This is a genomic window from Mesorhizobium sp. M1163 (assembly GCF_040318415.1).
In the GTDB taxonomy this organism is placed as follows: Bacteria; Pseudomonadota; Alphaproteobacteria; order Rhizobiales; family Rhizobiaceae; genus Mesorhizobium.
Genome location: NZ_JAMYMF010000011.1, coordinates 110,619 through 165,364, shown reverse-complemented (window position 1 = coordinate 165,364; position 54,746 = coordinate 110,619). Strand labels below are relative to the sequence as shown.

Annotated in this window: 57 protein-coding genes (2 of these 57 cut by a window edge); 46 read left to right on the top strand and 11 right to left on the bottom strand. The window is 61.6% G+C overall.

Annotated features, from left to right (window positions below; translation table 11 throughout):
• The 22 genes from rpsH to NKH43_RS13360 all read left to right on the top strand — a co-directional run.
• A protein-coding gene (rpsH, locus tag NKH43_RS13465; RefSeq protein WP_006205453.1) for a 30S ribosomal protein S8 crosses the window boundary here: on the top strand, positions 1 to 252 show its 3' portion. The gene continues 147 nt to the left of window position 1, outside the view; the window shows 252 of its 399 coding nt (coding positions 148-399); its start codon lies beyond the left edge, outside the window; the stop codon is at positions 250 to 252.
• Between the two features lie 88 nt (positions 253 to 340).
• Complete coding sequence (gene rplF / locus NKH43_RS13460) at positions 341 to 874, top strand: 50S ribosomal protein L6 (protein WP_023675133.1); 534 nt, start codon at positions 341 to 343, stop codon at positions 872 to 874.
• An 87-nt stretch (positions 875 to 961) separates the two neighbouring features.
• Positions 962 to 1,321 (top strand): 50S ribosomal protein L18, encoded by a 360-nt coding sequence (gene rplR / locus NKH43_RS13455; RefSeq protein ID WP_023675132.1) that lies wholly within the window; start codon positions 962 to 964, stop codon positions 1,319 to 1,321.
• Positions 1,322 to 1,476: 155 nt separating this feature from the next.
• The gene (gene rpsE, locus NKH43_RS13450; RefSeq protein ID WP_006333394.1) at positions 1,477 to 2,040 is read left to right on the top strand and encodes a 30S ribosomal protein S5; all 564 of its coding nucleotides are present in this window, start codon (positions 1,477 to 1,479) and stop codon (positions 2,038 to 2,040) included.
• Between the two features lie 24 nt (positions 2,041 to 2,064).
• Entirely contained in the window at positions 2,065 to 2,262 is a 198-nt protein-coding gene (gene rpmD, locus NKH43_RS13445) for a 50S ribosomal protein L30 (protein ID WP_006205449.1), read from the top strand.
• Between the two features lie 22 nt (positions 2,263 to 2,284).
• Entirely contained in the window at positions 2,285 to 2,758 is a 474-nt protein-coding gene (gene rplO / locus NKH43_RS13440) for a 50S ribosomal protein L15 (RefSeq protein ID WP_023717522.1), read from the top strand.
• A 191-nt stretch (positions 2,759 to 2,949) separates the two neighbouring features.
• Complete coding sequence (gene secY / locus NKH43_RS13435) at positions 2,950 to 4,290, top strand: preprotein translocase subunit SecY (RefSeq protein ID WP_023717523.1); 1,341 nt, start codon at positions 2,950 to 2,952, stop codon at positions 4,288 to 4,290.
• Complete coding sequence (locus tag NKH43_RS13430) at positions 4,287 to 4,898, top strand: adenylate kinase (RefSeq protein WP_023717524.1); 612 nt, start codon at positions 4,287 to 4,289, stop codon at positions 4,896 to 4,898. The genes secY and NKH43_RS13430 overlap by 4 nt, the downstream gene beginning before the upstream one ends.
• Before the next feature lie 198 nt (positions 4,899 to 5,096).
• Positions 5,097 to 5,465 (top strand): 30S ribosomal protein S13, encoded by a 369-nt coding sequence (gene rpsM / locus NKH43_RS13425; RefSeq protein ID WP_006205445.1) that lies wholly within the window; start codon positions 5,097 to 5,099, stop codon positions 5,463 to 5,465.
• A 139-nt stretch (positions 5,466 to 5,604) separates the two neighbouring features.
• Complete coding sequence (rpsK, locus tag NKH43_RS13420; RefSeq protein ID WP_006205444.1) at positions 5,605 to 5,994, top strand: 30S ribosomal protein S11; 390 nt, start codon at positions 5,605 to 5,607, stop codon at positions 5,992 to 5,994.
• 106 nt (positions 5,995 to 6,100) lie between these two features.
• The gene (locus tag NKH43_RS13415) at positions 6,101 to 7,111 is read left to right on the top strand and encodes a DNA-directed RNA polymerase subunit alpha (RefSeq protein ID WP_023675128.1); all 1,011 of its coding nucleotides are present in this window, start codon (positions 6,101 to 6,103) and stop codon (positions 7,109 to 7,111) included.
• 39 nt (positions 7,112 to 7,150) lie between these two features.
• Positions 7,151 to 7,582: a 50S ribosomal protein L17 gene (gene rplQ / locus NKH43_RS13410; RefSeq protein WP_023675127.1), complete on the top strand. Its 432-nt coding sequence runs from the start codon at positions 7,151 to 7,153 to the stop codon at positions 7,580 to 7,582.
• A 192-nt stretch (positions 7,583 to 7,774) separates the two neighbouring features.
• Positions 7,775 to 9,262: a DegQ family serine endoprotease gene (locus tag NKH43_RS13405; protein WP_023717525.1), complete on the top strand. Its 1,488-nt coding sequence runs from the start codon at positions 7,775 to 7,777 to the stop codon at positions 9,260 to 9,262.
• A 42-nt stretch (positions 9,263 to 9,304) separates the two neighbouring features.
• Positions 9,305 to 10,615 (top strand): replication-associated recombination protein A, encoded by a 1,311-nt coding sequence (locus NKH43_RS13400; protein ID WP_352858600.1) that lies wholly within the window; start codon positions 9,305 to 9,307, stop codon positions 10,613 to 10,615.
• A gap of 135 nt (positions 10,616 to 10,750) precedes the next feature.
• The gene (locus NKH43_RS13395) at positions 10,751 to 11,581 is read left to right on the top strand and encodes an aspartyl/asparaginyl beta-hydroxylase domain-containing protein (RefSeq protein WP_023717527.1); all 831 of its coding nucleotides are present in this window, start codon (positions 10,751 to 10,753) and stop codon (positions 11,579 to 11,581) included.
• Positions 11,582 to 11,612: 31 nt separating this feature from the next.
• Positions 11,613 to 11,999, top strand: coding sequence for a fluoride efflux transporter CrcB (gene crcB, locus NKH43_RS13390; protein WP_031193553.1), 387 nt, complete (start codon positions 11,613 to 11,615; stop codon positions 11,997 to 11,999).
• A complete protein-coding gene (crcB, locus tag NKH43_RS13385) occupies positions 11,996 to 12,484 on the top strand; it encodes a fluoride efflux transporter CrcB (protein ID WP_352858598.1) in 489 nt (162 codons plus the stop codon). The genes crcB (NKH43_RS13390) and crcB (NKH43_RS13385) overlap by 4 nt, the downstream gene beginning before the upstream one ends.
• Positions 12,481 to 12,819: a DUF190 domain-containing protein gene (locus NKH43_RS13380; RefSeq protein ID WP_023717530.1), complete on the top strand. Its 339-nt coding sequence runs from the start codon at positions 12,481 to 12,483 to the stop codon at positions 12,817 to 12,819. The genes crcB (NKH43_RS13385) and NKH43_RS13380 overlap by 4 nt, the downstream gene beginning before the upstream one ends.
• Before the next feature lie 62 nt (positions 12,820 to 12,881).
• Positions 12,882 to 13,862 carry an RluA family pseudouridine synthase gene (locus tag NKH43_RS13375; protein ID WP_352858596.1) on the top strand — a complete coding sequence of 327 codons (981 nt, stop codon included), beginning with the start codon at positions 12,882 to 12,884 and terminating at the stop codon, positions 13,860 to 13,862.
• A gap of 68 nt (positions 13,863 to 13,930) precedes the next feature.
• Complete coding sequence (locus NKH43_RS13370; RefSeq protein WP_084642491.1) at positions 13,931 to 14,788, top strand: DMT family transporter; 858 nt, start codon at positions 13,931 to 13,933, stop codon at positions 14,786 to 14,788.
• A 2-nt stretch (positions 14,789 to 14,790) separates the two neighbouring features.
• Positions 14,791 to 15,582, top strand: a complete 792-nt coding sequence (locus NKH43_RS13365; RefSeq protein ID WP_023717533.1) for an ATP12 family chaperone protein — start codon at positions 14,791 to 14,793, stop codon at positions 15,580 to 15,582.
• A gap of 185 nt (positions 15,583 to 15,767) precedes the next feature.
• On the top strand, positions 15,768 to 17,657 hold the full coding sequence (locus NKH43_RS13360) for an MFS transporter (protein ID WP_023717534.1): 1,890 nt from the start codon (positions 15,768 to 15,770) through the stop codon (positions 17,655 to 17,657).
• An 89-nt stretch (positions 17,658 to 17,746) separates the two neighbouring features.
• Here the strand turns inward: NKH43_RS13360 and NKH43_RS13355 are convergent, their stop codons facing one another.
• Positions 17,747 to 17,941 (bottom strand): DUF2735 domain-containing protein, encoded by a 195-nt coding sequence (locus NKH43_RS13355; RefSeq protein ID WP_352858595.1) that lies wholly within the window; start codon positions 17,939 to 17,941, stop codon positions 17,747 to 17,749.
• A gap of 317 nt (positions 17,942 to 18,258) precedes the next feature.
• On the opposite strand from NKH43_RS13355, the gene NKH43_RS13350 reads away from it, so the two are divergent.
• Complete coding sequence (locus tag NKH43_RS13350) at positions 18,259 to 19,299, top strand: glutamine synthetase beta-grasp domain-containing protein (RefSeq protein ID WP_023717535.1); 1,041 nt, start codon at positions 18,259 to 18,261, stop codon at positions 19,297 to 19,299.
• A gap of 117 nt (positions 19,300 to 19,416) precedes the next feature.
• On the opposite strand, the gene glnA is transcribed toward NKH43_RS13350, so the two are convergent.
• Complete coding sequence (gene glnA, locus NKH43_RS13345; protein WP_023717536.1) at positions 19,417 to 20,826, bottom strand: type I glutamate--ammonia ligase; 1,410 nt, start codon at positions 20,824 to 20,826, stop codon at positions 19,417 to 19,419.
• Positions 20,827 to 20,880: 54 nt separating this feature from the next.
• Entirely contained in the window at positions 20,881 to 21,219 is a 339-nt protein-coding gene (locus NKH43_RS13340) for a P-II family nitrogen regulator (protein ID WP_019857988.1), read from the bottom strand.
• A 364-nt stretch (positions 21,220 to 21,583) separates the two neighbouring features.
• On the opposite strand from NKH43_RS13340, the gene NKH43_RS13335 reads away from it, so the two are divergent.
• A complete protein-coding gene (locus NKH43_RS13335) occupies positions 21,584 to 23,134 on the top strand; it encodes an NAD(P)H-hydrate dehydratase (RefSeq protein ID WP_352858593.1) in 1,551 nt (516 codons plus the stop codon).
• Positions 23,131 to 25,137: a hypothetical protein gene (locus tag NKH43_RS13330; RefSeq protein ID WP_352858592.1), complete on the top strand. Its 2,007-nt coding sequence runs from the start codon at positions 23,131 to 23,133 to the stop codon at positions 25,135 to 25,137. The genes NKH43_RS13335 and NKH43_RS13330 overlap by 4 nt, the downstream gene beginning before the upstream one ends.
• A gap of 43 nt (positions 25,138 to 25,180) precedes the next feature.
• Here the strand turns inward: NKH43_RS13330 and NKH43_RS13325 are convergent, their stop codons facing one another.
• Positions 25,181 to 26,251: a M48 family metallopeptidase gene (locus tag NKH43_RS13325; RefSeq protein WP_352482518.1), complete on the bottom strand. Its 1,071-nt coding sequence runs from the start codon at positions 26,249 to 26,251 to the stop codon at positions 25,181 to 25,183.
• 7 nt (positions 26,252 to 26,258) lie between these two features.
• The gene (locus NKH43_RS13320) at positions 26,259 to 27,791 is read right to left on the bottom strand and encodes an acyl-CoA carboxylase subunit beta (protein ID WP_352858590.1); all 1,533 of its coding nucleotides are present in this window, start codon (positions 27,789 to 27,791) and stop codon (positions 26,259 to 26,261) included.
• A 387-nt stretch (positions 27,792 to 28,178) separates the two neighbouring features.
• On the opposite strand from NKH43_RS13320, the gene NKH43_RS13315 reads away from it, so the two are divergent.
• Complete coding sequence (locus NKH43_RS13315) at positions 28,179 to 29,597, top strand: DEAD/DEAH box helicase (RefSeq protein ID WP_023717542.1); 1,419 nt, start codon at positions 28,179 to 28,181, stop codon at positions 29,595 to 29,597.
• Positions 29,598 to 29,699: 102 nt separating this feature from the next.
• On the opposite strand, the gene NKH43_RS13310 is transcribed toward NKH43_RS13315, so the two are convergent.
• On the bottom strand, positions 29,700 to 30,674 hold the full coding sequence (locus NKH43_RS13310; protein ID WP_352858588.1) for an alpha/beta hydrolase: 975 nt from the start codon (positions 30,672 to 30,674) through the stop codon (positions 29,700 to 29,702).
• An 8-nt stretch (positions 30,675 to 30,682) separates the two neighbouring features.
• Positions 30,683 to 31,504, bottom strand: a complete 822-nt coding sequence (locus tag NKH43_RS13305) for an SDR family oxidoreductase (RefSeq protein WP_352858586.1) — start codon at positions 31,502 to 31,504, stop codon at positions 30,683 to 30,685.
• A gap of 215 nt (positions 31,505 to 31,719) precedes the next feature.
• On the opposite strand from NKH43_RS13305, the gene NKH43_RS13300 reads away from it, so the two are divergent.
• The 7 genes from NKH43_RS13300 to NKH43_RS13270 all read left to right on the top strand — a co-directional run bounded on the left by NKH43_RS13300 (position 31,720) and on the right by NKH43_RS13270 (position 37,064).
• Positions 31,720 to 32,754, top strand: a complete 1,035-nt coding sequence (locus NKH43_RS13300) for a cysteine synthase A (RefSeq protein WP_023717544.1) — start codon at positions 31,720 to 31,722, stop codon at positions 32,752 to 32,754.
• Complete coding sequence (locus NKH43_RS13295; RefSeq protein WP_023717545.1) at positions 32,754 to 33,497, top strand: alanyl-tRNA editing protein; 744 nt, start codon at positions 32,754 to 32,756, stop codon at positions 33,495 to 33,497. The genes NKH43_RS13300 and NKH43_RS13295 overlap by 1 nt, the downstream gene beginning before the upstream one ends.
• A 35-nt stretch (positions 33,498 to 33,532) precedes the next feature.
• A complete protein-coding gene (gene sseA / locus NKH43_RS13290; RefSeq protein WP_023717546.1) occupies positions 33,533 to 34,390 on the top strand; it encodes a 3-mercaptopyruvate sulfurtransferase in 858 nt (285 codons plus the stop codon).
• Positions 34,390 to 34,953 (top strand): GNAT family N-acetyltransferase, encoded by a 564-nt coding sequence (locus tag NKH43_RS13285; RefSeq protein ID WP_023717547.1) that lies wholly within the window; start codon positions 34,390 to 34,392, stop codon positions 34,951 to 34,953. The genes sseA and NKH43_RS13285 overlap by 1 nt, the downstream gene beginning before the upstream one ends.
• An 86-nt stretch (positions 34,954 to 35,039) precedes the next feature.
• Entirely contained in the window at positions 35,040 to 35,597 is a 558-nt protein-coding gene (locus NKH43_RS13280) for an OmpA family protein (protein ID WP_352789938.1), read from the top strand.
• 116 nt (positions 35,598 to 35,713) lie between these two features.
• Complete coding sequence (dapB, locus tag NKH43_RS13275; protein WP_023717549.1) at positions 35,714 to 36,520, top strand: 4-hydroxy-tetrahydrodipicolinate reductase; 807 nt, start codon at positions 35,714 to 35,716, stop codon at positions 36,518 to 36,520.
• A gap of 76 nt (positions 36,521 to 36,596) precedes the next feature.
• Entirely contained in the window at positions 36,597 to 37,064 is a 468-nt protein-coding gene (locus NKH43_RS13270) for a DUF1203 domain-containing protein (RefSeq protein ID WP_352858584.1), read from the top strand.
• A 218-nt stretch (positions 37,065 to 37,282) separates the two neighbouring features.
• Here NKH43_RS13270 and NKH43_RS13265 read toward each other — a convergent pair whose 3' ends face one another.
• A complete protein-coding gene (locus NKH43_RS13265) occupies positions 37,283 to 38,584 on the bottom strand; it encodes an outer membrane protein (RefSeq protein ID WP_352858581.1) in 1,302 nt (433 codons plus the stop codon).
• 198 nt (positions 38,585 to 38,782) lie between these two features.
• Positions 38,783 to 39,898: an alanine dehydrogenase gene (gene ald, locus NKH43_RS13260; protein WP_352858578.1), complete on the bottom strand. Its 1,116-nt coding sequence runs from the start codon at positions 39,896 to 39,898 to the stop codon at positions 38,783 to 38,785.
• Positions 39,899 to 40,056: 158 nt separating this feature from the next.
• Here ald and NKH43_RS13255 point away from each other — a divergent pair, with 158 nt between their 5' ends.
• Positions 40,057 to 40,530: an Lrp/AsnC family transcriptional regulator gene (locus tag NKH43_RS13255; protein ID WP_023675099.1), complete on the top strand. Its 474-nt coding sequence runs from the start codon at positions 40,057 to 40,059 to the stop codon at positions 40,528 to 40,530.
• Between the two features lie 30 nt (positions 40,531 to 40,560).
• On the opposite strand, the gene NKH43_RS13250 is transcribed toward NKH43_RS13255, so the two are convergent.
• Complete coding sequence (locus NKH43_RS13250; RefSeq protein WP_352858575.1) at positions 40,561 to 41,217, bottom strand: 5-formyltetrahydrofolate cyclo-ligase; 657 nt, start codon at positions 41,215 to 41,217, stop codon at positions 40,561 to 40,563.
• Between the two features lie 180 nt (positions 41,218 to 41,397).
• Here NKH43_RS13250 and NKH43_RS13245 point away from each other — a divergent pair, with 180 nt between their 5' ends.
• Complete coding sequence (locus NKH43_RS13245) at positions 41,398 to 42,663, top strand: NAD(P)/FAD-dependent oxidoreductase (protein ID WP_352858572.1); 1,266 nt, start codon at positions 41,398 to 41,400, stop codon at positions 42,661 to 42,663.
• Positions 42,664 to 42,793: 130 nt separating this feature from the next.
• The gene (locus tag NKH43_RS13240; RefSeq protein WP_352858570.1) at positions 42,794 to 44,773 is read left to right on the top strand and encodes a bifunctional 2',3'-cyclic-nucleotide 2'-phosphodiesterase/3'-nucleotidase; all 1,980 of its coding nucleotides are present in this window, start codon (positions 42,794 to 42,796) and stop codon (positions 44,771 to 44,773) included.
• An 87-nt stretch (positions 44,774 to 44,860) separates the two neighbouring features.
• On the opposite strand, the gene NKH43_RS13235 is transcribed toward NKH43_RS13240, so the two are convergent.
• Positions 44,861 to 45,838 carry a glycerophosphodiester phosphodiesterase family protein gene (locus tag NKH43_RS13235; RefSeq protein WP_352858567.1) on the bottom strand — a complete coding sequence of 326 codons (978 nt, stop codon included), beginning with the start codon at positions 45,836 to 45,838 and terminating at the stop codon, positions 44,861 to 44,863.
• Positions 45,839 to 45,935: 97 nt separating this feature from the next.
• Here NKH43_RS13235 and NKH43_RS13230 point away from each other — a divergent pair, with 97 nt between their 5' ends.
• From NKH43_RS13230 to NKH43_RS13185, 10 genes are all read left to right on the top strand, one after another.
• A complete protein-coding gene (locus NKH43_RS13230; RefSeq protein ID WP_023675095.1) occupies positions 45,936 to 46,070 on the top strand; it encodes a hypothetical protein in 135 nt (44 codons plus the stop codon).
• A 102-nt stretch (positions 46,071 to 46,172) separates the two neighbouring features.
• The gene (locus NKH43_RS13225) at positions 46,173 to 46,460 is read left to right on the top strand and encodes a Dabb family protein (RefSeq protein WP_023717556.1); all 288 of its coding nucleotides are present in this window, start codon (positions 46,173 to 46,175) and stop codon (positions 46,458 to 46,460) included.
• A 304-nt stretch (positions 46,461 to 46,764) separates the two neighbouring features.
• Positions 46,765 to 47,649: a VOC family protein gene (locus NKH43_RS13220; protein ID WP_352858564.1), complete on the top strand. Its 885-nt coding sequence runs from the start codon at positions 46,765 to 46,767 to the stop codon at positions 47,647 to 47,649.
• Complete coding sequence (gene kdsA / locus NKH43_RS13215; protein ID WP_352587543.1) at positions 47,646 to 48,497, top strand: 3-deoxy-8-phosphooctulonate synthase; 852 nt, start codon at positions 47,646 to 47,648, stop codon at positions 48,495 to 48,497. Before NKH43_RS13220 ends, kdsA begins: the two co-directional genes overlap by 4 nt.
• Positions 48,498 to 48,619: 122 nt before the next feature.
• Positions 48,620 to 48,985 carry a PRC-barrel domain-containing protein gene (locus NKH43_RS13210; RefSeq protein ID WP_023717559.1) on the top strand — a complete coding sequence of 122 codons (366 nt, stop codon included), beginning with the start codon at positions 48,620 to 48,622 and terminating at the stop codon, positions 48,983 to 48,985.
• 399 nt (positions 48,986 to 49,384) lie between these two features.
• Entirely contained in the window at positions 49,385 to 50,659 is a 1,275-nt protein-coding gene (gene eno, locus NKH43_RS13205) for a phosphopyruvate hydratase (protein WP_023717560.1), read from the top strand.
• A 134-nt stretch (positions 50,660 to 50,793) separates the two neighbouring features.
• Positions 50,794 to 51,114 carry an FtsB family cell division protein gene (locus NKH43_RS13200; protein ID WP_352482536.1) on the top strand — a complete coding sequence of 107 codons (321 nt, stop codon included), beginning with the start codon at positions 50,794 to 50,796 and terminating at the stop codon, positions 51,112 to 51,114.
• A 171-nt stretch (positions 51,115 to 51,285) separates the two neighbouring features.
• Positions 51,286 to 52,326, top strand: a complete 1,041-nt coding sequence (gene pdhA, locus NKH43_RS13195; protein WP_502906475.1) for a pyruvate dehydrogenase (acetyl-transferring) E1 component subunit alpha — start codon at positions 51,286 to 51,288, stop codon at positions 52,324 to 52,326.
• Between the two features lie 15 nt (positions 52,327 to 52,341).
• Positions 52,342 to 53,763 carry a pyruvate dehydrogenase complex E1 component subunit beta gene (locus NKH43_RS13190; protein WP_352858559.1) on the top strand — a complete coding sequence of 474 codons (1,422 nt, stop codon included), beginning with the start codon at positions 52,342 to 52,344 and terminating at the stop codon, positions 53,761 to 53,763.
• Between the two features lie 18 nt (positions 53,764 to 53,781).
• Positions 53,782 to 54,746, top strand: partial view of a pyruvate dehydrogenase complex dihydrolipoamide acetyltransferase gene (locus NKH43_RS13185; RefSeq protein ID WP_352858556.1) — the 5' portion only. Its footprint extends 451 nt past the window's final position; 965 of the gene's 1,416 nt are visible here — the first part of the coding sequence; it begins with the start codon at positions 53,782 to 53,784; its stop codon lies beyond the right edge, outside the window.

The window sequence follows — 54,746 nt, the reverse complement described above, 5'->3', positions numbered from 1 at the left end:
AGCCAGACCGACTTCGACAACGGCAAGTCCGAAATCGAGATCGAGCTGAAGTATTTCGACGGTGCGCCGGTGGTGCGCGAAATCGCCCGGGTCTCGAAGCCCGGCCGCCGCGTCTACGTTTCGGCCAAGTCGATACCGCATGTCGCCAACGGGCTCGGCATCGCCATCCTTTCGACGCCGAAGGGCGTGATGGCCGACCACGAAGCGCGCGAACAGAATGTCGGCGGGGAAATCCTCTGCCAGATCTTCTGATCTGGTACGTGACCCCAATTGGAAACCGGTTTCGGGATCAAATCCCGAAGCCGAGACCTGAAACAAGAGAAGTGACGAGGACAACAAAATGTCTCGTATTGGAAAGAAGCCCGTTTCGCTGCCGCAGGGCGTGACCGCGACCGTCAACGGCCAGACCGTGACGGCGAAGGGTCCGAAGGGCGAGCTGAAGTTCGTGGTGAACGACGAAGTGCTGGTCAAGATGGAAGGCAGCGAGATCGCTGTCCAGCCGCGCGACCAGACCAAGACCGCCCGCTCCAAATGGGGCATGTCGCGCACGCAGATCGTCAACATCCTGCAGGGCGTCAAGGACGGCTTCGAAAAGAAGCTCGAGATCACCGGCGTCGGCTATCGTGCCGCCATGCAGGGCAAGAACCTGCAGCTGGCGCTCGGCTTCAGCCATGACGTCGTCTACGAAACGCCGCAGGGCGTGACGATTTCGGTGCCGAAACCGACGGAAATCACCGTGACCGGCATCGACAAGCAGCAGGTCGGCCAGGTTGCCGCCGAGATCCGCGAGTATCGCAGCCCCGAGCCCTACAAGGGCAAGGGTGTCCGCTATGCTGGCGAGAAGATCGTCCGCAAGGAAGGCAAGAAGAAGTAATTTTAACGCCGCGGGGAGCGGTCGCGGGAGGCGCTTCGCCTACCGCATATGGTTGCCCCCGTTTTTTGAAGGCAAGGAACTGATATCATGGGCTCGAAAGAATCCACCCAACGCCGCGCTCAGCGCGTCCGCCGCCAGATCAAGAAAGTTGCCGGCGATCGTCCGCGCCTGTCGGTCCATCGCACGTCGAAGAACATCTACGTCCAGGTCATCGACGACGCCAAGGGCCACACCATCGCCGCTGCTTCGACGCTCGAGAAGGAGCTCAAGGGTTCGCTCAAGACCGGCGCCGACACCGCGGCCGCAGCTGCCATCGGCAAGCTGATCGCCGAGCGTGCCTCGAAGGCCGGCGTCAAGGAAGTCGTCTTCGACCGCGGTGCCTACATCTACCACGGCCGCGTCAAGGCGCTTGCCGAGGCTGCCCGTGAAGGTGGTCTGAGCTTCTAAAGCATGATCCCGAACCGGAGGTCAGCGCAGCAAAAAGTTGCAGACTTTTCGGATAGGATCATGCGAAGGAAAAAAGAGTTTTCGCCCCCGGCGACCCACAGAGGCGCCGGATATCATCATCAACCGTGCTTCCGGAAAAAAACAAGGAACAGGATATGGCACAGGAACGTAGGGATGGCGGCCGCGGCCGTGATCGCGAAGAGCGCGACGACGGCATGGTCGACAAGCTCGTCCACATCAACCGTGTCGCCAAGGTCGTCAAGGGCGGCCGGCGCTTCGGCTTTGCAGCGCTCGTCGTCGTCGGCGACCAGAAGGGCCGCGTCGGCTTCGGTCACGGCAAGGCGCGCGAAGTGCCGGAGGCGATCCGTAAGGCGACCGAATCGGCCAAGCGCGACATGATCTTCGTGCCGCTGCGCTCGGGCCGCACGCTGCACCATGACGTCGAGGGACGCTGGGGCGCGGGACGTGTGCTGCTGCGCGCTGCCAAGCAAGGTACCGGCATCATCGCCGGCGGCCCGATGCGCGCCGTCTTCGAGACGCTCGGCATGCATGACGTGGTCGCCAAGTCGATGGGTTCGTCGAACCCCTACAACATGGTTCGCGCCACTTTCGACGCGCTGAAGAGCCAGATGCATCCGAAGGATGTGGCTGCTGCGCGCGGCATCAAGTATTCGACCCTTCAGGCCCGCCGCGGCACCGCCGTTGCGGCTGAAGAATAGTCGAAGCTGACCAGGGATCTGACCATGGCCAAGAAAGCAACCAAGACCATCACCGTCGAGCAGATCGGCTCGCCGATCCGCCGGCCGAAGGAGCAGCGCGCAACGCTGGTCGGCCTCGGCCTCAACAAGATGCACAAGCAGCGCACGCTGGAGGATACGCCCTCGGTGCGCGGCATGATCGCTGCCGTCCAGCATCTCGTCCGCGTTGTGGACGAGGGCTGAGCCAGAGCGCAGGAGAACCCAGATGAAACTCAACGATCTGCGTGACAAGGACGGCGCGACGCATTCCAAGAAGCGTCTCGGCCGTGGCATCGGTTCCGGTTCGGGCAAGACCGCCGGTCGCGGCGTCAAGGGCCAGAAGGCGCGCTCCGGCGTCGCCGTCAACGGCTTCGAGGGTGGCCAGATGCCGCTCTACCGTCGTCTGCCGAAGCGCGGCTTCAACAATATCTTCGCCAAGAGCTTCACCGTTGTGTCGCTGGCCCGCATCCAGGCCGCGCTCGATGCCAAGAAGCTTGACGCTAAGACAGTTGTGACAGCCGAGGCGCTGGTTGCGGCCGGCGTCATCCGTCGCGTCAAGGACGGCGTGCGCATCCTTTCGGACGGCGACATCAAGGCCAAGCTTGCCTTCGACGTGGCCGGAGCCTCCAAGGCCGCGGTCGAGAAGATCGAAAAGGCCGGCGGTTCGGTGAAGTTGCCTGAGAAAGCAGCCGCCGAGTAACGGCAATTTGAAGCACGGTCGGCAAAGGTGGAATTCGGTTTTGCCTGCGGTCGTGCTTTGATCCGACAGATGTGGCGGCCGCATCAACGCGGCCGCTTGCATGTTTGCAGTCCGGAGCTTATCTCGTGAGCTTCGGTGACACGCGCCGCCTGAGCTGCGGGCATCGAGCGTGACCAAGCGGAGAATCAGGCATGGCTTCGGCTGCTGAACAACTAGCCTCGAATCTGAATTTTTCGGCCTTCGCCAAAGCCGAGGATCTGAAGAAGCGCATCTGGTTCACCATCGGCGCGCTGCTCGTCTACCGTCTTGGCACCTATATCCCGCTGCCCGGCATCAATCCCGACGCTTTCGCCCAGGCCTTCTCGTCGCAGAGCAAGGGCGTGCTCGGCATGTTCAACATGTTCGCCGGCGGCGCCGTGCAGCGCATGGCGATCTTTGCCCTTGGCATCATGCCCTATATCTCCGCTTCCATCATCATGCAGCTGATGACCTCGGTCATTCCGTCGCTGGAAGCGCTGAAGAAGGAAGGCGAGCAGGGCCGCAAGATCATCAACCAGTACACGCGCTACGGCACCGTGCTTCTCGCGTTGGTCCAGGCGTACGGCATTTCGGTTGGGCTTGAGGGCGGCAACGGCATCGTCAACGATCCCGGCATGTTCTTCCGCATCTCCACCGTCGTCACGCTGGTCGGCGGCACCATGTTCCTGATGTGGCTTGGCGAGCAGATCACCGCCCGCGGCATCGGCAACGGCATTTCGCTGATCATCTTCTCCGGCATTGTCGCCGGCCTGCCGCGCGCCATCTCCGGCACATTGGAGCTTGGCCGCACCGGCGCGCTGTCGACCGGCCTGATCCTGGCGATCATCGTGCTCGCCATCGTCGTCATCGCGCTGATCGTCTTCTTCGAGCGCGCCCAGCGCCGCCTGCTGATCCAGTATCCCAAGCGCCAGGTCGGCAATCGCATGTTCCAGGGCGATACCTCGCATCTGCCGCTGAAGCTCAACACCTCCGGCGTCATTCCGCCGATCTTCGCCTCGTCGCTGCTGCTGCTTCCGGCAACGGTTGCCGGCTTCTCGCAGACGACCAATATGCCTGCCTGGGCGAGCACCATCCTGGCGGCGCTCGGCCACGGCCAGCCGCTCTATATGGCCTTCTACGCGGCAATGATCGTGTTCTTCGCCTTCTTCTATACTGCGATCGTCTTCAATCCGAAGGACACCGCCGACCAGCTCAAGAAGCATTCGGGCTTCATCCCGGGCTATCGTCCGGGCGAGCGCACTGCGGACTATATCGACTATGTGCTCACCCGCATCACCGTCGTCGGCGCCATCTATCTGGTGCTGGTGTGTCTGCTGCCCGAGTTCCTGATTTCAGCGACTGGCGTACCGTTCTACCTTGGTGGCACTTCGCTCCTGATCGTGGTCAGTGTAACGCTCGATACGGTGGCGCAGATTCAGGGTCACCTGATCGCGCACCAGTATGAGGGCCTGATCAAGAAGTCGAAGCTGCGCGGGGGGAAGAAGGCCAGATGAGGTTGATATTGCTTGGACCGCCGGGGGCGGGCAAGGGGACACAAGCACTGAGACTGGTAGAAAGACACGGCATCCCACAGCTTTCCACGGGGGACATGCTGCGTGCTGCTGTTCAGGCCGGCACCGAAGTCGGCAGGCGAGCCAAGGCGGTGATGGATGCTGGTGAACTGGTGTCCGACGCTATCGTCAACGCCATCGTGGCCGAGCGCATCGATCAAGCCGATTGCGCAAACGGCTTCATCCTTGACGGATACCCGCGAACCCTGGTGCAAGCGGACGCCGTTGAGGAAATGCTTTCGGATCGCGGGCTGGAGCTAGACGCGGTCATCGAATTTGTCGTCGACGACAAGGCGCTGGTTGGCCGAATCGTCAAACGCGCCGAGGACGCCAAGGCCGCAGGCCTGCCGGTGCGCAAGGACGACAGCCCAGCGGTGTTCGAAGAACGCTTGAGGGAATATTACAAGAAAACCTCGCCGCTGATCGGCTACTACTACGCCAAGGGCAAGCTCAGGGGCGTCGATGGCATGGCCGACATCGATGCGGTGACGCAGCAGATCGAGGCGGTGCTCAGGGCGACGACCCGGCAGGTTGGCCAGGCGGCCGGCTAGAGAAACGAACGATTGCGCTTGACTGGAGCGGTCCGCTGGGGTATGGCGGCCCGTCTTCCTATCAGGCATGAGGCTTGCTTGTCCGCAAGGGCAAGGCAGGCCGCTTTGAACTGGAAACTCCCGCAAGGGCCGGCCTCCACCGGACGCGGGGCAACTTGAAGCGCCGGCTCGTCCGGCCTATATGGAGAAGAGAAGAACATGGCTCGTATAGCCGGCGTCAACATTCCTACCAACAAGCGCGTCGTCATTGCGCTTCAATACATTCACGGCATTGGCAAGAAGTTCGCCCAGGAGATCGTCGACAAGGTCGGCATCCCGGCCGAGCGCCGCGTCAACCAGCTGACCGACGCGGAAGTGCTGCAGATCCGGGAGACCATCGACCGCGACTACCAGGTCGAGGGCGACCTGCGCCGCGAAGTGTCGATGAACATCAAGCGGCTCATGGACCTCGGCTGCTACCGCGGCCTGCGTCACCGCCGCTCGCTGCCGGTTCGTGGCCAGCGCACGCACACCAATGCGCGCACCCGCAAAGGCCCAGCCAAGTCGATTGCCGGAAAGAAGAAGTAATTTAGGGCAGTAAGAGAGTAGGGCAGTAAGGCAATAGGAACGGCAGACATACTGCCCTACTGCCATATTCCCCTACTGCCTTCTCCCTGGTGGAGCCGCTGGCATTACGGCGGTGTAGAGATCAACTGAAAGGACTATCATGGCCAAGGAAGCCGCTCGTGTTCGCCGTCGCGAACGCAAGAACATCTCGTCGGGCGTTGCCCACGTCAATTCGACCTTCAACAACACGATGATCACCATCACCGACGCGCAGGGCAATTCCATTGCCTGGTCGTCGGCCGGAGCCCAGGGCTTCAAGGGATCGCGCAAGTCGACCCCTTTCGCTGCCCAGATGGCCGCCGAAGATGTTGCCAAGAAGGCTCAGGAACACGGCATGCGCATGCTCGAGGTCGAGGTCTGTGGACCCGGCTCCGGTCGTGAATCGGCGCTGCGGGCGCTGCAGGCAGCAGGCTTCACCATCACCTCGATCCGTGATGTGACGCCGATCCCGCACAATGGCTGCCGCCCGCGCAAGAAGCGCCGCGTCTAAAGAGAATTTACCGAACGCCGCGCGAGCGCCTCAAGGGCGCTCCTCCACGGCATTCCAGGTCGCCCGCCACGATTGGATGGTGGCGGGACAACGGAAGGAAAGCACTATGATCCAGAAAAATTGGCAGGAACTGATCAAGCCGAACAAGATAGAGTTCTCGTCGAAGAAGAAGACGCTGACCACGCTGGTCGCCGAGCCGCTCGAGCGCGGCTTCGGCCTCACCCTCGGCAACGCGCTGCGCCGCGTGCTTCTGTCTTCGCTGCGTGGCGCGGCTGTGACCGCCGTGCAGATCGACGGCGTTCTGCATGAATTCTCGTCCATCGCCGGCGTGCGCGAGGACGTGACCGACATCGTGTTGAACATCAAGGAAATCGCCATCCGCATGGAAGGCGATGGCCCCAAGCGCATGGTCGTGCGCAAGCAGGGACCGGGCGCGGTTCTCGCCGGCGACATCCAGACGGTCGGCGACGTCGAGATCCTCAATCCCGACCACGTCATCTGCACGCTGGACGAAGGCGCTGAGATCCGCATGGAATTCACCGTCGACACCGGCAAGGGCTATGTGCCGGCCGACCGCAACCGCGCCGAAGACGCGCCGATAGGGCTGATCCCGGTCGACAGCCTGTATTCGCCGGTCAAGAAGGTCTCCTACAAGGTCGAGAACACCCGTGAGGGGCAGGTTCTCGATTATGACAAGCTGACCATGACCATCGAGACCGATGGTTCGATCTCGGGCGAGGACGCGGTGGCCTTCGCCGCTCGCATCCTGCAGGACCAGCTCGGCCTGTTCGTCAATTTCGACGAGCCGCAGAAGGAAGTCGCTGCCGAACAGGTTACCGAGCTTGCCTTCAACCCGGCGCTGCTCAAGAAGGTCGACGAACTCGAGCTTTCGGTGCGTTCGGCCAACTGCCTGAAGAACGACAACATCGTCTATATCGGCGATCTGATCCAGAAGACCGAAGCCGAGATGCTGCGCACCCCGAACTTCGGCCGCAAGTCGCTGAACGAGATCAAGGAAGTCCTGGCGGCGATGGGCCTGCATCTCGGCATGGAAGTGCCGGACTGGCCGCCGGAAAACATCGAAGACCTCGCCAAGCGTTACGAAGATCAATACTGAGGCTCAGGCCTCTTGAACCCGCAATGAAGGAGAAGAGCCATGCGCCACGGATTTAAAGGCCGCCGGTTCGCCCGCAGCATAAGCCATCGCAAGTCGATGTTTGCCAACCTTGCCGTGTCGCTTATCGAGCACGAGCAGATCCTCACCACGCTGCCGAAGGCGAAAGATCTGCGTCCGATCGTCGAGAAGCTGGTGACGCTCGGCAAGCGCGGCGACCTGCACGCCCGCCGCCAAGTGATTGCCCAGATCGGCAATGAGGGCGTCGTCAAGCGTCTGTTCGACACAATCGCGCCACGTTACGCCACTCGCAATGGCGGCTATCTGCGCATCATGAAGGCCGGCTTCCGTCACGGTGACAATGCCGCAATGGCCGTCATCGAATTCGTCGACCGCGACACCTCGGCCAAAGGCGCCGGCGACCGCGCCCGCATCGAGGCCGAAGGCACCGAAGAGGAAGCCGCAGCCGCATAAGCTTCGGTTTTTCTGAGAAGTTCAAAGGGGCCTGCGGGCCCCTTTTTCTGTTTCCGAAGCTGCCGGGCAGGGCTTGCAGGGGTTTTGTCACCGGTTTTTGCGGCGACTATCCAAAATAATCGGATTTCAGCGGCTTAGCCTTTCATTTTGCACAATCGTCAGGACAATGGCGCCCGACTTGGAGGATTCGGAATGCGCGTTAAACGGCTGTCCCTTGTTCTGATCTGCGCCTTGATGGCGCTGGCCGTCGTGCCGGCGGCCAGGCACGCGCTGGCGGAGGAGACCAAGCCAGATCCCGGTCTGTCCGACGTGCTGACCGATCTGCTGCATGGCGTCGAAGGCGAAAACGCCACCTCCGGCCCCGACAAGCGCGTGCCGTTCGGCCGCGAGGAGGTGCAGCTGTCCTTCGCGCCGCTGGTCAAGCAGACGGCCCCGGCCGTGGTCAATGTCTACGCCTCGCAAACCGCCAAGGTGACGTCGCCCTTCGACGGCGATCCGTTCTTCGAGGAGTTCTTCGGCCGCTCGCAGCCGCGCGCGCAGTCTTCGCTCGGTTCGGGGGTGCTGGTCGATCCGACCGGCGTCGTGGTCACCAATTTCCACGTCGTCAAGGACGCCGACCAGGTCAAGGTCGCGACCGCCGACGGGCGCGAATTCGACAGCAAGGTGCTGCTCAAGGATGAGACGCTCGACCTCGCCGTGCTCAAGATTTCTTCCGACAAGCCGTTCCCGGTGATCGCCATTGGCGATTCCGACGCGCTCGAGGTCGGCGACCTGGTGCTGGCGATCGGCAATCCGTTCGGTGTCGGCCAGACCACCACCAGCGGCATCATTTCGGCTGTGGCGCGCAGCCATATCGGCGTCTCCGATTCCAGCTTCTTCATCCAGACCGACGCCGCCATCAACCCGGGCAATTCCGGTGGCGCGCTGGTCAACATGGGTGGTCAACTGATCGGCATCAACACTGCGATCTATAGCCGTAGCGGCGGCTCGATCGGTATCGGCTTTGCCATCCCTTCGAACATGGTTCGCGCCTTCGCCGATGCGGCCAAGGCCGGGCTCGACTTCTTCGAGCGGCCGTATGTCGGTGCCGAGTTCGAGGCGGTGACGCCGCAGATTGCCGAATCGCTCGGCATGGACAAACCGGCCGGCTCGCTGGTTTCTTCGGTCGAAGAGGCAGGACCCGCTGCCAAGGCAGGGCTCAAGCCTGGTGACGTGGTGCTGTCGCTCAACGGCAAGCCGGTCGAGAGCGTCGGGGCGCTGGACTACCGGATGGCGACGCTGTCGATCGGTACGAATGCCAGCTTCGGCGTTCTAAGCAAGGGTCAGCAGGCGACGATGGACATCGCGCTGGAACGGCCGCCTGAGGGCGCCAAAGCTGCGGAGCTCACATTGCGCGGCCGTAGCCCGTTTTCCGGTGCCAGGGTTGCCGAACTATCGCCACGGCTTGCCCAGCGGCTTGGTCTGCGCACCGATGTCAAAGGCGTCACCGTCGTCGATATCAACCGCGATTCGCCCGCTGCCGATTTTGGTTTCCAGCCGGGCGACATCGTGCGTGAGGTCAATGGCCTGACGATCGACAAGGCGGCGACCCTGGAACAGATAGCCCAGCAGGATACACGCTGGTGGCGCTTTACCGTCGAGCGCGGCGGGCAGATACTGCGCCAGGTGTTGCGTTACTAAGCCCGACGTCAGCATGGTCGGGCTCCAGGCAGAAGAAGTTGCATGGCCGATCTGTTCAGTGTCGATGAACCGGAAAAGACGCCGCCCGGCAGGCCGCTGGCCGACCGTCTGCGCCCGAAGAACCTCGGCGAGGTCGTCGGCCAGGAGCATCTGACCGGTCCCGACGGCGCGCTGACGCGGCTGATCGGCTCCGGCTCGCTCGGCTCGATGATCTTCTGGGGCCCGCCCGGCACCGGCAAGACCACGGTCGCACGGCTGCTTGCCGGCGAGACAAGCCTCGCTTTCGAACAGATCTCGGCCGTGTTTTCCGGCGTTGCCGACCTGAAGAAAGTGTTCGAGGCAGCGAAGCTGCGCCGCTCCAACGGCCGCCAGACACTGCTGTTCGTCGACGAGATCCATCGCTTCAACCGCGCCCAGCAGGACAGTTTTCTGCCCGTGATGGAAGACGGCACCGTCGTGCTGGTCGGCGCCACCACGGAGAACCCGTCCTTCGAGCTTAACGCCGCGCTGCTGTCGCGCGCACGCGTCCTGGTCTTTCACTCGCTCGGCGAGGACAGCATCGCCAAGCTCCTGGCGCGGGCCGAGGAGGCAGAGGGCAGGGCGCTGCCGCTCGATGACGAGGCGCGGGCGATGCTCATCCGCATGAGCGACGGCGACGGCCGCGCGGCGCTGACACTGGCTGAAGAGGTCTGGCGTGCCGCCAAATCAGGTGAGGTGTTTGGCGCCGAGGCGTTACAGCGCATCGTCCAGCGCCGCGCGCCGATCTACGACAAGGGCCAGGACGGCCATTACAATTTGATCTCCGCCTTGCACAAATCGGTGCGCGGCTCCGACCCCGACGCAGCACTCTACTATCTGGCTCGCATGTTCGACGCCGGCGAGGATCCGCTCTATCTCGGGCGCCGGTTGGTGCGCATGGCGATGGAGGATATCGGGCTGGCCGACCCGCAGGCACTCGTCGTCGCCAACGCCGCCAAGGAAGCCTACGACTATCTGGGCTCGCCCGAGGGCGAACTGGCCTTCGCCGAGGCTACCGTCTATCTCGCCACCGCGCCGAAATCCAATGCAGTCTATACCGCATTCAAGGCCGCCACACAGGCGGCCAAGGAATTCGGTTCGCTGCTGCCGCCCAAGCACATTCTCAATGCGCCGACCAAGCTGATGAAACAGGAAGATTACGGCGCCGGCTATCGCTACGACCACGACGAGCCCGACGCTTTTTCCGGCCAGGACTATTTTCCTGAGAAGATGGGAAGGCAGACATTCTACGATCCGCCCGAGCGCGGCTTCGAGCGCGATATCAGGAAGCGGCTGGACTATTGGGCGAAGCTGCGCAGCGAGCGGGAAAAGTAGCTGCCAGTCGCACACTGGTGTGATCGCCGTTGTCTGATGGGATAAAAAACCCTATCAAGATGCGCCTTCGGCCGGCGGCAGGCCAGAAACGTACCGACGATATTCAGAACGGAATCGCGCCTGGCGCGTGGAAAAATGACAAAAAAATCCCGCAAAACCCTTCGGAAGTTCGCCATAGCCATTCCGCTGCTGGCGCTCGGCTTCTATGTCATTCCCATTCTGACGACGATTTTCATCGTCCTCGGCCTGATCGACGTGTTGCGCAACGACAACAAGAATTGGGCGCTGTTCAGTGGTTATTTCCTGGGCAACGGCATCTTCACCTGGCTGCTTTCGCCCTTCAATCTGCTGGTGGATCTGCTGTGCTATAGAAACCGCGGTGTCTGGAAATTGGACCAGTTTCCTCCGGACTACCAGCGCGAGGTCAACGAGGTCCTGGATGTCTTCAAGGCACGCAAGGATGAGATCATCGCCGACATCGACGCCAATTTCGGCAGCGGCCGGCGCGGCATGTATGTCTATCAGTGGTATGGCAAGCACAAAATAGACAACGTCGCCGAATTCAACAAGGATTTCAAATACATCAAGACGATTGCCGTCTCTGTGTTCAGCGGCAGGGAATCGACTTCCTGGCACTTTGGCCCGCTCCGGCTCAGCCTGCGCATTCTCTACAACCTCATCCCGGTGAAATCGGAAGTGTTCGTCCAGTGTGGCAACGCCAAGAATTACTGGCACGAGAACCCGCTGTTCATCTTCGACGACACGCTGCTTCATCGCTCGGTCAACGAGTATGACGGGCGCCGCTACTGCGTGTTCATGGACATCATTCGCCCATCGCCGTTTCCCGGTCTGATCTCGACGCTCCTCGCCATTGTTTCGGTCAGCGTCGAGCGCATCAATGCCATGTTCTACAAGAACTGGAAGATGATCGCCTCCAGCAAGCCGAAGAAGGTCGGAGCTGCCTGACACCGTAGCGTAACTGGCGCGAGGGAGCACGATGTATCATCTGTTGCTTGTCTGTCTTGGTGGCGCGATCGGTGCAATGGCCCGCTTCTTCCTGTCCGGCTTCGTCGCCCGCCGGGTCGGCGAGACCTTTCCTTGGGGCACGATGGTCGTCAATGTGTCGGGGGCGTTTGCAATCGGCGTCGTTGCGCATGCCGTGGCGCGCGACGGCATGCCTGCCCTTTGGGCCTTTGTCGTCACCGGCGGCCTCGGCTGCTACACCACGGTCTCTTCATTCAGCCTGCAGACGCTGGCGCTGGCGCGTGAGGGCGAATGGCTGCGCGCCGGCGGAAATGTGCTGCTTTCGGTTTTCCTGAGCCTCGGCGGCGTGACGCTGGGCTTTGCCGCGGGAAGTCTTCTGATTGGCAGCGGGGCGCCATGAGCGGCCCGCAGAAGCTCCGCTCCGACGGGATGGCGGGGCGTGCGGCGCGCCTCATTGGCTCGCGCCGAACGAGCCAAACGGTTCGTATCTATGCGACCGTGACCGCTGGCAGCATGATCGGCGGCGTGCTGCGGGCGCTCGCCTCATTGGCGAGCACCGCCTGGTGGGGCACTGGATTTCCCTTCGGCACGCTCCTCGTCAACATTGTCGGCTCATTCCTCATCGGCTTCTATGCGACATTGACGGGACCGGATGGTCGCGTCTTCGCCAGTCCGCTGCAGCGCCAGTTCTTCATGGCCGGCTTCTGCGGTGGCCTGACGACCTTCTCCGCTTTCAGCCTTGAAACACTCACCCTCGCGCAAAGCGGGAAGCTTGTGGCGGCGGCACTCAATATCGCGATCTCCGTGGTGGCCTGGCTTGCCGCCGTCTGGCTTGGCCACATCTTTGCAGTGCGCCTCAACCAGCCGAGAGGATCCAGGCAATGAAGATACCACCACAGGCACAATTGCTGCGCATATTTATCGGCGAAAACGACAGGGCAGATGGCCGTCCGCTGTATGAGGTCATCGTGCTGAAGGCCCGCGAAATGCAGATTGCCGGCGCGACCGTCCTGCGCGGGGCGATGGGATTTGGCCATTCCAGCCGACTTCACACCACGAAGATCCTCCGTCTCTCGGAGGACCTTCCCCTTGTCATCGAGATCGTCGACGACGAGGAAAAATTGGCCGCTTTTCTGCCCGTGCTTGAAACAATCATGACAAGTGGCTTGATCACGCTGGAGAAAGTTCAGGTTCTGCAATATGGAACCGACAACGAATAACCGAGTGAGATTGCGGGTGCCGGCGAATGCCGTTGCATGTTCGCAAAACGGCGATTGGAATCATGGCAGGCGTTGAACAGATCACAGTGGATACCGGTGAGGCGGGCATGCGGCTCGACCGCTGGTTCAAGACCCATTTCCCCGGTCTCGGTTTCGGTCATCTGCAGAAGCTGCTGCGTTCCGGCCAGATCCGCGTCGACGGCGGCAGGGTGAAGGCCGATACACGCGTCGAAGCCGGCCAGACGGTGCGTGTGCCGCCGCTCGAAGTGGACAAGAAAGGCGAAAGCCCGCTCACCGGCCATTCGATACGCAACCAGGGCGATGCCGATGTCTTGGCCAAGATGCTGATCCATGAGGACCCGAAGGTCTTCGTCTTCAACAAGCCGGCCGGCCTGGCGGTGCAAGGCGGCTCCGGGGTCACCCGCAATGTCGACGACATGCTGGAAGCCTGGCGCAACCAGAAGGGCGAGAAGCCGCGTCTGGTGCACCGGCTCGACCGCGACACGTCGGGTGTTCTGGTTGTCGCCCGTACAAGGCTCGCCGCCATGAAGCTCGCCGAAGCGTTCCGGGCGCGTGTGACGAAGAAAACCTACTGGGCGCTGGTCAAGGGTGTGCCGCCGAAGCGCGAGGACAAGATCTCGACCTGGTTGATCAAGGAACCGACGCCCGACGGCGATCGCGTGCGCATCGCCAAGCATGGCGAAAAGGGTGCCGACCACGCCGTGTCCTACTACCGTGTCATCGAGCAGGCTGCACAGACGATGACCTGGCTGGAGATGGAGCCGTATACCGGCCGCACCCACCAGCTTCGTGTCCATGCCGCGCATATCGGCTGCCCGATCATCGGCGACCCCAAATATTTCGAGGCCGACACCAATTGGGATTTTCCCGGCGGCATGCAGAACCGCCTGCATCTGCACGCCCGCCGCATCGTCATCCCGCATCCCGATAAGGGGTTTGTCGACGTCACCGCGCCGATGCCGCCGCACATGCGCCAGAGCTGGAACCTGATCGGCTTCGACGACGCAAGCGCGGAGGACTAGGGCCGGTGGGCGTCGCCACAGATACGCTCGACCGCCGTGACGCGGTCGATCTGGCGGCCGCCGCCATCATGGTCGGGCTGACCTTTTCCTGGGGCCTGAACTACGTCGCCGCCAAGATCTCCTATGCCGGCTACGATCCCGTTTTCCTATCGATCGCCCGCTCGGTGATCGGCGGCCTGTGTGTTTTCGGCTGGTGCCGCTGGCGCGGCATCGCGCTGTTCACGCCCGACAAGACTCTCGTCGCCGGCATTCTGGCAGGCGCGCTTTTCGGTCTCGAGTTCCTGTTTCTGTATGTCGGGCTCGAGCACACCACCGTCGTGCGCAACACCTTGCTGGTCAACACCATGCCGTTCTGGATGCTGGTCGGCGGCCATTTCCTGCTGGACGAAAGCATCACGGCACGCAAGCTCGTTGGGCTTCTGCTCGCTTTCGCCGGGCTGGTCGCGGTGTTTTCCGACAAACTGAGCGCTAATGGTGGCGAGACGTTGAGCGGCGACCTGCTCAGTCTCGGCGCCGGCATTCTGTGGGCCGTGACCAACATTGTCATCAAGCGGTCGAAACTGGTGGAGGCCAGCGCCGAAAAGCTGCTGCTCTATCAGCTGGCCGGTGCCGCCGCCGTCGGCATTTTGGTGATGCCCTTTGCCGGGCCGCCCGTCCGCAGCTTTACCCTTCTGCCGACCTTGGCGCTGTTGTTCCAGGCCGTCTACGTTGTCGCCTTCACCTATGTGCTGTGGTTCTGGCTGCTGCGGCGCTACCCTGCATCTGGCCTGTCGAGCTTCACCTTCCTGTCGCCGGTCTTCGGCGTGCTTTGCGGCGCCGTGTTCTTGAACGAGCCGTTGACCGTTCGTATCTTTCTGGCACTCGGCCTGATCGCCGCCGGTCTTATCATCGTCAACCGGCCGGCCCGAAAACAAAGCCCCGGATGAGCATGCGCGATATTTTGAACGACCTCGAAGCTGGAAAGCAGCTCTCCGATCCGGATCCGGTGCGTCGCGCCCAGATCCAGATGAAGACGCCGCTGCCAAAACGCTTCTACAAGACCGTCGCGGTGGCACCGGTCGAGGATGGTTTTGCCGTCCATCTCGATGGCAAGCCCGTCCGCACGCCCGCCAAGGCGCTGCTGGCGCTGCCGACCGAAAAGGCGGCTGCTCTTATTGCGGACGAATTCGCCGCACAGGAGGAGACCATCGACCCGGTAACGATGCCGTTGATGCGTCTGGTCAATACGGCAATCGATGGGGTCGCCAGTGATCCCCAGGCGGTGCTGGAGGACATCCTGCGTTTCGCCTCATCAGATATGCTCTGCTACCGCGCCGATGCACCACAGGGGTTGGTCGACCGGCAGAACGAGCATTGGGATCCGGTCATCGACTGGGCGCGCAGCGCGCTCGGCGCCCGGTTCCAGCTCGCCGAAGGCGTGATCCACGTCGAGCAGCCGCGCGAGAGTATCGCGCTGCTTGGCCAGCATCTAGCCCAACGTGCCGATCCGCTGCGCCTTGCTGCCATCCACGTCATGACCTCGCTGACCGGATCGGCGCTGCTGGCGCTGGCCGTCGATTTCGGCGAGCTCGACGGCGAGGTGGCCTGGGCTGCCGGCCATGTCGACGAGGACTGGCAGGCCGAGCAATGGGGCCATGATGCCGAGGCCGTCGCCCGCCGCGCCGCCCGCAAGCGCGACATGATGGCGGCAGTCAGCCTGCTCGAAGCGCTCAAAGGCTGACGGCACCGCCCGCTATTTCGCACTGCACATTAGACCAAAGTCATAATCCCAAAGGCGGTCTGCCTCTGGGCACTGCTTTCTGTCATTTTTTGCACCGGTGGCTGCACTGAGTCTGCGTTCCGAGGAAACGCGGACGATGACGCGCAGCATCGAGGACCGACGGAATCACACGGGAGGATACACTCATGGCAATGGCATCGACCGCCGGCAAAACAAGCCGCGGCATGACGCGCGAGGAGAAGAAGGTCATCTTCGCCTCCTCGCTCGGCACCGTTTTCGAATGGTATGATTTTTATCTCTACGGCTCGTTGGCAGTGTTCATTGGTTCGACTTTTTTCAGCCCAACCATCCCGGAAGCTACGCGCAATATCTTCGCGCTGCTGGCTTTCGCCGCTGGCTTCCTCGTGCGTCCGTTCGGCGCATTGCTGTTCGGCCGCATCGGCGATCTTGTCGGCCGTAAATACACTTTCCTTGTCACGATGACGATCATGGGCCTGTCGACCTTCCTGGTCGGCTTGCTGCCTGGCTATGCGACTTTGGGCATTGCCGCTCCCGTGATCCTGATCATCTTGCGCATGTTGCAAGGCCTGGCGCTCGGTGGCGAGTATGGCGGTGCCGCGACCTATGTCGCCGAGCACGCACCCGACGATCGCCGCGGCTACTACACGTCGTGGATACAGACGACGGCAACGCTCGGCCTGTTCCTGTCGCTGGTCGTCATCCTGATCGTCCAGGGGTCGATGGCCAAGGAAACCTACGCCGCGTGGGGTTGGCGCATTCCTTTCATCGTTTCCTTTCTGCTCCTCGGGATTTCGATATGGATCCGGCTGTCGCTTTCTGAATCGCCGACCTTCCAGCGCATGAAGGACGAAGGCAAAGGCTCCAAGGCGCCATTGACGGAAGCCTTCGGCCAATGGAAGAACGCAAAGATTGCGCTGCTGGCACTGCTCGGCCTCACAGCCGGCCAGGCCGTGGTCTGGTACAATGGCCAGTTCTACGCGCTGTTCTTCCTAACCAACGTGCTCAAGGTCGACGCGCAGTCGGTCAACATCATGATCGCAATCGCGCTGGCGGTCGGCTCCATCTTTTTCGTCGTGTTCGGCTGGCTCTCCGACAAGATCGGTCGCAAGCCGATCATCATGGCCGGCCTTGCACTGGCGATCGTCTGCACTTTCCCGTTGTTCAAGGCGCTGACCTGGGCAGCCAACCCGGCGCTCGCCACCGCGCAGCAAAACACGCGCGCGACGGTCACCGCGGCACCGGGCGACTGCAAGTTCCAGTTCAATCCGGTGGGCACGGCGAAGTTCACGACGTCCTGCGATATCGCCACCTCGTTCTTGACCAAGAACTCAGTGCCTTATGACGTGGTAACGACGGCAGCCCCCGGCACTGCAGCGTCGGTCAAAATCGGCAACGAGACAGTTGAGTCGTACGACGCGACTGCGGCCGGCGATCAAGCCAAGGCTAAGGACGCCGTTTTCGCCAAAGCGGTAAACACAGCGCTTCGGGACGGCGGCTATCCGCTGAAGCGGGCAGCGGCCAAGGTGCCGGACCAGAAGCTTGAGGCCTTCATTGCGGCCAATCCCGAGCTGAAGCTCGATACGGCCGCGATCCGCTCCGGCGACAAGGCGACGGTCCCGACCGACCAGGCGATCAAGGACAAGCTGCTGACTGCCGATGAGGCTGCGGGAGCCCCCGAGGTCACTGTCTACACCATACCGGGCGGCGGTCCCTTTGCCATGTTTGCCGACCCGGCCGCGGTCAACTGGCCGATGACGATCGCCATCCTGTTCGTCCTCGTGATCTTCGTCACGATGGTGTACGGGCCGATCGCCGCGATCCTGGTCGAGATGTTTCCGACCCGCATCCGCTACACCGGAATGTCGCTGCCCTACCATATCGGCAATGGCTGGTTCGGCGGGCTGCTGCCGGCGACGGTGTTCGCGCTCAGCGCCTACAAGGGCGACATCTACTACGGTCTCTGGTACCCGGTGGTGATCGCGGCGATGTCGCTGGTCATCGGCATGATCTTCATCAGGGATACCCTCGGAACAGACCTGCATACCAAGCAATAGCCGACCTGTCCCGATTCAAAGCAAAGCCCGGCGCGAGCGATCGCGCCGGGCTTTGCGATTCATCGGAGGGAGACGAGAGATGGGGAGGCTCAGCTCTTCCGATCGTTTTTCGCTTCTTCGATCGCTGCCTCATGATACCAGGCACTTCCGAAATCCGTTCGGTTGCGCAAAGAAGCAAGTTCTGCTGCGAACTTAGCCTTTCCGGTTAAATTTGAGGCAGAAGCGCGCGCTGCCACCGGGAACATCAGGATTTTGGCCGACTGACGAGTGGAAGTGATTTCCATTGTCGGTTTCCTTTCTTCGGCACAACCTTGCCGATTCAACCTTTCCCCAAGATAGGTTTCGCAATCGAATTAGGCAACATGATTATAAAAAGATCAGTAGCTGCACAATATTTATGCAAACTATGCTTGTGAGCGATCCGATCGCACAATTACGACGGCTCAGCAATTTTGCGCCGACACTACATCGCTTTTGCCGCACCCGTCGCCAGCCAAATGGCACACGAATTGCATTTTAACAGTCGGCAGGTCGGCTGCTGGATAGGCCGGCTCGCCCCGGCGCCATCCAGGGTTCGGTGATCAAGCAACGAGAGGCTAGAATGACGAAATACAAGCTCGAGTACATTTGGCTCGATGGATACACCCCGGTTCCCAATCTTCGCGGAAAGACGCAGGTCAAGGACTATGCCGAGTTTCCGACGCTCGACCAGCTTCCGCTGTGGGGCTTCGACGGTTCTTCGACCATGCAGGCCGAGGGCCACAGCTCCGACTGCGTTTTGAAGCCGGTCGCCGTCTATCCGGATCCCGCCCGCACCAATGGCGCGCTCGTCATGTGCGAGGTCATGATGCCGGACGGCGTGACGCCGCATGCATCCAACAAGCGCGCCACCATCCTCGACGACGAGGGTGCCTGGTTTGGCTTCGAGCAGGAGTATTTCTTCTACAAGGACGGCCGCCCGCTCGGCTTCCCCGAGAGTGGCTATCCGGCGCCGCAAGGCCCGTACTACACCGGCGTCGGCTACAGCAATGTCGGCTCCGTCGCCAGGCAGATCGTCGAGGAGCATCTCGACCTTTGCCTCGCCGCCGGCATCAACCATGAAGGCATCAACGCCGAAGTGGCCAAAGGCCAGTGGGAATTCCAGATTTTCGGCAAGGGCTCCAAGAAGGCCGCCGACCAGATGTGGATGGCACGCTATCTGATGCAGCGCCTGACCGAGAAATACGGCATCGACATCGAATATCACTGCAAGCCGCTCGGCGATACCGACTGGAACGGCTCCGGCATGCATGCCAACTTCTCGACCGCCTATATGCGAGAAGTCGGCGGCAAGGCGTATTTCGAAGCGCTGATGGCGGCTTTCGACAAGAACCTGATGGATCACATCGCCGTCTACGGTCCGGACAACGACAAGCGTTTGACCGGCAAGCACGAGACCGCGCCGTGGAACAGGTTCAGCTACGGCATCGCCGACCGCGGCGCCTCGATCCGTGTGCCGCACTCCTTCATCAACAACGGCTACAAGGGCTATCTCGAGGATCGCCGTCCGAACTCGCAGGGCGACCCCTACCAGATTGCCTCGCAGATATTGAAGACGATCGCCTCCGTCCCGACCAGCGCCGAGGTTTCGGCCGCGGCTTGAACATTCGTCCCGGCGTAGACCTCAGGTCTGCGCCGTGACGTTCTCTCCGATCGCATCGCAATAAAAAAAACCCCGGCGTCTCCGCCGGGGTTTTTTTGTTGGCTGCAACGATCCAGATCAGACCGAATAGTACATATCGTATTCGACCGGATGCGGGGTCATTTCGAAGCGCATCACCTCGGCCATCTTAAGCTCGATGTAGCTGTCGATCTGGTCGTCGTCGAAGACGCCGCCGGCCTTCAGGAAGCCGCGGTCCTTGTCGAGGCTCTGCAGGGCTTCGCGCAGCGAGCCGCAGACGGTCGGGATCTTCTTCAATTCCTTCGGCGGAAGGTCGTAGAGATCCTTGTCCATCGGCTGTCCCGGGTGGATCTTGTTCTTGATGCCGTCGAGGCCGGCCATCAGCATGGCGGCGAAGGCAAGATAGGGGTTCGCGCCCGGATCGGGGAAGCGGACCTCGACGCGCTTGGCCTTCGGCGACGAGCCGAACGGAATACGGCACGAGGCCGAGCGGTTGCGTGCCGAATAGGCGAGCAGCACCGGCGCTTCATAGCCGGGTACCAGGCGCTTGTAGGAGTTGGTCAGCGGGTTGGTGAAGGCGTTGATCGCCTTGGCATGCTTGATGATACCACCGATGTAGAACAGGCAGCTCTCGGACAGGCCGGCATATTCGTTGCCGGCGAAGGTCGGCTTGCCTTCCTTCCAGATCGACTGGTGGACGTGCATGCCAGAGCCATTGTCGCCGAATACCGGCTTCGGCATGAAAGTGGCCGTCTTGCCATACGCATTGGCGACCTGGTGCACGACGTATTTGTAGATCAGCATCTTGTCGGCGTTGCGGACCAGCGTGTCGAACTTGATCCCGAGCTCGTGCTGGGCGGCGGCCACTTCATGGTGGTGCTTTTCGACGCGCACGCCCATCTCGGCGAGCACGGTGAGCATTTCCGAGCGCATGTCCTGTGCCGAATCGATCGGCGGCACCGGGAAATAGCCGCCCTTGATGCGCGGCCGGTGGCCGAGGTTACCCGTCTCGTAATCGGTGTCGTCATTGGACGGCAATTCGGTCGAATCCAGCCGGAAGCCGGTATTATAGGGATCGGCCTTGTACTTGACGTCGTCGAACACGAAGAACTCGGCTTCAGGACCGACGAAGATCTGGTCGCCGATGCCTTCCGCCTTCATGTAGGCCTCGGCCTTTTTGGCGGTGCCGCGCGGGTCGCGGTTGTAGGATTCTCCCGAGATCGGGTCGAGGATGTCGCACAGGATGACCATGGTCGACTGAGCGAAGAACGGGTCCATATGCACCGTATCGGGATCGGGCATCAGCACCATGTCGGACTCGTTGATCGCCTTCCAGCCGGCGATCGAGGAACCGTCGAACATGACACCATCGGCAAACATGTCTTCCTCGACCTCGACGACATCCATCGTAACGTGCTGCAGTTTGCCCTTCGGATCGGTGAAGCGCAGATCGACGAACTTCACGTCGTTGTCCTTGATCTGCTTCATGATGTCTTTGGCTGTCGTCATGTCCCTGCTTCCCTATGTGATGACGTTTTGAACATGGCCTTTTAACGGGAAAATTCAGACCGCGTCCATGCCGGTTTCGCCGGTGCGGATGCGCACGACTTCCTCAATGTTGGAGACGAAGATCTTGCCGTCGCCAATGCGACCGGTCTGGGCCGCCTTGCGGATGGCTTCGATCGCGGCTTCGACCGCATCGTCGCCGAGCACGACCTCGATTTTCACCTTCGGCAGGAAGTCGACGACATATTCGGCACCGCGATAAAGCTCGGTATGGCCCTTCTGGCGGCCAAACCCTTTGGCCTCGGTAACGGTGATACCTTGCAGCCCGGCCTCCTGAAGCGCTTCTTTCACTTCGTCTAGCTTGAACGGCTTGATGATCGCTTCGATCTTTTTCATGTAAAAAGTGGCCTCCACTGCCAAAAAAGACGGGTTGTGAGCCCCGCTTGCGCTTCAATCAAGCACGAACTGTGCCAATTGATGGGGCGCCGAGCAGCCTCACATGATTTGGATACCATGCCGCGCAGGAATGTACATTCGCATCATTCGCTGCGTCGGATGCGCCATGAACACCGCGAGCCTACACACCGCCGGTCCTGCCGTCCGCACAAAAATTGGGCAGATCGGATATTTCATGAGCAGCTGCGCGCCGTCGTCCCGAACGAGGTACGCCGCCAACTTTGCTTAGGGACCTTCGTTGTTTGCGTCGGATCAAAAACTGGACAATGCTTGGGGAAATGATGTGCATGTCGCCTGATATTCCATGAGCAACGAACTTTTGTCTCCGTCTGAAATGGCCGAGGCCGATCGGCTGGCGATTGCGGCCGGGCCACTCGATGGCTTCGGCCTCATGCGGCGCGCCGGCGAAGCGGTCGCTGCCGTCGTCCTGGCGCGCTATCCCCAGGCGAGCCGCGTCCATGTCCTGTGCGGCCCCGGCAACAATGGCGGCGACGGCTATGTCGTGGCGCGGTTGTTGGCAGAGGCCGGCATGAACGTTGCCGTATGGGCCGAAGGCAAGCAGAAACCCGGAAGCGATGCCGCGTTGGCCTCTGATGCCTGCAACTTGCCCGTGGAACACATTGGCCATTGCTACCCGGAAGCGGGTGAAGTGGTCGTGGACGCACTCTACGGCGCGGGACTGTCCAAGGACATTTCGATGCATGCGTTGGCCGTCTCAGGCTTGAGCAGCGCTGAGCGCGTCCCGGTGGTCTCGATCGATTTGCCTTCGGGTGTGTCAGGCGAGACCGGCTTGACTAACGCTCGCTTCCAGGCCGAGGTCACGGTGACTTTCGTGCGGAAAAAGCCAGGCCATCTGCTGATGCCGGGGCGCGAGCTGTGCGGCGAGATCATCGTCGCCGATATCGGCATTCCGGATGGGATCATCGATCAGCTCAAGGTCACGGCGTTCGAGAACACACCGGAACTTTGGCTGCGATGGTACTACCCGAGAACGGCTGTCGATTCGCATAAATACAAGCGTGGCCATGTTGCTGTCTTTTCCGGCGGACCGAGTGCGACGGGCGCAGCGAGGTTGTCGGCCATGGCCGCGGCTCGCAGTGGGGCAGGGGCAGTAACTGTGCTTTCACCTGGAAACGCCATGCAGGTGAACGCCGCGCATCTGACCTCGATCATGCTGCGCGAGGCCGGCTCGCTCGAAGAGGTGCAGGAATTCCTCGTCGCGCGGCATCCCGAGGCGCTGGTGTTCGGACCGGGGCTCGGGCCGAAACCCAAGGTCGGCGATTTCGCATTGCAGTTGATTGCGGCGATCGCGGATCTGACCCGCGCATCAGCGGCTACGCCTGAAATTCACGCCAGTGCCATCGTTCTGGATGCCGACGCCATCACCTCGTTGGCGCTTCAGCCTCAGGCACTGTTCGACGCAGCGCGTCAGACATGGTCGCCGGCACTGGTGCTGACGCCACATGAGGGTGAATTCGCCAGGCTTTTTCCAGATATCGCTGGGAACAAAAAACAGTCCAAAGTGACCAAGGCGCGCGAAGCAGCAAAGCGCGCCAATGCCATTGTCGTCTACAAGGGTGCCGACACGGTGATCGCGGCGCCCGACGGCAGGGCCGCGATCAATGCCAACGGTGCGCCGGGGCTGGCCACGGCTGGCTCTGGTGACGTTCTGTCGGGGATCGCGGCCGGATTGCTGGCGCAAGGCATGGCGGCCTTCCAGGCTGCCTGCGCGGCGGTCTGGATCCACGCCGAGGCCGGCCGTCGTTTCGGGCCCGGCTTGATCGCCGAGGATCTACCGTCGGCTCTGGTGCCAGTGCTGCGGGAATTGATCGAAAGCCAGCCGGACCTTCGATGAGACGCATTGCACTCCTTTTCACCACGCTCGTCATCGCCGCTTTGGCGACACTGTCGGCCAATGCCGCTGAGCAGCCGGTGACCATCGTCGATGATCCAGCGGTACTTGCTGCTCTCGATGCCAAGGGCTTTGGCTTCGCCGGCATTTTCGGCGTCGACGGCAAGGGCGATTTGAAGACGCTTTATGACAAGGCGCCGGCTTACCACGCGATCGTCGAAACGATTGCAAGCGACGTCGCAGCATTGCGGACCGAGATGAAGGCCGGCGGCCGGCCGCTGTACGAGGTGACCGACGGCAATGTTGGCCGTGTCATGGACATGCGCTGGCTGAGGACCGACGCAGCGCGCTTCCGCCTCGTCGGCGTGGTCAACCGGCTCGACCGGCGCGACTTCGCCGCGCTGAAAGGCGACGGGAGTTGCGGCGAAGTGCGCTTCATCTATCGCCTCGCCTACAGCTTCAAGAAGAACGGCAAGGTTTTGGCCTCGCGCCTGCCGTTCAATTTCAGTGCCGTCTACAATGCCACGCCGGATGTCGATGGCGGCTGTGTCGGCGTCGCCGGACGCTGGGCACCACAGCTCGACGAGAGCGTCGATGCCGGCTGGCTGACCGGCGGGCCGCTGGAAAGAGCGGCGCTCACCTTCAAGCAGCTCGAGCTCAATGCCCAAGTGGTCCGCTTCCCCTCCGGCCAGGAGACCGAATTCGGCGGGCAGGCTGCCTATCTCATGCGAATTTTCGGCATCGACGGAACGGCTGTCAGCGAAAAGCCGCTGGAAAACACGCCCGACATGGCACGTCTTGCCGAAGACGCCGCGCTGAAAGCAAGACTTGCCGACTATGTCCGCACCAATGTTGCGGCGGTCGATCTCGGCGTCTACCAAATCCCCGATGAGTTTTTGGCAAGGAAGGTCATTTCGTGGTCGACCTTCGGCAGCGCAAGGCAGGCCAACCACCCGTTCACGCCGCTGTTCCAGCCCGCGGATTTCGAAGGGCTCGATTTCTCTGCGCTGAAGCTGGTGCGCACGCCAGAGGCATTGGTCGAGCGGCTGGACAACGGCGCCTGCCAAGGCTGCCATCAGGCGGGCTCGACCGCCGGTTTCCATTTCATCGGCCTCGATGACAAGACGACCTCGCCGCTCAACCGCATCGAGGTCGGCATCTCGCCGCATCTCCACGCCGACATCCCGCGTCGCGTCGCCTGGCTGCACGCGACTGCCGACGGCAAGGAACCGAACCGCTTCCGCCCGCTGTCCTTCGCGCCGCCGGCGACATGGAGCGATGCTGGACAGATCGCCTATTCGCCGGCCGAGATGGCGATGCCGTGCCTGATGCCGGCGGATGCGGCCCGCTTTGGCGCGACTTGGCAATGCGGCGGCGGCACCGTCTGCACGCCGCTGGCGACCGTGTCCGGCGTGCGCACCAAGCTGGCGCAATGCCTGCTGCCCAAGGACAGCGAAAACATGTTTTCCGGCCATCCATGCCTGACCGGCTCGATCGCCAGCAACCCGGCACAGCCTTTCAATGACCGCTATACCATCACCGGCCAGTTCGCGGCGTTCGCGCCAAGCATTTCGCGCGCCGCCTACACCTGCCGGCCGCCGAAGATCGGTGTGCCGGCGGGGATTGCCTATCGCGGCTGCGACGACCGGGATCGCAGCTTTGCCGCCTTCAAGACGGGCAAACCGATGCCGAACGAGATTTGCGGGTTGGTCGGCGGCAAAAAATTCGACACCTGCGTAGCGACCAATAATTTCGACCAGTGCCTGGGCGGTGCCGTCAATCGCGGCAATCGTCCTGCCTGCTCGGCCGACCATTTCTGCCGCGAGGATTACATGTGCCAGTCGCTGCCGCCCGATACGCCCGGCATCGGCAAGGTGAAAGGCATCGGCTTCTGCTCGCCGACCTATTTTATCTTCCAGATGCGCATCGACAATCACGCCACGCCGTGGTCGGGCGCTGCCCGCGCGACGATGGGGGCCGGGTTCGGTGCTGCGGAAGAGGAATAGGCCACCGACTGAGGCATTGGCCGCAGTAGTTCCAGGTGGATAGCTATCGATCGAGGTCGTCGGCGATGTTCGATGTCCATTCGCCGTCGAAATGGCGGACGCGTTCGGCGACGAACGCATCGCTCAGCAGGCTCGACAAGGCAGAAACCAGAATTGGTTCTATCTCTGGAGCCGAGCTAAATCCAAGAGCAATCAGACGTTCGGACCAGGGCGGATGGTCCGCACTTTCGTTATCTCGCGCGTCCCACGCTTTTTGAGCATACTCCTGCAGAATGGGAAGTCTCGACAAGTGAGCGGCGGCCGCCAGGACCCTTTCGAGTGGTGGACGGGGCGGAGCCATGGCGCCAAGCAGTTCACGCTGGAGCGGGCTATAGACTTGATCATCGAAGAACGCACTGGCGGCACCGATCAGAAGCAGGGCGCGGGCCGCATCATGTGCGTCGCCGGACGTCGCTGCATGGCGATCTGCGTCAATTTCCGCTCGTCGCGACAACCGTATTTCTTCGCGCTCCAGAGTGCGCGACAGCGGACCAAGCATCCAGTAGAACAGGCTGCCTGAAACGGTTTTCCCCGGAGGAGCGAAGTCGAAGATTAGATCGAAGCTTTTCTCGAGTTCGGCCAGGTTGAGTCCGCCATTTGTATCTTTGTTTTTCAGATGGGCGTCCTCATGAGCCAAGATCGCCGCAAATGCCTTTTGGTCGGTCGCTGCGAGCAATGGCAGGCCGATGGTGAGAATCGCCCTGCGACCAAGCAAGCCTAGAAACGGCCGCTCTTCACCGACGCTGGCGTTGAGATCGTCGCTCAGGATGATCCTCGTTCGGCTGGCGCGGTGTTTGCCGGCAATACTCTCCCAGACAGCCCACAGCTTCGGGGCTGATTCCCGAGTAATCCCCTTGACCTTGCTGGGTCGAAAACCGGCGAACAATGTTCCGATCAACAGAACGATGGCCAGCATCGCGGCCGGGATTGCAACAGCACCAGTCGCGATGACGGCGAGCGGATGCCAATCGAGGAGCCAGAACCACAGGACTATTGGGCAGAACAGCGGGAGAGCGAAGAGCAGGATGGCAAATCTGCCGAAACGCGCTCCCATGTAGAGGACCAGGCGCGACATCAGCCCCTCACAGCGGGATGTTGTCGTGTTTCTTCCAAGGGTTTTGCATATCCTTGTTGCGCAGCATCCTGAGCGCGCGGGCGATGCGGCGGCGGGTCGAATGCGGCATGATCACCTCGTCGACGTAGCCGCGCTCGGCGGCAACGAAGGGCGACAGGAAGCGATCTTCGTAGGCCTTTGTGTGTGCTGCAATTTTCTCCGCGTCGCCGATGTCCTTGCGATAGATGATTTCGACCGCGCCCCTGGCGCCCATCACGGCAATCTGCGCCGTTGGCCAGGCATAGTTCATGTCGCCGCGCAAATGCTTTGACGCCATGACGTCATAGGCGCCGCCATAGGCCTTTCTGGTGATGACGGTGATCTTTGGCACGGTCGCTTCGGCATAGGCGAACAGCAGCTTGGCGCCGTGCTTGATCAACCCGCCATATTCCTGCGCGGTGCCGGGCAGGAAGCCCGGCACGTCGACGAAGGTGACGATCGGGATCGAGAAGCAGTCGCAGAAGCGCACGAAACGCGCCGCCTTGCGGCTGGCATCCGAATCAAGCACGCCGGCCAGCACCATCGGCTGGTTGGCGACGAAGCCGACTGTGCGGCCCTCGACGCGGCCGAAGCCGGTGACAATGTTTTTCGCAAAATTCTGCTGGATCTCGAAGAAGTCACCCTCGTCGGCAACTTTAAGGATCAACTCTTTGATGTCGTAGGGTTTGTTGGCATTGTCGGGGATCAGCCGGTCGAGCGACGGATCGTGATCGGTGACCGATTGGTAGCATTCGATCTCGGGAATTTCCGCCGTGTTGGAGGCGGGCAGCAGATCGACCAGCCGGCGCATCTGCAGCAGCGCCTCGACGTCATTGTCGTAGGCTCCGTCGGCGATCGAGGACTTCGTTGTGTGGACGGAAGCGCCGCCGAGGCTTTCGGCGGTCACCGTCTCGTTGGTGACGGTCTTCACCACATCCGGCCCGGTGACGAACATGTAGGAGGTATCGCGGACCATGAAGATGAAGTCGGTCATCGCCGGCGAATAGACGTCGCCTCCGGCGCAAGGGCCCATGATCAGCGAAATCTGCGGAATGACGCCGGAGGCCAGTACATTGCGCTGGAAGATCTCGGCATAGCCGCCGAGGGCCGCCACGCCTTCCTGGATGCGGGCGCCGCCGGCGTCGTAGAGGCCGATGATCGGCGCACGGTTGCGCAGCGCCATCTCCTGCACCTTGACCACCTTTTCGGCATGGGCCTCGGACAGCGAGCCGCCGAACACGGTAAAATCCTTGGCGAAAAGATAGACCGGGCGACCGTTGACGGTGCCCCAGCCGGTAACGACGCCGTCGCCGGCGATCTTGGTTTTCTCCATGCCGAAATCGGTCGAGCGGTGCTCGACATACATGTCGAACTCCTCGAACGAGCCCTCGTCGAGAAAGACGTCTATGCGTTCGCGGGCGGTCAGCTTGCCCTTCTTGTGCTGGGCGTCGATGCGGGCCCGGCCGCCGCCCATGCGAGCGACCTCGCGCCGGCGCTCGAGTTCCTTCAGCACGTCCTTCATGACCGGTCCCCGAAACGGAAAGCTGGATTGTGGTAATCATGCCCGGGGGAGAGCGCAAGCGCCGCTTCCTAATGGCTTTTGCTGCGCTGCAGCATCAGGCCCCTTGCATTTCGATGCGAACTGGGCCATATGCGGCGGCATAGGCGCTTGGGCCGGGATAATCCGGCCTTCTCGATGAATGAGACTGGTTGCGTCTGTTTTCCCTCTTCCCGACATATCGGCAAGGTGGCGAAAAAGCCCCGTGGCATGATGCCTGCGGGCACGACAGCGCAGCCGTGCGGACGATAACGTCCGCCCGCCTTGTCGTTTCATGACAATTTTCGACGGCAGGTTGCGCCCTGCCGCCATTGATGTTTGCGGCCAGGAGCCGCATGAAAGAAGAATATTTTGACCAATGAAAACACTTTGACCGGTAAGGACGCTGGGGAACTGAACGGTTTCGCCGCACTTGGAATTACCGGCGCACTGCTCAAGGCCACGAATGCCGCCGGCTTTACCGATCCGAAGCCGATCCAGGCCCAGGCGATCCCGCCGCAGCTCGAAGGCCGCGACATTTTCGGCATCGCCCAGACCGGCTCGGGCAAGACCGCGGCGTTCGCGCTGCCGATCCTGTCGAAGATCATCGCACTTGGCACCAAGCGCCGGCCGAAGACAGCCCGCGCACTGATCCTGGCGCCGACGCGCGAACTCGCCGTGCAGATCGAGGAGATGATCAAGCTGCTTGCCAAGGGCGCGCATGTCTCGACAGCGCTGGTGCTTGGCGGCGTCTCGCGCTTCAGCCAGGTGAAGAAGGTTGCGCCCGGCGTCGACATCCTGATCGCAACGCCAGGTCGGCTGACCGACCTGGTGCGTGAAGGCGACCTCGTGCTTGCCGACACCAAATGGCTGGTGCTGGATGAAGGCGACCGCATGCTCGACATGGGCTTCATCAACGACGTCAAGCGCATCGCCAGGGCGACGGCGCCGGACCGTCAGACGGTGCTGTTCTCGGCAACCATGCCGGCCGAAATCGCCGAACTGGCGAAAGGCCTGCTGAAGAACCCGATTCGCGTCGAAGTCGCTCCTCACAGCACCGCGGCCGCCGAGATCGTGCAGGGCGTCGTCTTTGCCCGCACCAAGCAGAAGCGTCAGGTGCTGGCCAACATGCTTGCCGACGAGGCGATGAAGTCCGTCATCATCTTTTCGCGCACCAAGCATGGCGCCGACAGGGTGACAAAGGATCTCGAGCGTGACGGCTTCAAGGCCGCCGTCATCCACGGCAACAAGTCGCAGAACGCTCGCCAGAAGGCACTCAACGATTTCCGCGAGGGTTCGGTGCGCATTCTCGTGGCGACCGACATTGCGGCACGCGGCATCGACGTGCCGGGCATTAGCCATGTGGTGAATTTCGACCTGCCGGACGAGGCGGAGAGCTATGTCCACCGCATCGGCCGCACCGGCCGCAACGGCATGGACGGGATCGCCATCACGCTCTGCGACCCGTCCGAAAACAGCAAGCTGCGCCAGGTCGAGCGCATCATCCGCACCAAGCTGCCGATCGTTGCCGACCATCTCGGCAGCCCCGATCCGCAGCGCAATCCCGCCGAGAAGAACGAGCGCAGTTTCGAACCGGCCAATGATCGCAACGACCACAATGGCCGTCGCGACGGCAGGCGGCCCGGCGGCGCAAACAACGGCTTCGGCAAGAAGCGGTTCGGCGACAAGCCAGCCTTTGCGGGCGAGCGCAAGCCGGAAGGCGCCAAGCCCTTCAAGGGCAACAACAAGCGCCGCTTCGGCGGTAAGCGGCCGGCAGCGCGGGCCGCATAACCTGACCGTGTTGCGGTCGGCCAAGCTTGGCTTGGTCACTCACGATTGAAAAGGGCGACCGGAGTGATGCTCCGGACGCCCTTTTGCTTTGAGGCCTTTGGTTTACTTCACCACCGCCTCGACCCACACGACAATCCGCTGCGCCAGGAAAGCCGTGGTCGATGGCGACAGCGCGTCACCCGCAATCACGTGGTTGTCGGGGTCGCCGGTATCGTCGACCGGCACCAATTCATGTGCGGCGCCCCAGCGAGCCGCGATTTGGCGCGTGCGATCTGGTCGTACCACTTTGTCCGAATCCGAAAAGATGAACAGGGCAGGGATGGACGTCTTCTCCACCGGCGCGCCGTAGGCAAGCTCTGTCAGCGCCGCCATCGGCAATGTCGCGGCGATCGGGTAGCGGTAGGTCCAGAACCTTTCATGCAGCGCGTTGCGCGGCACGAAGCTACGCTCCTTGCCGGCGACGAGCTCGACGATCTGTCTGCCCCACGGTAGGGTCAGCAATTCGGCGCCGGAAGCCTTGACGCCGAAATTCGGCGAGATGAATGCGATCGCCGCGACGCTGTTCGATGCGCTTGGCTGCGTCGCGGCCCACGCCGCCAGCGAGCCGCCGGTCGAGGTGGCTATGACGATCACCTTGTCGCCGATCGCCCGGCCGATAGCGAGCGCTTCCTCGTAGTCGTTGATCCAGGCACCGACGCTGCCTTGCGTCATCGCGGCGCCGTCCTGTCCATGTCCCGTCAGGCGCGTGTAGAAAAGATTGGCGTCAAGCTGGTCGGCCACCTCGTCGGGCAATGGACGAATCTCGCCCTTCGACGCAGAAAAGCCGTGGATGTAAACGATCGCAAATGGCGTCTTGGCATGGACCATCGGGTCGGCCCAGATGATTTCCTTGTCCAGCCCGTCGCGGATGCCGGGCACGGCCGCCTCCTGGCGCGCCAGATAGGCCTGCGGATCATCGCCAATTACTGAGGGATCGAAACGGATCGTGGTTTCGACGAGGACGCGCGGACCAAGCGCCAAGGCCAGGACAAGGATGAGGACAAGACCCAGCACCGCAAACATGATCCGTCGCCCCATCACGGATCCTATTCGACCGGTGGCTTGCGGTCGAAATTCAACGGCCGCGCATTCCAGCGGGTGACGGTGCTGATCACCCATCGGCAGAACGGCCTCGGTAGTATCCTGAGCAACTTCAGTGTCCAGCTCAGGCGGTGTGGGAAAGTGACTTCGAAGCCACCGCATTCGATGCCTCGCGCGATGCGGCGCGAGGCCAGATTGACCGGCATCAAGCCCGGCATCGGCAGGAAGTTCTTCTCGGTCAGCCGCGTGTCGACAAAGCCTGGATTCATCACCTGGATGCGGACGTTCATCTTGTCGAAATCATATTTCAGCGACTCGGCCAAGATATTGACTGCCGCCTTGGTGCCGCCATAGGCGGCGGTGGTGGGCCAGCCGAAATAGGCGGTGACCGAACCGATCAGCACGACATGGCCGCGCGAGCGCACGCGCATGCGTTCGATGACGGGCAGCAGGCCATTGATGATGCCGAAATAATTGACTTCGAAAGACCGACGAAAATTGCGCGCGACAAGATCCTCGCCCGGCGTTGCGATATAGCTTCCCGCGTTGAACACTGCCAACACGATCGGACCGAGATCTTTCTCGATCGCTGCAACCGTCTTTGCCATGCGTTTTTCGTCGGTCACGTCGCAGGGAAAGGCTACGACACGGCCCGCCATCTGCGCCGTTTCGACGATGAGCGTATCGATCGGATGGTCATCGGGCGCAGTCACTGCGACGACATAGCCCTGAGCGGCAAGATCCTTGGCCAGCGAACGGCCGATACCGCTGCTGCCGCCCGTAATCCAGGCGACGCCATGCTTCGGATTGGCCCGATAGAGTGTCATGCTGCGCCCCGCCGGCTCTTCTTAGCCTGTGCTCTAGCGGTGAAGAAATCGAATGAAAAGACTGCTTTTCGGTACATGGTTGAAATGAATGCCGGCCGGGCGCGCCTGGCTGCAGCAATTGCAGTGTGCGAAATGCGACTGGACCAGGCAAATTCTTGCCTTGAAACCGAAGCGTCGGGTTTCTAGGGTTTCGCCGCACCCACAAAGGAATCTCCATGCCCCGTTCTGTGATCGACGTGATCGGCAACACGCCCCTGATCCGCCTCAACAAGGCCTCGGAAGCAACCGGCTGCGAGATTCTGGGCAAGGCCGAATTCATGAATCCCGGGCAGTCGGTCAAGGACCGCGCCGGCCTGTTCATAATCCGCGATGCGGAACAGCGCGGGCTGCTGCGGCCCGGCGGCGTCATCGTCGAAGGTACGGCCGGAAATACCGGCATCGGATTGACACTGGTTGCCAAGGCGCTCGGCTACCGCACGGTGATCGTCATTCCCGATACCCAGAGCCAGGAGAAGAAGGATACGATCAAACTGCTCGGCGCCGAGCTGATCGAAGTGCCAGCCGTGCCCTACAAGAACCCGAACAACTACGTGAAGCTGTCGGGCCGGCTGGCCGAGCAAATGGCGAAGACCGAGCCGAACGGCGCGATCTGGGCCAACCAGTTCGACAATGTCGCCAACCGCGACGGCCATATCCGCACCACAGCCGAAGAAATCTGGAACCAGACCGGCGGCAAGGTGGATGGTTTCGTGTCGGCGGTCGGTTCCGGCGGCACGCTGGCAGGCGTTGGCTTCGGGCTGAAGGCCAAGAACAGCCAGGTCAAGATCGCACTGGCCGATCCGCTGGGGGCTGCGCTCTATTCCTTCTACACCAGCGGCGAGTTGAAATCCGAGGGCAGTTCGATCACCGAAGGCATCGGGCAGGGGCGGATCACCGCCAACCTCCAAGGCTTTACACCCGATTTTGCCTTCCAGATCCCCGATGAGGACGCACTGCCGATCGTATTCGACTTGATCCAGGAGGAGGGACTTTGCGTTGGCGGCTCGACCGGCATTAACATTGCCGGCGCCATTCGCCTGGCGCGCGAGCTAGGCCCCGGCCAAACCATCGTGACCATGCTTTGCGACTACGGCACGCGCTATCAGTCGAAGCTGTTCAATCCTGAATTCCTGCGCGAAAAGAAGCTGCCGGTACCGGGCTGGATGGAGCAACGGAGCACGATTTCGGTGCCGTTCGAAAGGGTCGCGTGATGGCGCACAAGACCGAAGCGCTGTTTCGTGACGACGCCTATCTGGGGACGGCCGACGCCACCGTCGTCGCAGTCAACGATCGCGGCGGCATCATTCTGGACCGGACCGTGTTTTACGCCACATCGGGCGGGCAGCCGGGCGACACTGGCAGCCTCGAACGCGCCGACGGCACCGGCATTGCGATTGCCGCTACGATCACCGGCGAAACCAAGGACGAGATCATCCATGTGCCGGCGCCGGAGCAGGCGGTTCCACGGTTGGGCGAGCGGATGAGGCTCGCCATCGACTGGCCGCGGCGGCAGCTGCTGATGCGTATGCACTCGGCCTGCCATCTGCTTACCGTCGTCTGTCCGTTCCCGATCACCGGTGCCGCGGTTTCCGAGGACGACAGCCGTATCGATTTCGACATCCCGGATGCCGGCTTCACCAAGGAAGACGTGACGGCCAGGCTGATGGAACTGGTGCGGGCCGACCACCCGATCTTCACCCGGCTGATCTCCGACGAGGAGCTGGCATCCAATCCAAGCCTGGTGAAATCCAAGAATGTGCGGCCGCCGGCCGGCACGGGAAAGATCAGGCTGGTCTGCATCGGCGAGAATGCTTCGGTCGACAGCCAGCCTTGCGGCGGTACCCATGTGAGGAGCACCGGCGAAATCGGCGAGATCCATATCGGCAAGATCGAGAAGAAGGGCCGCGAGAACCGGCGCTTCCGCATTCGCTTTGGCCCGATGCCGCCAGCCTGATATAGGACTGGGACAGGCGGGACAGGAGAGAAAAGATGGCCGACGACAGTCCTTTCACCATCGATGCCGATTGGTTGCAGAAGCGGCTCGGCGAGCCTGGGCTGACGATCGTCGACGCGTCCTGGTATCTGCCGGCGCAAAAGCGCGACGCGCGCGCCGAGTATGACGCAGCGCATATTCCAGGCGCCCGCTTCCTCGACCAGGATGCGGTTTCGGACCCCGACGCGGCTCTGCCTCACACGCTGCCGTCGCCGCAGCATTTTGCCCAATATGTCGGCGCGATGGGCATTTCGGCCGACGACACGATTGTTGTCTATGACGGGCCAGGGTTCTTTTCTGCACCGCGCGCCTGGTGGTTGTTTCGCGTTATGGGCGTGTTCCAGGTCTATATACTCGACGGCGGTTTCGATCGTTGGAAAGCCGCCGGACGGCCGGTGACGGCAGAGCCGACGAAGATCGCGCCTTGCGTGTTTTATGCCAACTTCGATGCCGCCCGCGTCGCCAGCCTTGCCGACATGCGCCGGATCGTCGAGACGGGGGAGAGCCAGATCGCCGACGCACGCTCGCCTGGCCGTTTTGCCGGCACCGAGCCGGAGCCGCGCCCCGGCATCCGCTCCGGCCACATGCCGGGCGCGCACAACGTGCCGTTTTCGGCGCTTTCGGAAAACGGCGAATTGCTGCCCAAGGACAGGCTGCGCAAAGTGATCGAGGAGGCCGGCATCGATCTGTCGAAGCCGGTCGTCACCTCCTGCGGTTCGGGGGTCACCGCGGCAGCCATCACGCTGGCCCTGGAGACGCTTGGCCATGCCGAAAACAGGCTTTACGACGGGTCATGGACGGAATGGGGTGGGCTTTCCGACACGCCAGTCGTGACGGGCAAGGACCGACGGTGATGAAAAACGGAGCGCTGGAAGACATCGACGTCACCGTGACGTTTCTCGAAATGCATGTGCCGCCTGCCTATTCGCCGCCGCTGCCGTACAACCGCCAGATCGCGCTGCTCAAGACCAAAGACATTCCGCTGCATTTCTACCGCTATTTGATGGATCGGGTCGGCCGCAAATGGCACTGGGTCAACGTGCTGAGACTGAATGACGAGGAGCTTGCGGCGGGCATCCACCGCGAGGACCGCGACATCAGGGTGCTTTATCTCGACGGCGCGCCGGCCGGCTTCTTCGACCTCAAGCCGCATCTGCCGGAGGAAGTGGAACTCGCTTATTTCGGCATGATGGAGCACGCGACCGGGCAAGGCATTGGCCGCTGGTTCCTCGGTGCGGCAATCGCCGCAGCCTGGGCGCACGGACCCAAGCGGGTGACGGTGCAGACCTGCACCCTTGATCACCCAGCAGCCTTGCCGCTTTATCAAAAACTCGGCTTCACGCCGGTGGCGCAAAAAAAGGAGGTCGTACATCCGATGCCTTTTGCCGAGCGCGCGGCCAGCGTCATGCGGCCCTGATTTTCAGGCTCGTTCATCCAAGCTTCAGCTAGTCTTTGCCATCTTGTCGGCATCACAATGCGGCCGAGGGCCGAAGGAGAAAAGACATGCTGACCCGACGCACATTTGCCGCCGTGCTGGTTGCGGCACTCGCCATGCCGACCCTTGCCGTTGCCCAGGCGACCACGCCTTCGGCCGCCACGATCGAGCGCCAGCTTGAAGCCGCGCCCCGGGTGAAGCTGCGCCCGAATCAGCGCGTCACCATCCGCGAATTCAAGAAGCGGCCGGACTTGCGGCGCATGGCCCGCTCTATCGATATCCAGTCGATCAATTTCGCCTTCGGCTCGGCTGCCATTTCCGAATCGCAATACGCCAAGATCGAGAACATCGCCGATGCACTTCAGCGCATTCTGCGGCGCGATCCGGGTGCCCGCGTGCTGATCGAAGGCCATACCGATGCTGTGGGCTCCTTCCAGTCGAATCAGATTTTGTCCGAACAACGTGCCGCCTCGCTGAAGCGCACCTTGCTGCGTGAATTCGGTGTGCCGGGCTATGCGCTCGAAACCGTCGGCTACGGCGAGGAGTTCCTGCTCGTGCAGACGCAGAATGAGAACTGGCGAAATCGCCGGGTGACGCTGCGCCGCTTCGACGACTTCATCCGTTAAAATGATCTAGCCGTTCAGGGTCTGGATCAATATTCAAAGGCGAGCCCGACTTGAATGAGCTGGGCTCTTTCCATATCGCTGTCGTCTAAAAACCGATGGTGATGGAGGATCGCACGATGGCAATTCGCGTGGTAATGGCCGGCGCGACCGGTTGGGTCGGCAAGGCGCTGGTTCCGGCGATCGGGGCGCAAGGTGACATGGCGCTGGCCGGGGCTGTGTCACGTAGCGGCGCGGGGCAGGATTCCGGCCTGCTGGTTGGCATGCCGGCTAATGGTATCTCCGTTTCGGCCTCGCTGGCCGAGGCGCTGGAGGCGCCGTCGGACGTACTGGTCGACTTCACCAAGCCACATGTCGTGAAAGACCATGTGCTGCTCGCCATCGACAAGGGACGGCACGCTGTGATCGGCACATCGGGATTGGGTGCTGCCGACTATGCCGACATCGACGCCGCGGCGCGCGCCCACGGCGTCGGCGTCGTTGCCGCCGGCAACTTTTCCATCACCGCTACGCTGATGAAGCGGTTTGCACTTATGGCGGCAAAATACGTGCCGGATGTCGAGGTCATCGATTATGCGAGTGCAAAGAAGCCCGACGCGCCCTCCGGTACCGCGCGGGAACTTGCTGAAGCGCTGGCCGACATCCGCAAGGCTTCGACTGCAAAGCCGGTCTCCGAGGTCTCCGGCGTGCCGGCTACACGCGGTGCTGCGGTCGGCGCGGGCGAGGGGGTGCAAGTGCACGCGCTTCGCCTGCCGTCCTACATCCTGTCCTGCGAGGCGTTGTTCGGCCTGCCAGACGAGCGGCTGACCATCCGCCACGATGCCGGCTCGTCCGCGGCGCCTTACGTGGCGGGCACGCTGCTCGCCATCAGGCGGGTACAGCAGATCAAAGGCCTGGTGCGTGGTCTCGACGCGTTGATGGACTGATCCATTTGGCAGGAATCGGGTGGGAAGCTCTGTCTTGCGAGCATAATTTCCGGTCAACGACACCGGAGATTTAGCCATGACGCTAAAATTCAAAGCCTTGCCAACCGATGCGGTTCGCGCGCTTCAGCGCGGCGGACCTGATGCTTATGACCTGAAGCCAGAGCGGCAGATTTCGGACGGCGACGGCGTGCCTTGCCGCCACTGCCTGAAGAATGTTGCTGCGGGAGAAGCCTATCTTGTTCTGGCCTATCGGCCTTTTCCTGAGCTGCAGCCTTATGCCGAAACCGGGCCGATCTTTCTGCATGCGGAAGAATGCGAACGCGCCGCCGAGGGGGAAACGCTTCCCGATATACTCGAAAGCAGCGATTACATCGTGCGCGGCTACGGCAAGGACGACCGCATCGTCTATGGCAGCGGCGGCGTCATTCCGACCGATGCCATCGCGGCACGGGCGGAGACGTTGTTCGAGCGCGACGACATTGCTTACGTCCACATCCGCTCTGCACGCAACAATTGCTATCAGTGTCGGATCGACCGCGTGTAATCGGATCGGCTGCACCGGCTTGAGGCTGTCGTACTCCCGTCGCATACCTGCGGTAGAAAGCGACTGTCGATCGATTTGCCGACCGCGGATGAACCGGCGGGAATTCTCGACAACCGAGGAAGCGGGGCTTTGGCTCCGCTTTTTTGTGCCTGCATCGTCCGCAAAGAAAAAACCCGCCGGGATTAACCGGCGGGCTCGAACGATTTGCCTGGAGGGCCTTAGTTGAATTTATACTTCGCACCGATGCGGACGGTATGGAAAGAAGGAGTGGTGGTGAGGACATCGCCCGGCCCTCCAAACTCCTCCAGAATATCCTTCTCGGCAAACTGCGAATAGCGATATTCGAGACCGACAGTTACGTTGTTGGTCACGGCCGCTTCCAAACCACCACCGACCGAGAAGCCGCTAGAGCCCCAATCGATGATGTCGCCGATGGGTGAAGATGCGTTCAGATCGAAATGCTGCCAGCTGTAGCCGCCAAGCACATAGGCGAGGGTCGATTCGTTGACTTTCAAACCGACCCGGCCCAGCACATCGAAGCCATAGTCTGTGTCCAGATTGATGGATCCGCCGGGCACTTCCAGCTCCGTAGTCATGCCGGAGTAGCGAGCATCCACCATGACTCCCGCAACCCAGCTGCCGAAATCATGGTCGTAGCCCGCGTTCAATTCGCCAAATACGCCTTCGCCGCCGATACCGTTGAATTCCAGGTCGCCAAGCGGCGGCACATTGATCTGATGCACCGACGCACCCGCGCCGCCCGCACCACCGATATAGAAGCCGGTCCAGTTGTAGGCAGGCGCTTCAAAAGACGCAACGCCGCCATTCTGGGCGCCAAAGCGATAGTTGGCGGCAACCTGGAACGTATGCCGCGATGTGTCGAGGTTGAGTGCGCCATCTGGTGCGCCGAACTCGGAGAGGAGATCATCGTTGGTGCTGAATTGGGTATAACGATATTCGGTTTTGATGGTCCAGTTGCTGTTAATGGCCGTCTCAACGCCGGCTCCGACGAAATAGCCGTTCTGGTCCCAGTCGAAATCAAAGCCTGCGTTCGTGTCGAATTTGTATTTCTGCCAGGAATAGCCACCAAGCACGTAACCCAAAGTGTTTGGCGTGAAGAGGTAGCCTGCCCGCAAGCCAGCGTCGAAACCATAGGTTTCTTTGACCGACGCATCGAATCCAGCAACGTCGAGCGAGGTTTCGATGTTGCCGGCATGAGCGTCTAGAAGTCCTCCGATCAGGAAGCGCGGCGCCACCATATAGTCGTACCCAACGGTGAGTTCACCGTACACGCCTTCGCCACCAATGCCGTTGAACGACACCCCAGGAATGAAATCGCTGCTCAACTCGTGGACGTTCGCCCCGGCGCCAACGCCAAAGCCGACGTAGAGTCCACTCCAGTTAAAACCCGACGTCTCGACGACTGGTTCGACCACGTCGGCGGCATGAGCAACCGACCCAAGCGCCAGAACGGAAACTGCGCCGAGAAGAAGAGATTTCGTAAATTTTCTGCTGATCATTGCCCTGCCTCTAGTGAACCCTGCATCTACGTAGCATCGGCTCATTGTGGCGGCTGTAACAAAAAAGCCACAGAAAGAGCACATTGCATCAAACGGGCATCAGATGCGGGAAAAATCCGCTGTAGACCGTGAAAATTGCCTGTGAACAAGCAAGCCGCCGACGGCATCGGCGACTCATCCGGAAAAAACGGTTGGAAATCAGGCCGCGAGAACGGCCTTTGATTCGACCAGCTCATAGCCGAGTGCTTCGGCCACTGCGCGATTCGTGGTCTTGCCCTTGTGGACGTTCAGCCCGTTGCGCAGATGGTGGTCGTCTACCAGCGCCTTGAGGCCCTTGTCGGCGAGCTGCAGGCCATAGTGCAGCGTCGCATTGTTGAGCGCGTGGGCCGATGTGACCGGCACCGCACCCGGCATGTTGGCGACGCAATAGTGGATGACGCCGTCGACCTCATAGGTCGGCTCGGCATGGGTGGTGGCGTGCGAGGTCTCGAAGCAGCCGCCCTGGTCGATGGCGACGTCGACCAGCACGGCGCCTTTCTTCATGCCCGAGAGCATTTCGCGCGTCACCAGCTTGGGCGCGGCTGCCCCCGGGATCAGCACGGCGCCGACGACGATGTCAGCCGAAAAACATTCTTCCTCCAGCGCCTCGACGGTCGAGTAGCGGGTGTGGACGCGGCCGCCAAAGATATCGTCGAGCTGACGCAGGCGCGGGATCGAGCGGTCGATGATGGTGACGTCGGCGCCAAGCCCGGCAGCCATCCGTGCAGCATGCAGGCCGACGACGCCGCCACCGAGCACAGTGACCTTGCCGGGCAGCACGCCGGGCACGCCGCCAAGCAGCACACCGCGGCCGCCATTGGCCTTTTGCAGCGCCGTGGCCCCCGCCTGGATCGACAGGCGGCCGGCAACTTCCGACATCGGTGCCAAGAGCGGCAGGCCGCCGCGCTCGTCGGTGACGGTCTCGTAAGCTATTGCGGTGACGCCGGAGGCCAGCAGGCCCTTGGTCTGCTCCGGATCCGGGGCGAGATGCAGATAGGTGTAGAGGATCTGGCCGTCGCGGAGCTGAACCCATTCGTTGGGCTGCGGCTCCTTGACCTTCACGATCATGTCCGACTTGGCAAACACGTCGGCCGCCGTCTTGGCGATCGTGGCGCCGGCGGCGCGGTACGCGTTGTCGTCGGCTCCGATGCCGGCGCCGGCGCCGGTCTCGATCAGCACTTCATGGCCATGCGCGACATATTCGCGGACCGAGCCCGGTGTCAGGCCGACGCGGTATTCATGGTTCTTGATTTCCCGGGGGCAACCGACGCGCATCTTTTTTCTCCTGATCCGGCCCTTTTAGGGCCTGTTCCCTGTCTAGAGATAGTGAACCACGAATCGTTCGGGAAGTGTTTGCGAATGCGCTTGCCGAAGAGACTACTGTTCGATAATCGTTGCGCGAAACAGTAGAATTATCGCAGGAACCCGCAAAAATGCCGCTCGACAGGATTGATATCGCCATTCTCGAGACATTGCAGAAGGATGGGCGGATACCCAATGCAGCGCTCGCCGAAAAGGTCGGCCTGTCGCAGTCGGCCTGTTCGCGGCGGCTGGACAATCTGGAGAAATCCGGAACCATCCGCGGCTATCACGCCCGGCTGTCCAACGCCGCACTTGGGCACCAGATGACGGCGATCGTGCATATATCGCTGTCCGGGCAGTTCGAGAAAACGTTGTCGGATTTCGAAGCGGCGATAAAGCGCTGCCCGAACGTCCTGTCCTGCCATCTGATGTCGGGCGAATATGATTACATCCTGCGCATCGCGGCGAAGGATCTCGTCGACTACGAACGCATCCACAAGGAGTGGCTGTCGGCAATGCCGCATGTGACGAAGATCAATTCGTCCTTTGCCTTGCGCGAAATCGTCGATCGCACGGCCGTTGGAATGAAGCCTGAGCTAGCCTAGGCCCCGAACTCGCTTAGGCCCCAAACTCGCCTAAACGTTGAATGACTCGGTCACCACACGGTCCATCGGAATATCGTGCGGCTGCGGGTAGATGGTCACGATGCGCTGCAACTCGTAGCCGACGCCGATGACCAGCGGCTTGAACGGCATCGCGGCAAGCGTGCGATCGAAGAAGCCGCCGCCATAGCCCAGGCGAAACTGTCCGGGATCGATGCCGACGATCGGCGAAATGAGGATGTCGGGCAGCACCGGATCGCCCTCGGCCGGTATCGGGATATTCCAGACGCCCTTCTCCAGCCGGTCTCCGTGGGTATAGGCGCGAAAGACCAGCGGCCGGTCTTTCTCCACAACAACGGGCAGCGCCGTGCGGCCACCCCGCGCGTTAACGGTTTCCATCCACGAGCGCAGGTCCGGCTCGCCGCGAAACGGCCAGTAGAGGCTGACCATGCGCCCGGCGATGTCGCCGATCACCGCATCGAGACCATCGGCAATGCGCTGCGACATGGCTGTGCGCATGTCGGCGGAAACGGCAAGGCGGGATGCGATCAACCGCTCGCGCTCGGCCTTGCGCCAGCGCCTGACATCGGTCCATTCGGACAGCGGCGCTTGGAACTCCGGATCGAGCTCGTGCATAAAACAAGGCGGCGAGGCGTACTGCCCCGAGCCTTCATCTTCATCCTTAGCCATGATTCACCTGCAATATACTGTTCCGACCAAGTCCTATCCGGGACGTAGGCTATATCCGGCAATGAGTCTGCAGCATGCGTATTCACGACATCAGGCGACGAGTCCCAGGCAGGTGCAGCGCAGGCATTGCTGCACTGCACAAGGATACTTACATCAGCCTTGGCGAGAGGGATGAGTGAGATGAACACAGCCAACCATCACGTCGTCGTCGTAGGCGCCGGATTCGGCGGCCTCGAATTCACCCGCGCACTTACCGGCGCGCCGGTGCGCATCACCATGATCGATAGGCGCAATCATCACCTCTTTCAGCCGCTACTCTACCAAGTGGCGACGACGGCGCTGGCAACCTCCGAAGTCGCCTGGCCGATCCGCCATCTCCTGCGCAAACGCAAGGACGTGACGACGCTGCTTGCGACCGTGACTGGCATCGACCGCACCGGCAAGCGCGTGCTGCTGCAGGATGGCGGAGCGGTCGCCTACGACACGTTGCTGTTGGCCACCGGTGCGCGGCACGCCTATTTCGGCCATGACGAATGGGAGCCGTTCGCGCCGGGCCTGAAGACGCTGGAGGACGCCACCACCATCCGACGGCGTATTCTTTTGGCTTTCGAGCAGGCCGAGCGGGAAACCGATCCCGCCAAGCGCCAGGCACTGCTGACGCTGGCGATCGTCGGCGGCGGGCCGACCGGCGTGGAATTGGCCGGCACGATTGCCGAACTGGCGCATGACACGCTGCGCGGCGAGTTCCGCAACATCGACACGCGCGAGACGCGTGTGGTGCTGATTGAGGCCGGCGACCGCGTTCTTGCCAATTTCGCGCCGGAGCTCTCCGTTTATGCAATGAAGGCGCTCGAACGACTCGGCGTGACCGTCGAACTCGGCCGGGCGGTTACACGCTGCGATGTTGAGGGTGTCGTCTTCGGCGACAGGCATTTGCCGGCCAGGACAATTCTTTGGGCGGCGGGCGTCGCCGCTTCGCCGGCCGCCGAATGGCTCGGCACGGCAGCGGACCGCGCGGGCAGGGTGCTTGTCGAGCCCGACCTCACTGTGCCGGGAAACCCGGAGATTTTCGTCATCGGTGACGCAGCACACGTCCTGCGGCCGGATGGCCGGCTGGTGCCGGGCGTCGCGCCCGCCGCCAAGCAGCAGGGACGGCACGTCGCCGCGACGATCAAGGCCAGGCTCGCCGGCGAAACAACGGTACGTCCGTTCCGCTACAGGCATGACGGCGATTTGGCGACGATCGGCAAGCGCGCCGCGGCCATCGATTTCGGCTGGATCAAGCTCACCGGCCGGCTTGCCTGGTGGCTATGGGGCTTGGCGCATATCTACTTCCTGATCGGCTTCCGTAACCGGCTTGCGGTTTCCCTGAGCTGGCTATGGATCTACTTCACCGGTCAGCGCAGCGCTCGGCTGATCACCCAGGGCGACGACGACAAGGGCTGATTGTTCGCTGCCGGACGTTCATCAGCGCGTCACCTCCTCTTGATGGAATCGACTTCTGGACTCGGCTGGATTTCGGCGCGAAGCTTTGCTTCGGGCAGGACTTGTCACGTCGTGGAAGAAAGAGAAACGAATGTCCCAATTGCGCCACCTCGTCTCACGCCGCGATTTCCTCGCCGGCGTCGCCACCGGCGGAGCGCTGATCATGCTGCACCCGTTCTCCGCCCGGGCTCAAGCCAATCAGGCGCATCTGAGGATTATGGAGACGACCGACATCCACGTGAACGTGCTTCCTTACGATTACTACGCCGACAAACCTAACGACACGATGGGGCTGTCGCGAACGGCATCATTGATTGAAGCCGTGCGCAAGGAAGCAACCAACGCGATGCTGATCGATAATGGCGACATTCTGCAAGGCAACCCGATGGGCGACTACTTCGCCTACGAGAGGGGCATGAAGGACGGCGATCTGCATCCGGTCATGAAGGGCATGAACCTGCTCGGCTACGAATGCTCGACGCTCGGCAATCACGAATTCAACTACGGCCTGTCGTTCATGGACAAGGTGCTGGCCGGAGCCAATTTCCCGTTCGTCTGCGCGAATTTGATCCGCGGCACGGAGCTTGCCGCGAACCCGCGCGAAGACAAGCTTTATCTCAAACCTTACGTCATCCTCGACAGGAAGATCAAAGACGGGTTGGGCGCCGAGCAGCCGATCAGGATCGGCATCATCGGCTTCGTGCCGCCGCAGATCATGGTCTGGGACCTGAAAAATCTCGAGGGCAGCGTCAAGACGCGCGACATCGTCGAGGCGGCCAAGGCGTGGGTGCCGCAGATGAAGGAAGAAGGCGCCGACATCATCATTGCGCTCTCCCATTCCGGCATCGACGCGAAGCAAGGCGACATGATGGAGAATGCCTCCTTCTTCGCTGCCGGTGTCGAAGGTATCGATGCGGTGTTCACGGGCCACCAGCATCTGGTCTTCCCTGGTAAGAAGGACTTTCAGTCGCTGGAGGCCGTCGATACGGCGAAAGGCACGTTGCAAGGCAAGCCCGCCGTCATGGCCGGCTTCTGGGGCTCGCATATGGGGCTGATCGATCTGTTGCTGGAGCGCGACGGATCGACATGGAAAATCGTCTCGGCGACCTCTGAGGCCAGGCCTATCTTTGAGCGGGCCGACAAGACGAACAAGCCGACCGTCGCTGACGACCAGCGCATCGTCGACGCGCTCAAACAGGACCACGAGGCGACGCTTGCCTATGTGCGTCGGCCGGTCGGCAAAACCTCGGCGCCGCTTTATTCCTATTTTGCGCTGGTCGCCGACGATCCATCGGTGCAGATCGTGAGCCAGGCGCAGACCTGGTACTTGAAGGACATCCTGAAGAACACCGAATGGAAGGATATGCCGCTGCTGTCGGCGGCGGCACCGTTCAAGGCGGGCGGGCGCAACGGCGCCGACTATTACACCGACGTGCCGGTAGGCGATATCGCCATAAAGAACGTCGCCGACCTCTATCTCTATCCAAACACGGTGCGCGCCGTCGAAATCACCGGGGCAGAGGTGAAGGAATGGCTGGAAATGTCGGCCGGCATCTTCAACCTGATCGAGCCGGGCAAAGCTGACCAGGCGCTCATCAACACCGACTTCCCGTCTTATAATTTCGACGTGATCGACGGCGTCACCTACCGGATCGACCTGTCGCAGCCACCGAAATATGATTCGAAGGGCGGGCTGGTGAACGCCGGCTCGAACCGCATCATTGACTTGATGTTCGACGGCAAACCAATTGATCACATGCGGAAATTCGTCGTCGCAACCAACAACTACCGGGCCGGCGGCGGCGGCAATTTCCCGGAGATCAATGCCTCGAAGATCATCTACGAAGCGCCCGACACCAACCGCGACGTGATCGTGCGCTATATCGTCAGCAAAGGCACCATCAACCCGTCGGCGGATGCCAACTGGTCGTTTGTGCCGCTGCCGGAAACCAGCGTCGTGTTCCAGACCGGCGCCAAGGCGAGAGAGTTTATTGCGCAAGTGAAGTCGCTGAAGATCGAGCCGGCGGGCGAGGGCGAAGCGGGGTTTTCCAAGTACCGCATCACTCTTTGAGGCGAGGATTTGAGCGTCGGCTCGAAACTGTCTCAGCGTTAAGATACTGTCCCGATACGGCCGATCCGTTTGAGGCAGGCAGCCTCTTCAGGCAGGTGGTGCGAAACGCCGCTTGACGGCAGGCATGACCAGATCCAGCGCATCCGTCGAAATCCCACCGGAATAATCGTCCGGCAGTTGGTCGATTGAGGCGGGGTCGTCGAGGCCTTGTGAAAAGCCGCCGCCGGAATAGGGACCGAGCAGGTAGACGCGGCTGCCGACGCTGTCCATACGGTCGAGAAAACGGCCGGGCCAGCCCCACATCCACTTTGCGACATTGACGGGGATGAGCAAGGTGCCCTGGCGGCAGGCATCCGGAACGTAGCCACTCCAGCCGAGCGCAGCATCGCGAAGAATGCAGCGCGTCAGGGACGCGCGGCTCTGTGTGTGCATGTCCGGCAACGCTGCCTTCACTGCTTCTATAGGCCTGTCGCCGCCATAGACCGTCAGATTGGCGCGCTCGGCCGGCGTCAATGTGGCGAGCCAGGCGGCCAGCATCTCGCCTTCCTTGGGATCGTTGCTTTTGATGTTGATATTAAAACGCCGGTTCGGGAAGCGCTGCAAGACTTCATCCAGCGACGGCATCATGCCGACACCCTTGCCGCGAAACGGAAAGGTCTTGCCGCCATCGGCAGTGTAGCCATAACCGATATCAAGCGTCTTCAATTCGGACATGGCATGGCGGCGCGTTTCTCCCTTGCCGTTGGTGCGACAATCCAGCGTCCAATCGTGGAAGACGGCGAACTTGCCGTCCGTAGTGGGATGGACATCGAGTTCGAGCGCGTCCGCACCGAGCGCGAAGGCGGCTTCCATCGAGGGTATCGTGTTTTCGAGGAAGGAATGGCGCGGCGTCAGCATGCGATCGGCCGTGCATGTTTCCGATCCGAGGTTCGTACGGTCGAAATCCTGAGCCAGGCCGCGATGGGCAAGCACCGAAGGGGTGACGGCCGGCCGGCTCGACAGCAGCGAAGTGTTGTTGAGCCAGATGCCGCCTGCAGCGGTAGCGCCAGTTTGGCCAGCAAGCATCGCAGCAGACAGACCAAAGACCGTTAAAATTCGGGGAGGGTCCCAGCAGGGCCGGAATCACTATGGTTGCAACCACCCATATGCGCTAGTTTTAGCCATGCGTTATGTCATCATCATCACGACCGTCACCTTCTTCCTGATCTGGGACGGCATTTACAACCAAGGCCGCTACCTCGACAGGACCATCAGGGAGGTGACCCGCGTCGTGCACTATGTAACCAGTATGGTGTAGTTTCTCTTCTTCGCCACGGTTCGCCGACGCGACATCCTGCCGATTGACGGCACGCTCCCGCTGACACAAAAGAACGCCGGTCCAACGGTCGAGGAGGCTGGGTTGATCCGGCATATCGTTTTCTTCAGCGCGCGTCGTAAAGTGGACGTCGAGGCAGTGCGTACGGGTCTGCTGGCGCTCGGCAAGATACCCCACTCGCGCCGTTTCGAGGTGACGCTCAACACCAAGGTCGACCCGCTCTCGGATGAAATCGATGTGGTCGTCTACGCCGAGTTCGAAGACGAGGCAGCGCTCGCCGCCTACAAGGCGCATCCGCTCTATGCAGAGACCACCAGCCGGGTAAAACCGCTGCGCGAATTGCGTTATTCGGCCGATATAGTGGCAAGTTGACCGGCCTAAGGCAGATTTCACGTCGCGGAGCGGGGCCGCGCCGCAGCCCGATTCATTCCGTCTGAGCCGCGGAGGTCTCGGTCGGATCGACGCCCGGCCGCTTTGGCGCGTTCCAGATCAGCACGGCGATAACTGCTGTCGCAATAACGGCCAGGGCAATGAAAAGGTCTCTTCCCCTGGCAATGAGCTAGGATGATTTTTGACGGCGGCAAGTCGGCTCCTCGCGGCCGGGCACTGCGATCGCCGCCGAGGTGCCGGCTAAGCCCTTGAACCATTTTCAGGAATGAGGCACACCGCGCGGGACATGACCGAGAACACCCCCGCAAGCCCTCATCCGCTCGATCACCTGGTGTTGCCGACCGCGAGCCTCGATGTTGCGCGGGCGCGCTTGACCTTGCTCGGCTTTACCGTTGCGCCGACGGGTATCCATCCCTTCGGAACGGAAAACTGTTGTGTCTTCCTCACCGACGGTACCTATCTCGAGCCGCTCGCGGTCGCCGACCGACAGGCCGTGGCAACGGCGATCGCGAACCGCAATGTCTTTGTCGCGCGGGATCACACCTATCGCGAAAGAAACGGTGATGAAGGATTTTCTGCCGTGGTGCTGGGCACCGAAAGCGCCGTCGCGGACCACGCGCGCTTCATCGAAGCCGGACTGTCGGCGGGAGACATGCTCAGCTTTTCGCGCGCCTTCGCTGATGCGACAGGAAAGAGCGACACCGCATCATTCAAGCTTGCCTTCGCGGCTCTAGGCAAGGCAACGGACGCTTTTCTCTTCGCCTGCGAACGGATCAATGCGCCGAAGGTCGACCGCACCGCTTTGCAGGCCCACGCTAATGGCGCAACCGGCATTGTCGAAGTCGTGGCAGTCAGCCGCGAACCTTCCGAACAAGGCCATGTGATTTCGATCGCAGCCGGGATGGAGGCGCAGAGCGGCACTGTCTATAAGCGGCCGAATGCCGCTGTGACCGTTCTGGATCCTGCAGCCTTTGCGGCACGCTTCGGCATTCCCGCCGGCGCGCCGTCTGAACTCCGCTTTGCTGGGATCGTCTTTTCGATTAGGCACTGCGACACCGTCGCAAAGCTGCTTGCAGCCAATTTCGTCAAACACGACATACGCGGCGGTGATATCATCGTGCCGCCGGCGCCAGGGCAGGGCGCGGCCTTCATTTTCCGGGAGATCGCATGAACAAGCTCAATCCTCTGATGCCAAATTCTTCCGTTGCGATCGGAAAGGTCATTTTCGGCAACAGCGCGCCCCTATCGCTGATCGCCGGTCCATGCCAGCTGGAATCGCGGCAGCACGCTTTCGACATGGCCGGTGCGCTGAAGGAATTGACCGAACGGCTCGGCATCGGGCTCGTCTACAAGACCAGCTACGACAAGGCCAATCGCACCTCGCTTGGCGGCACGCGCGGTGCGGGACTTGAAGCGGCAATGCCGATCTTCGACGATTTGCGCAAGAATTTTTCGCTGCCGATCCTGACCGACGTCCACACTGAGGAACAATGCGCGATCGTCGCGCCGAATGTCGACATTCTGCAGATTCCTGCCTTCCTCAGCCGGCAGACCGATTTGCTGATTGCTGCGGCAAGAACCGGCAAGGTGGTCAATGTAAAGAAGGGCCAATTCCTCGCGCCATGGGACATGAAGAACGTCGTCGCCAAGATCACCGGCTCCGGCAACGCCAATGTCTTGGTGACCGAGCGCGGCGCATCCTTTGGTTACAACACCTTGGTGTCCGACATGAGGGCGCTGCCGATCATGGCCGAGATCGGCGCGCCGGTCATTTTCGATGCCACTCATTCGGTGCAGCAGCCGGGCGGGCAGGGCGGTTCGTCTGGGGGCGACCGGCGCTTTGTCGAGACGCTGGCGCGCGCGGCTGTCGCGGTTGGCGTCGCCGGCGTCTTCATCGAGACGCACCAGGACCCCGACAACGCGCCTTCCGACGGCCCCAACATGGTGCCGCTAAAGGATCTTCCCGCATTGCTTGAACGGCTGATGGCGTTCGATCGCATCGCCAAGAGCGTGGGTTGAACCAGCAGTTGCGCCACAGCAGCGTCGCCAAGAAAACTTTGAAGAATTTCGAACCTGTCTGGAACCTTAGCCCGCGGCCCTCATTGTCAAAATCTAATGTCAACGACGACGAGGAGCACACCATGACGACCCAGACGGGACACACCGAAGCCATTGCCGCTTCGCGGGTTATCGGCACATCGGTCTACAACACGGAAGGCACTCATATCGGCGACATTGAGGACGTCATGCTCGACAAATTGTCGAACGGAATCATGTTCGCCGTGATCGGTTTTGGCGGATTTCTCGGCATTGGCGAGAAATACCACGCCATTCCGTGGGCGAGCCTTGATTATGATGAGAACAGGGGTGGCTATGTCGTGCCGTTCACCAAAGACCAGCTGATGGCCGCTCCTTCCTACTCGATCAACGAGCTGACCGGCGCCGACGGCGAGGCAGCACGTGACGCCTCATACAACTACTACAAGGTCGAGCCTTACTGGCACTGACTAAGTCTCCTGGAATCAAAAAGGCCCCCGGGAAATCGGGGGCCTTTCGATGTGGCGGGATGCTACTGCGCAATTTGCAGGGCCGGCAAAGGCGACGATCCCTGCGGGGGTTGCTGATTGTCGCACGACGTCAGGAACGCAGCCGCAATCAGGAACAAACTCACAATACCGCTCAACTGGGACATGGCGAAACTCCTCCTGTTTCGCCCCGCGCGACAACAGCCATAAACCAGAAACCGGCATGCCGCGCATGACAAATGATGACAGCGCTTTGTGCTTCGTGAATCCCAAGAGCGGCAATGGGCGCACGGGCAATATTTGCAAGTGCCCCGATTGCGTTTTGCAGCGCTTTGGCTAAGAGGTGCGCGACGCTTCAATCGATCAATCGGGGACATCGCAATGACGGCCATCATCGACATTGTCGGGCGTGAAATCCTGGACAGCCGCGGAAATCCGACCGTCGAGGTCGACGTCGTGCTCGAAGACGGCTCAATGGGCCGCGCCGCGGTGCCGTCCGGCGCATCGACCGGCGCGCATGAGGCGGTCGAACTGCGCGACGGCGGCCCCCGCTATCTCGGCAAGGGCGTGCTCAGGGCGGTTGAGGCAGTGAACGGCGAGCTGTTCGAGGCGATCGGCGGCATGGAGGCCGAGAATCAGATCCACATCGACCAAACCATGATCGAGCTCGATGGTACGCCCAACAAGAGCCGGCTCGGCGCCAACGCCATTCTCGGTGTGTCGCTGGCCGTGGCCAAGGCCGCGGCCGAAGCGGCCGGCCTGCCGCTCTACCGTTATGTCGGCGGCACCAAGGCGCATGTGCTGCCGGTGCCGATGATGAACATCATCAACGGCGGTGCGCATGCCGACAACCCGATCGATTTCCAGGAATTCATGATTCTGCCGATCGGCGCGCCGACGCTGCGCGATGGCGTGCGCTGGGGCTCGGAGATATTCCACACGCTGCGGAAGAGGCTGAAGGATGCCGGCCATAACACCAATGTCGGCGACGAGGGCGGCTTTGCCCCCAACCTGAAAAGCGCGCCGGCCGCGCTCGACTTCATCATGGAATCGATCGAGAAGGCCGGCTTCAGGCCAGGCGAGGAGGTCGCACTCGGACTCGACTGCGCGGCGACCGAGTTCTTCAAGGACGGCAACTACGTCTATGAAGGCGAGAAGAAGACCCGCGACCCGAAGGCGCAAGCCAAATATCTGGCCAAGCTCGCTGCCGACTACCCGATCATCACCATCGAGGACGGCCTGGCCGAGGACGACTGGGACGGCTGGAAAATGCTGACCGACCTCATCGGCAAGCAAACGCAGCTGGTTGGCGACGATCTGTTCGTCACCAACACGGCGCGGTTGCGCGACGGCATCCGCATGGGTGTCGCCAATTCGATCCTGGTCAAGGTCAACCAGATCGGCTCGCTTACCGAAACGCTCGACGCCGTCGAGACCGCGCACAAGGCCGGCTATACCGCGGTGATGTCGCACCGCTCGGGCGAGACCGAGGATTCGACCATCGCCGACCTCGCCGTTGCCACCAATTGCGGGCAGATCAAGACTGGCTCGCTGTCACGCTCGGACCGCATGGCCAAGTACAACCAGCTCATCCGCATCGAAGAGGAGCTCGGCAAGCAGGCGCGGTATGCCGGCAAGTCGATCGTTAAAAGCTGATTTTCGACAGAAAATCCGAGCGAGCGAGGGCGGGGACATTCCCGCCCTTTTGCTTTCAGGGCTCCGAATCCAGCAATCCGTAACCGTCCATTAAGCACAATCGGGCGACAAAGGCGGCGCAGAGGATTCGGACCATGTGGACACGCCAGCACAAGCAAAGAAACACCGGCCGGCTGATCATCCCCTCGCTCTGCGTGGTGTTCCTGACCTATTTCGGCTTCCATGCCTATCATGGCGAGTTCGGCATCTATTCCAAGTATCGGCTCGAAGCCGAGACTGTCGCATTGCAGGGCAGGCTTGATGCCGTCAAGGCACGCCGGATCGACCTGGAGCGCCGCGTCCAGCTGATGCATGAGGGCACGCTCGAGAAGGACATGCTGGACGAGCAGGCGCGCAAGGCGCTCAATCTGTCCCATGCCGACGAGATCACCATCATGCTGCCGGTTGCAAGATAACGCAATTTCAGTTAATCGGCGATATTTGCAATGATTTTAGGCGCTTAGATGCATGACAGCCATGCGTTTTCGGCATGGCGAAAGCCTTCCCTGCATGTTAGCCTGCCTCAAATCGGTGGGAGAACTGATCTCCCTCGCTGTCCGCCAAGAGACGCCAACAGGGAGTGATGCATGGCCACCGCCGCCAGAAAAGCGCCTGCCAAATCCAAATCCGACGGCAAAACGATGGGCCTTTCCACCCCAAAGCCTGTTGAATTCACCAAAGACCAGGAGCTTGCCGCCTACCGGCACATGCTGCTCATCCGCCGCTTCGAGGAAAAGGCCGGCCAGCTTTACGGCATGGGCTTCATCGGCGGTTTCTGCCATCTCTACATCGGCCAGGAGGCGGTCGTTACCGGCATGAAGATGGCGCTGATCGATGGCGACCAGATGATCACCGCCTATCGCGACCATGGCCATATGCTGGCCATGGAGTTGTCGCCGCGCGGCGTCATGGCCGAACTGACCGGGCGCCGTAGCGGCCTGTCGAGAGGCAAGGGCGGCTCCATGCACATGTTCTCCAAGGAGAAGCATTTTTACGGCGGCCACGGCATCGTCGGCGCGCAAGTGTCGCTCGGCACCGGCATTGCCTTCGCCAACCGCTATCGCGGCAACAACAATATGACGCTGACCTATTTCGGCGATGGCGCCGCGAATCAGGGCCAGGTCTACGAAAGCTTCAATATGGCCTCGCTATGGAAGCTTCCGGTGGTCTACATCATCGAGAACAACCGCTACGCCATGGGCACCTCGGTCTCGCGCTCGTCGGCCGAGACGGATTTTTCGCATCGCGGCGCCTCCTTCAAGATTCCAGGCATCCAGGTCGACGGCATGGATGTGCGCGCCGTCAAGGCCGCCGGCGACCTCGCCGCCGAATGGTGCCGCGCCGGCAACGGGCCGCTCATTCTCGAAATGCAGACCTACCGCTACCGCGGCCATTCGATGTCGGATCCAGCAAAATACCGCTCCAAGGAAGAAGTGCAGAAAATGCGCTCCGAACGTGACCCGATCGAACAGGTCAAGGCACGGTTGCTCGACAAGAAATGGGCAAGCGAGGACGAGCTCAAGGCCATCGACAAGGAAGTCCGCGACGTTGTCGCCGACGCTGCAGAATTTGCCCAGAACGACGCGGAGCCGGATCCGTCCGAGCTCTGGAGCGATATCGTACTTTAACGAGAGGGCAAGGACATGCCGATCGAAATTCTCATGCCCGCCCTCTCGCCGACCATGGAAGAGGGTAATGTTTCCAAGTGGTTGAAGAAAGAAGGCGACAAAGTCGCAGCCGGTGACGCCATTGCCGAGATCGAAACCGACAAGGCAACGATGGAAGTCGAAGCCGTCGATGAAGGCACACTTGCCAAGATCGTGGTTCCTGCCGGCACCGAAGGCGTCAAGGTCAACACGCTGATCGCTGTGCTGGCCCTCGATGGCGAAGACATCGACGAGGCGGGCGAAGGCATTGGCGAGGAGGCTGTCGAGTCGCAAGCGGCAGCGCCCGCGGCTGCTCCGGCCCCCGCGGCTGCTCCGGCCCCCGCTGCTGCTCCGGCCAAGAGCGAAGCGGCAACACCTGTTGCCGCCGCGCCCAAGCTGGAAATTGCCGCCGATCCGGACATCCCGGCCGGCACCGAAATGGTCTCGACCACGGTGCGTGAAGCGTTGCGCGACGCAATGGCGGAGGAAATGCGCCGCGACGGCGACGTCTTCGTCATGGGCGAGGAAGTCGCCGAGTACCAGGGCGCCTACAAGATCACACAAGGCCTGTTGCAGGAATTCGGTCCGAGACGCGTGGTCGACACGCCGATCACCGAGCACGGCTTTGCCGGCGTTGGTGTTGGCGCGGCGATGGCCGGCCTGAAGCCGATCGTCGAATTCATGACCTTCAACTTCGCCATGCAGGCGATCGACCAGATCATCAATTCAGCCGCCAAGACGCTCTACATGTCCGGCGGCCAGATGGGCGCCCCGATCGTCTTTCGCGGCCCGAACGGCGCTGCTGCCCGCGTCGCCGCGCAGCATTCGCAGTGCTATGCCGCCTGGTACAGCCATATTCCTGGATTGAAGGTGGTGATGCCTTATACCGCCGCCGACGCCAAGGGTCTGCTCAAGGCGGCGATCCGCGATCCGAACCCGGTCATCTTCCTCGAAAACGAAATCCTTTACGGCCACTCCTTCGACGTGCCGAAGATGGACGATTTCGTGTTGCCGATCGGCAAGGCGCGCATTTACAAATCCGGCAAGGACGTGACCATCGTCTCGTTCGGCATCGGCATGACCTACGCGATCAAGGCGGAGGCGGAGTTGCGCGGCATGGGCATCGATGCCGAGATCATCGACTTGCGCACTATCCGCCCGCTCGACTTCGACACGATCATCGCCTCGGTCAAAAAGACCAATCGCCTGGTGGTGGTCGAGGAAGGCTTTCCGCAGAACTCGGTCGGCGACCATATCGCCAATCAGGTCTCACAGCGCGCCTTCGATTTCCTCGACGCACCGGTCATTACCATTGCCGGCAAGGACGTGCCGATGCCCTATGCGGCGAACCTCGAAAAGCTGGCGCTGCCCAATGTCGGCGAGGTCGTCGAGGCGGTCAAAGCCGTCACGTATCGCTGAGCAGGGCGGGAGGACAAAATGCCGATCAACATCACCATGCCGGCGCTGTCGCCCACGATGGAAGAGGGCAATCTTTCCAAGTGGTTGGTCAAGGAAGGCGACAAGGTTTCGCCGGGCGACGTGATTGCCGAAATCGAGACCGACAAGGCAACGATGGAAGTCGAAGCCGTCGACGAAGGCACGGTTGCCAAGCTGGTGGTTCCGGCCGGCACTGAAGGCGTCAAGGTCAATGCGCTGATCGCGGTGCTGGCGGCGGAGGGCGAGGATGCTGCTTCTGCCGCCAAAAGCGGTGATGGCGCTGCGCCGGCAAAGGCTGAGGCGAAGCAGGAAAAAGCGCCAATCTCCCCACCCGTGGGGGAGATGTCGACGAAGTCGACAGAGGGGGGCGCTGTCCCTCCTGCCGCAGGGAGCGAGGCGCCCCCCTCTGGCCTGCCGGCCATCTCCCCCACACGGGGGGAGATCAGCCAATCCGCGAACGGCCGCATCTTCGCCTCGCCGCTGGCCCGCCGCATCGCCAAGGAAGCCGGTGTCGATGTGTCGGCGGTGACGGGCTCCGGCCCGCATGGTCGCGTGGTCAGGGCCGATGTCGAGGCCGCAATTTCCAGTGGCGGCGCCAAGGCGGCACCAGCAGCAAAAGCAGCGGCCGCCGGTGCTCCGGCACCTGCGGCAGCAGCACCCAAGCCAATGTCCGACGAGCAGGTGCTCAAACTGTTTGCCGAAGGCTCCTACGAGCTGGTCCCCCACGACAATATGCGCAAGACAATTGCGCGGCGGCTGGTCGAGGCCAAGACCACCATCCCGCATTTCTATCTGACGCTCGACTGCGAGCTCGACGCACTTCTGGCCCTGCGCACGCAGATCAATGCGGCCGCCCCGGTGAAGAAGACCGAGAAGGGGGAAACGCCGGCCTATAAGCTTTCCGTCAATGACATGGTCATCAAGGCTCTGGCCATGGCGCTGATGGCGGTGCCGGATGCCAATGC

What these genes read in the sequence shown, in the direction of transcription:
- eno (WP_023717560.1), top strand. Translation starts at nt 49,385, where the DNA reads ATGACGGCCATCATCGACATTGTCGGGCGTGAAATCCTGGACAGCCGC.
- sseA (WP_023717546.1), top strand. Translation starts at nt 33,533, where the DNA reads ATGGCCGACGACAGTCCTTTCACCATCGATGCCGATTGGTTGCAGAAG.
- NKH43_RS13430 (WP_023717524.1), top strand. Translation starts at nt 4,287, where the DNA reads ATGAGGTTGATATTGCTTGGACCGCCGGGGGCGGGCAAGGGGACACAA.
- NKH43_RS13310 (WP_352858588.1), bottom strand. Translation starts at nt 30,674, where the DNA reads ATGGGGCGACGGATCATGTTTGCGGTGCTGGGTCTTGTCCTCATCCTT.
- NKH43_RS13270 (WP_352858584.1), top strand. Translation starts at nt 36,597, where the DNA reads ATGACGCTAAAATTCAAAGCCTTGCCAACCGATGCGGTTCGCGCGCTT.
- NKH43_RS13405 (WP_023717525.1), top strand. Translation starts at nt 7,775, where the DNA reads ATGCGCGTTAAACGGCTGTCCCTTGTTCTGATCTGCGCCTTGATGGCG.
- NKH43_RS13280 (WP_352789938.1), top strand. Translation starts at nt 35,040, where the DNA reads ATGCTGACCCGACGCACATTTGCCGCCGTGCTGGTTGCGGCACTCGCC.
- NKH43_RS13335 (WP_352858593.1), top strand. Translation starts at nt 21,584, where the DNA reads ATGAGCAACGAACTTTTGTCTCCGTCTGAAATGGCCGAGGCCGATCGG.
- NKH43_RS13375 (WP_352858596.1), top strand. Translation starts at nt 12,882, where the DNA reads ATGGCAGGCGTTGAACAGATCACAGTGGATACCGGTGAGGCGGGCATG.
- crcB (WP_352858598.1), top strand. Translation starts at nt 11,996, where the DNA reads ATGAGCGGCCCGCAGAAGCTCCGCTCCGACGGGATGGCGGGGCGTGCG.
- rpsK (WP_006205444.1), top strand. Translation starts at nt 5,605, where the DNA reads ATGGCCAAGGAAGCCGCTCGTGTTCGCCGTCGCGAACGCAAGAACATC.
- ald (WP_352858578.1), bottom strand. Translation starts at nt 39,898, where the DNA reads ATGCGCGTCGGTTGCCCCCGGGAAATCAAGAACCATGAATACCGCGTC.
- crcB (WP_031193553.1), top strand. Translation starts at nt 11,613, where the DNA reads ATGTATCATCTGTTGCTTGTCTGTCTTGGTGGCGCGATCGGTGCAATG.
- NKH43_RS13295 (WP_023717545.1), top strand. Translation starts at nt 32,754, where the DNA reads ATGGCGCACAAGACCGAAGCGCTGTTTCGTGACGACGCCTATCTGGGG.
- NKH43_RS13255 (WP_023675099.1), top strand. Translation starts at nt 40,057, where the DNA reads ATGCCGCTCGACAGGATTGATATCGCCATTCTCGAGACATTGCAGAAG.
- NKH43_RS13240 (WP_352858570.1), top strand. Translation starts at nt 42,794, where the DNA reads ATGTCCCAATTGCGCCACCTCGTCTCACGCCGCGATTTCCTCGCCGGC.
- NKH43_RS13400 (WP_352858600.1), top strand. Translation starts at nt 9,305, where the DNA reads ATGGCCGATCTGTTCAGTGTCGATGAACCGGAAAAGACGCCGCCCGGC.
- NKH43_RS13415 (WP_023675128.1), top strand. Translation starts at nt 6,101, where the DNA reads ATGATCCAGAAAAATTGGCAGGAACTGATCAAGCCGAACAAGATAGAG.
- NKH43_RS13330 (WP_352858592.1), top strand. Translation starts at nt 23,131, where the DNA reads ATGAGACGCATTGCACTCCTTTTCACCACGCTCGTCATCGCCGCTTTG.
- glnA (WP_023717536.1), bottom strand. Translation starts at nt 20,826, where the DNA reads ATGACGACAGCCAAAGACATCATGAAGCAGATCAAGGACAACGACGTG.
- rplR (WP_023675132.1), top strand. Translation starts at nt 962, where the DNA reads ATGGGCTCGAAAGAATCCACCCAACGCCGCGCTCAGCGCGTCCGCCGC.
- dapB (WP_023717549.1), top strand. Translation starts at nt 35,714, where the DNA reads ATGGCAATTCGCGTGGTAATGGCCGGCGCGACCGGTTGGGTCGGCAAG.
- NKH43_RS13340 (WP_019857988.1), bottom strand. Translation starts at nt 21,219, where the DNA reads ATGAAAAAGATCGAAGCGATCATCAAGCCGTTCAAGCTAGACGAAGTG.
- NKH43_RS13265 (WP_352858581.1), bottom strand. Translation starts at nt 38,584, where the DNA reads ATGATCAGCAGAAAATTTACGAAATCTCTTCTTCTCGGCGCAGTTTCC.
- NKH43_RS13380 (WP_023717530.1), top strand. Translation starts at nt 12,481, where the DNA reads ATGAAGATACCACCACAGGCACAATTGCTGCGCATATTTATCGGCGAA.
- NKH43_RS13350 (WP_023717535.1), top strand. Translation starts at nt 18,259, where the DNA reads ATGACGAAATACAAGCTCGAGTACATTTGGCTCGATGGATACACCCCG.
- rpsE (WP_006333394.1), top strand. Translation starts at nt 1,477, where the DNA reads ATGGCACAGGAACGTAGGGATGGCGGCCGCGGCCGTGATCGCGAAGAG.
- rplF (WP_023675133.1), top strand. Translation starts at nt 341, where the DNA reads ATGTCTCGTATTGGAAAGAAGCCCGTTTCGCTGCCGCAGGGCGTGACC.
- NKH43_RS13355 (WP_352858595.1), bottom strand. Translation starts at nt 17,941, where the DNA reads ATGGAAATCACTTCCACTCGTCAGTCGGCCAAAATCCTGATGTTCCCG.
- NKH43_RS13320 (WP_352858590.1), bottom strand. Translation starts at nt 27,791, where the DNA reads ATGAAGGACGTGCTGAAGGAACTCGAGCGCCGGCGCGAGGTCGCTCGC.
- NKH43_RS13360 (WP_023717534.1), top strand. Translation starts at nt 15,768, where the DNA reads ATGGCAATGGCATCGACCGCCGGCAAAACAAGCCGCGGCATGACGCGC.
- rplO (WP_023717522.1), top strand. Translation starts at nt 2,285, where the DNA reads ATGAAACTCAACGATCTGCGTGACAAGGACGGCGCGACGCATTCCAAG.
- NKH43_RS13190 (WP_352858559.1), top strand. Translation starts at nt 52,342, where the DNA reads ATGCCGATCGAAATTCTCATGCCCGCCCTCTCGCCGACCATGGAAGAG.
- pdhA (WP_502906475.1), top strand. Translation starts at nt 51,286, where the DNA reads ATGGCCACCGCCGCCAGAAAAGCGCCTGCCAAATCCAAATCCGACGGC.
- NKH43_RS13210 (WP_023717559.1), top strand. Translation starts at nt 48,620, where the DNA reads ATGACGACCCAGACGGGACACACCGAAGCCATTGCCGCTTCGCGGGTT.
- secY (WP_023717523.1), top strand. Translation starts at nt 2,950, where the DNA reads ATGGCTTCGGCTGCTGAACAACTAGCCTCGAATCTGAATTTTTCGGCC.
- NKH43_RS13230 (WP_023675095.1), top strand. Translation starts at nt 45,936, where the DNA reads ATGCGTTATGTCATCATCATCACGACCGTCACCTTCTTCCTGATCTGG.
- NKH43_RS13200 (WP_352482536.1), top strand. Translation starts at nt 50,794, where the DNA reads ATGTGGACACGCCAGCACAAGCAAAGAAACACCGGCCGGCTGATCATC.
- NKH43_RS13245 (WP_352858572.1), top strand. Translation starts at nt 41,398, where the DNA reads ATGAACACAGCCAACCATCACGTCGTCGTCGTAGGCGCCGGATTCGGC.
- NKH43_RS13285 (WP_023717547.1), top strand. Translation starts at nt 34,390, where the DNA reads ATGAAAAACGGAGCGCTGGAAGACATCGACGTCACCGTGACGTTTCTC.
- NKH43_RS13370 (WP_084642491.1), top strand. Translation starts at nt 13,931, where the DNA reads ATGGTCGGGCTGACCTTTTCCTGGGGCCTGAACTACGTCGCCGCCAAG.
- NKH43_RS13250 (WP_352858575.1), bottom strand. Translation starts at nt 41,217, where the DNA reads ATGGCTAAGGATGAAGATGAAGGCTCGGGGCAGTACGCCTCGCCGCCT.
- kdsA (WP_352587543.1), top strand. Translation starts at nt 47,646, where the DNA reads ATGAACAAGCTCAATCCTCTGATGCCAAATTCTTCCGTTGCGATCGGA.
- NKH43_RS13395 (WP_023717527.1), top strand. Translation starts at nt 10,751, where the DNA reads ATGACAAAAAAATCCCGCAAAACCCTTCGGAAGTTCGCCATAGCCATT.
- rpsM (WP_006205445.1), top strand. Translation starts at nt 5,097, where the DNA reads ATGGCTCGTATAGCCGGCGTCAACATTCCTACCAACAAGCGCGTCGTC.
- NKH43_RS13365 (WP_023717533.1), top strand. Translation starts at nt 14,791, where the DNA reads ATGCGCGATATTTTGAACGACCTCGAAGCTGGAAAGCAGCTCTCCGAT.
- NKH43_RS13300 (WP_023717544.1), top strand. Translation starts at nt 31,720, where the DNA reads ATGCCCCGTTCTGTGATCGACGTGATCGGCAACACGCCCCTGATCCGC.
- NKH43_RS13305 (WP_352858586.1), bottom strand. Translation starts at nt 31,504, where the DNA reads ATGACACTCTATCGGGCCAATCCGAAGCATGGCGTCGCCTGGATTACG.
- NKH43_RS13235 (WP_352858567.1), bottom strand. Translation starts at nt 45,838, where the DNA reads ATGCTTGCTGGCCAAACTGGCGCTACCGCTGCAGGCGGCATCTGGCTC.
- NKH43_RS13325 (WP_352482518.1), bottom strand. Translation starts at nt 26,251, where the DNA reads ATGTCGCGCCTGGTCCTCTACATGGGAGCGCGTTTCGGCAGATTTGCC.
- rplQ (WP_023675127.1), top strand. Translation starts at nt 7,151, where the DNA reads ATGCGCCACGGATTTAAAGGCCGCCGGTTCGCCCGCAGCATAAGCCAT.
- rpmD (WP_006205449.1), top strand. Translation starts at nt 2,065, where the DNA reads ATGGCCAAGAAAGCAACCAAGACCATCACCGTCGAGCAGATCGGCTCG.
- NKH43_RS13220 (WP_352858564.1), top strand. Translation starts at nt 46,765, where the DNA reads ATGACCGAGAACACCCCCGCAAGCCCTCATCCGCTCGATCACCTGGTG.